The organism is Streptomyces sp. NPDC001970, assembly GCF_053594115.1.
In genome coordinates this window covers 1-57,671 of record NZ_JBSFDW010000005.1, presented here as the reverse complement: position 1 = coordinate 57,671, position 57,671 = coordinate 1, and the positions used below count along the sequence as shown (strand labels likewise).

The 57,671-nt window shown below is 69.4% G+C and carries 41 protein-coding genes and 14 pseudogenes (1 of these 55 running past the window's edge); 29 read left to right on the top strand and 26 right to left on the bottom strand.

Annotated features, from left to right (window positions below):
- On the bottom strand, positions 1-199 hold the 5' end (the start) of the coding sequence (locus ACWCP0_RS08450; RefSeq protein ID WP_451078094.1) for a class I SAM-dependent methyltransferase. It extends 656 nt beyond the left edge of the window; 199 of the gene's 855 nt are visible here — the first part of the coding sequence; it begins with the start codon at positions 197-199; its stop codon lies off the left edge, out of view.
- Between the two features lie 196 nt (positions 200-395).
- On the opposite strand from ACWCP0_RS08450, the gene ACWCP0_RS08445 reads away from it, so the two are divergent.
- The 3 genes from ACWCP0_RS08445 to ACWCP0_RS08435 all read left to right on the top strand — a co-directional run bounded on the left by ACWCP0_RS08445 (position 396) and on the right by ACWCP0_RS08435 (position 2,220).
- Positions 396-704, top strand: coding sequence for a hypothetical protein (locus tag ACWCP0_RS08445; protein WP_451078093.1), 309 nt, complete (start codon positions 396-398; stop codon positions 702-704).
- Positions 705-797: 93 nt separating this feature from the next.
- Entirely contained in the window at positions 798-1,583 is a 786-nt protein-coding gene (locus ACWCP0_RS08440) for an RNA-guided endonuclease InsQ/TnpB family protein (RefSeq protein WP_451078092.1), read from the top strand.
- 502 nt (positions 1,584-2,085) lie between these two features.
- A complete protein-coding gene (locus ACWCP0_RS08435; protein ID WP_451078091.1) occupies positions 2,086-2,220 on the top strand; it encodes a hypothetical protein in 135 nt (44 codons plus the stop codon).
- Between the two features lie 327 nt (positions 2,221-2,547).
- Here the strand turns inward: ACWCP0_RS08435 and ACWCP0_RS08430 are convergent, their stop codons facing one another.
- Entirely contained in the window at positions 2,548-3,387 is an 840-nt protein-coding gene (locus tag ACWCP0_RS08430; protein ID WP_451078090.1) for an enoyl-CoA hydratase/isomerase family protein, read from the bottom strand.
- A gap of 656 nt (positions 3,388-4,043) precedes the next feature.
- A pseudogene (locus ACWCP0_RS08425) lies at positions 4,044-4,339 on the bottom strand (AraC family transcriptional regulator); the annotation flags it as partial.
- On the opposite strand from ACWCP0_RS08425, the gene ACWCP0_RS08420 reads away from it, so the two are divergent.
- A complete protein-coding gene (locus ACWCP0_RS08420; protein ID WP_451078089.1) occupies positions 4,293-5,093 on the top strand; it encodes a transposase family protein in 801 nt (266 codons plus the stop codon). The pseudogene ACWCP0_RS08425 and the gene ACWCP0_RS08420 overlap by 47 nt on opposite strands.
- Here ACWCP0_RS08420 and ACWCP0_RS08415 read toward each other — a convergent pair.
- Positions 5,056-5,385, bottom strand: coding sequence for a hypothetical protein (locus ACWCP0_RS08415; protein WP_451078088.1), 330 nt, complete (start codon positions 5,383-5,385; stop codon positions 5,056-5,058). The two genes, ACWCP0_RS08420 and ACWCP0_RS08415, sit on opposite strands and share 38 nt — an antisense overlap.
- Positions 5,386-5,482: 97 nt before the next feature.
- On the opposite strand from ACWCP0_RS08415, the gene ACWCP0_RS08410 reads away from it, so the two are divergent.
- Positions 5,483-5,629, top strand: coding sequence for a hypothetical protein (locus ACWCP0_RS08410; RefSeq protein WP_451078087.1), 147 nt, complete (start codon positions 5,483-5,485; stop codon positions 5,627-5,629).
- Positions 5,630-5,829: 200 nt separating this feature from the next.
- Here the strand turns inward: ACWCP0_RS08410 and ACWCP0_RS08405 are convergent, their stop codons facing one another.
- The 5 genes and pseudogenes from ACWCP0_RS08405 to ACWCP0_RS08385 all read right to left on the bottom strand — a co-directional run.
- Positions 5,830-6,312, bottom strand: coding sequence for a carboxymuconolactone decarboxylase family protein (locus ACWCP0_RS08405; protein WP_451078086.1), 483 nt, complete (start codon positions 6,310-6,312; stop codon positions 5,830-5,832).
- A gap of 488 nt (positions 6,313-6,800) precedes the next feature.
- Complete coding sequence (locus ACWCP0_RS08400) at positions 6,801-7,046, bottom strand: hypothetical protein (protein WP_451078085.1); 246 nt, start codon at positions 7,044-7,046, stop codon at positions 6,801-6,803.
- Positions 7,043-7,729 (bottom strand): annotated as a pseudogene (locus tag ACWCP0_RS08395) (transposase); the annotation flags it as partial. The gene ACWCP0_RS08400 and the pseudogene ACWCP0_RS08395, both read right to left, overlap by 4 nt.
- Before the next feature lie 3 nt (positions 7,730-7,732).
- Positions 7,733-8,233: pseudogene (locus ACWCP0_RS08390) on the bottom strand (transposase); the annotation flags it as partial.
- Positions 8,234-8,281: 48 nt separating this feature from the next.
- A pseudogene (locus tag ACWCP0_RS08385) lies at positions 8,282-8,657 on the bottom strand (IS1380 family transposase); the annotation flags it as partial.
- Between the two features lie 377 nt (positions 8,658-9,034).
- On the opposite strand from ACWCP0_RS08385, the gene ACWCP0_RS08380 reads away from it, so the two are divergent.
- From ACWCP0_RS08380 to ACWCP0_RS08365, 4 genes are all read left to right on the top strand, one after another.
- Entirely contained in the window at positions 9,035-9,964 is a 930-nt protein-coding gene (locus ACWCP0_RS08380) for a MurR/RpiR family transcriptional regulator (RefSeq protein ID WP_451078084.1), read from the top strand.
- Positions 9,965-10,314: 350 nt separating this feature from the next.
- Positions 10,315-13,221, top strand: a complete 2,907-nt coding sequence (locus ACWCP0_RS08375) for an FAD-binding and (Fe-S)-binding domain-containing protein (protein ID WP_451078083.1) — start codon at positions 10,315-10,317, stop codon at positions 13,219-13,221.
- A 202-nt stretch (positions 13,222-13,423) separates the two neighbouring features.
- Positions 13,424-14,365 carry an N-acetylmuramic acid 6-phosphate etherase gene (gene murQ / locus ACWCP0_RS08370; protein WP_451078082.1) on the top strand — a complete coding sequence of 314 codons (942 nt, stop codon included), beginning with the start codon at positions 13,424-13,426 and terminating at the stop codon, positions 14,363-14,365.
- Positions 14,366-14,399: 34 nt separating this feature from the next.
- A complete protein-coding gene (locus ACWCP0_RS08365; RefSeq protein WP_451078081.1) occupies positions 14,400-15,998 on the top strand; it encodes a PTS transporter subunit EIIC in 1,599 nt (532 codons plus the stop codon).
- A gap of 108 nt (positions 15,999-16,106) precedes the next feature.
- Here the strand turns inward: ACWCP0_RS08365 and ACWCP0_RS08360 are convergent, their stop codons facing one another.
- The 3 genes and pseudogenes from ACWCP0_RS08360 to ACWCP0_RS08350 all read right to left on the bottom strand — a co-directional run bounded on the left by ACWCP0_RS08360 (position 16,107) and on the right by ACWCP0_RS08350 (position 20,606).
- Positions 16,107-16,511 (bottom strand): GNAT family N-acetyltransferase, encoded by a 405-nt coding sequence (locus ACWCP0_RS08360; RefSeq protein WP_451078080.1) that lies wholly within the window; start codon positions 16,509-16,511, stop codon positions 16,107-16,109.
- A gap of 63 nt (positions 16,512-16,574) precedes the next feature.
- Positions 16,575-16,703 (bottom strand): annotated as a pseudogene (locus ACWCP0_RS08355) (iron-siderophore ABC transporter substrate-binding protein); the annotation flags it as partial.
- Between the two features lie 600 nt (positions 16,704-17,303).
- The gene (locus ACWCP0_RS08350; RefSeq protein ID WP_451078079.1) at positions 17,304-20,606 is read right to left on the bottom strand and encodes a S8 family peptidase; all 3,303 of its coding nucleotides are present in this window, start codon (positions 20,604-20,606) and stop codon (positions 17,304-17,306) included.
- A gap of 409 nt (positions 20,607-21,015) precedes the next feature.
- Here ACWCP0_RS08350 and ACWCP0_RS08345 point away from each other — a divergent pair, with 409 nt between their 5' ends.
- A complete protein-coding gene (locus ACWCP0_RS08345) occupies positions 21,016-21,447 on the top strand; it encodes an ATP-dependent DNA ligase (RefSeq protein ID WP_451078078.1) in 432 nt (143 codons plus the stop codon).
- 166 nt (positions 21,448-21,613) lie between these two features.
- On the opposite strand, the gene ACWCP0_RS08340 is transcribed toward ACWCP0_RS08345, so the two are convergent.
- Entirely contained in the window at positions 21,614-22,240 is a 627-nt protein-coding gene (locus ACWCP0_RS08340; RefSeq protein ID WP_451078077.1) for a TetR/AcrR family transcriptional regulator, read from the bottom strand.
- Between the two features lie 108 nt (positions 22,241-22,348).
- Between ACWCP0_RS08340 and ACWCP0_RS08335 the strand changes: the two genes are divergently transcribed.
- Positions 22,349-23,146: an acetoacetate decarboxylase family protein gene (locus ACWCP0_RS08335; RefSeq protein ID WP_451078076.1), complete on the top strand. Its 798-nt coding sequence runs from the start codon at positions 22,349-22,351 to the stop codon at positions 23,144-23,146.
- A 139-nt stretch (positions 23,147-23,285) separates the two neighbouring features.
- A complete protein-coding gene (locus tag ACWCP0_RS08330; RefSeq protein WP_451078075.1) occupies positions 23,286-23,687 on the top strand; it encodes a tautomerase family protein in 402 nt (133 codons plus the stop codon).
- Positions 23,688-23,980: 293 nt separating this feature from the next.
- Here ACWCP0_RS08330 and ACWCP0_RS08325 read toward each other — a convergent pair whose 3' ends face one another.
- The 9 genes from ACWCP0_RS08325 to ACWCP0_RS08285 all read right to left on the bottom strand — a co-directional run bounded on the left by ACWCP0_RS08325 (position 23,981) and on the right by ACWCP0_RS08285 (position 35,508).
- Positions 23,981-24,364 carry a transposase gene (locus ACWCP0_RS08325; protein WP_451078291.1) on the bottom strand — a complete coding sequence of 128 codons (384 nt, stop codon included), beginning with the start codon at positions 24,362-24,364 and terminating at the stop codon, positions 23,981-23,983.
- A gap of 679 nt (positions 24,365-25,043) precedes the next feature.
- Positions 25,044-25,274, bottom strand: a complete 231-nt coding sequence (locus ACWCP0_RS08320) for a Trm112 family protein (protein WP_451078074.1) — start codon at positions 25,272-25,274, stop codon at positions 25,044-25,046.
- Complete coding sequence (locus ACWCP0_RS08315) at positions 25,271-26,236, bottom strand: DMT family transporter (RefSeq protein WP_451078073.1); 966 nt, start codon at positions 26,234-26,236, stop codon at positions 25,271-25,273. Before ACWCP0_RS08315 ends, ACWCP0_RS08320 begins: the two co-directional genes overlap by 4 nt.
- 4 nt (positions 26,237-26,240) lie before the next feature.
- The gene (locus tag ACWCP0_RS08310; RefSeq protein WP_451078072.1) at positions 26,241-26,966 is read right to left on the bottom strand and encodes a class I SAM-dependent methyltransferase; all 726 of its coding nucleotides are present in this window, start codon (positions 26,964-26,966) and stop codon (positions 26,241-26,243) included.
- Positions 26,963-28,354, bottom strand: coding sequence for a condensation protein (locus ACWCP0_RS08305; protein WP_451078071.1), 1,392 nt, complete (start codon positions 28,352-28,354; stop codon positions 26,963-26,965). The genes ACWCP0_RS08310 and ACWCP0_RS08305 overlap by 4 nt, the downstream gene beginning before the upstream one ends.
- Positions 28,351-32,484 (bottom strand): alpha-(1->3)-arabinofuranosyltransferase domain-containing protein, encoded by a 4,134-nt coding sequence (locus tag ACWCP0_RS08300; RefSeq protein ID WP_451078070.1) that lies wholly within the window; start codon positions 32,482-32,484, stop codon positions 28,351-28,353. The genes ACWCP0_RS08305 and ACWCP0_RS08300 overlap by 4 nt, the downstream gene beginning before the upstream one ends.
- Positions 32,481-33,206, bottom strand: a complete 726-nt coding sequence (locus ACWCP0_RS08295; RefSeq protein WP_451078069.1) for a class I SAM-dependent methyltransferase — start codon at positions 33,204-33,206, stop codon at positions 32,481-32,483. The genes ACWCP0_RS08300 and ACWCP0_RS08295 overlap by 4 nt, the downstream gene beginning before the upstream one ends.
- A gap of 7 nt (positions 33,207-33,213) precedes the next feature.
- Positions 33,214-34,365: a glycosyltransferase family 4 protein gene (locus ACWCP0_RS08290; protein WP_451078068.1), complete on the bottom strand. Its 1,152-nt coding sequence runs from the start codon at positions 34,363-34,365 to the stop codon at positions 33,214-33,216.
- A gap of 195 nt (positions 34,366-34,560) precedes the next feature.
- Complete coding sequence (locus ACWCP0_RS08285; RefSeq protein ID WP_451078067.1) at positions 34,561-35,508, bottom strand: DUF3068 domain-containing protein; 948 nt, start codon at positions 35,506-35,508, stop codon at positions 34,561-34,563.
- Between the two features lie 402 nt (positions 35,509-35,910).
- Between ACWCP0_RS08285 and ACWCP0_RS08280 the strand changes: the two genes are divergently transcribed.
- A complete protein-coding gene (locus tag ACWCP0_RS08280; RefSeq protein WP_451078066.1) occupies positions 35,911-37,188 on the top strand; it encodes a PucR family transcriptional regulator in 1,278 nt (425 codons plus the stop codon).
- Positions 37,189-37,212: 24 nt separating this feature from the next.
- Here the strand turns inward: ACWCP0_RS08280 and ACWCP0_RS08275 are convergent.
- A pseudogene (locus ACWCP0_RS08275) lies at positions 37,213-37,308 on the bottom strand (IS5/IS1182 family transposase); the annotation flags it as partial.
- A 250-nt stretch (positions 37,309-37,558) separates the two neighbouring features.
- Between ACWCP0_RS08275 and ACWCP0_RS08270 the strand changes: the two are divergent.
- The 10 genes and pseudogenes from ACWCP0_RS08270 (at position 37,559) to ACWCP0_RS08225 (ending at position 47,246) form a co-directional block, all read left to right on the top strand.
- Complete coding sequence (locus ACWCP0_RS08270) at positions 37,559-38,323, top strand: IS110 family transposase (RefSeq protein WP_451078065.1); 765 nt, start codon at positions 37,559-37,561, stop codon at positions 38,321-38,323.
- A 146-nt stretch (positions 38,324-38,469) separates the two neighbouring features.
- Positions 38,470-38,709, top strand: a pseudogene (locus ACWCP0_RS08265) (transposase); the annotation flags it as partial.
- A 308-nt stretch (positions 38,710-39,017) separates the two neighbouring features.
- A pseudogene (locus tag ACWCP0_RS08260) lies at positions 39,018-39,255 on the top strand (transposase); the annotation flags it as partial.
- A gap of 234 nt (positions 39,256-39,489) precedes the next feature.
- Positions 39,490-40,194 (top strand): hypothetical protein, encoded by a 705-nt coding sequence (locus tag ACWCP0_RS08255; RefSeq protein ID WP_451078064.1) that lies wholly within the window; start codon positions 39,490-39,492, stop codon positions 40,192-40,194.
- Between the two features lie 746 nt (positions 40,195-40,940).
- Positions 40,941-41,674, top strand: a pseudogene (locus tag ACWCP0_RS08250) (MFS transporter); the annotation flags it as partial.
- Between the two features lie 21 nt (positions 41,675-41,695).
- Positions 41,696-42,093, top strand: a pseudogene (locus tag ACWCP0_RS08245) (transposase); the annotation flags it as partial.
- Positions 42,094-42,476: 383 nt separating this feature from the next.
- Positions 42,477-44,081 (top strand): IS4 family transposase, encoded by a 1,605-nt coding sequence (locus ACWCP0_RS08240; RefSeq protein WP_451078290.1) that lies wholly within the window; start codon positions 42,477-42,479, stop codon positions 44,079-44,081.
- 26 nt (positions 44,082-44,107) lie between these two features.
- Positions 44,108-44,200, top strand: a complete 93-nt coding sequence (locus ACWCP0_RS08235) for a hypothetical protein (RefSeq protein ID WP_451078063.1) — start codon at positions 44,108-44,110, stop codon at positions 44,198-44,200.
- 373 nt (positions 44,201-44,573) lie between these two features.
- Complete coding sequence (locus ACWCP0_RS08230; protein ID WP_451078062.1) at positions 44,574-46,400, top strand: reverse transcriptase domain-containing protein; 1,827 nt, start codon at positions 44,574-44,576, stop codon at positions 46,398-46,400.
- Positions 46,401-46,685: 285 nt separating this feature from the next.
- Positions 46,686-47,246, top strand: coding sequence for a dihydrofolate reductase family protein (locus tag ACWCP0_RS08225; RefSeq protein ID WP_351237169.1), 561 nt, complete (start codon positions 46,686-46,688; stop codon positions 47,244-47,246).
- Between the two features lie 46 nt (positions 47,247-47,292).
- Here the strand turns inward: ACWCP0_RS08225 and ACWCP0_RS08220 are convergent, their stop codons facing one another.
- Together ACWCP0_RS08220 and ACWCP0_RS08215 are read right to left on the bottom strand one after the other, a co-directional pair.
- Positions 47,293-48,201 carry a hypothetical protein gene (locus tag ACWCP0_RS08220; protein ID WP_451078061.1) on the bottom strand — a complete coding sequence of 303 codons (909 nt, stop codon included), beginning with the start codon at positions 48,199-48,201 and terminating at the stop codon, positions 47,293-47,295.
- A 64-nt stretch (positions 48,202-48,265) separates the two neighbouring features.
- Complete coding sequence (locus ACWCP0_RS08215) at positions 48,266-48,691, bottom strand: hypothetical protein (protein WP_451078060.1); 426 nt, start codon at positions 48,689-48,691, stop codon at positions 48,266-48,268.
- Positions 48,692-49,271: 580 nt separating this feature from the next.
- Between ACWCP0_RS08215 and ACWCP0_RS08210 the strand changes: the two genes are divergently transcribed.
- The 5 genes and pseudogenes from ACWCP0_RS08210 to ACWCP0_RS08190 all read left to right on the top strand — a co-directional run.
- Entirely contained in the window at positions 49,272-53,360 is a 4,089-nt protein-coding gene (locus ACWCP0_RS08210; RefSeq protein WP_451078059.1) for an nSTAND1 domain-containing NTPase, read from the top strand.
- 538 nt (positions 53,361-53,898) lie between these two features.
- A pseudogene (locus ACWCP0_RS08205) lies at positions 53,899-54,159 on the top strand (M23 family metallopeptidase); the annotation flags it as partial.
- Positions 54,160-54,300: 141 nt separating this feature from the next.
- A pseudogene (locus ACWCP0_RS08200) lies at positions 54,301-54,768 on the top strand (peptidoglycan-binding domain-containing protein); the annotation flags it as partial.
- Positions 54,769-55,030: 262 nt separating this feature from the next.
- A pseudogene (locus tag ACWCP0_RS08195) lies at positions 55,031-55,204 on the top strand (transposase family protein); the annotation flags it as partial.
- Positions 55,205-55,330: 126 nt separating this feature from the next.
- Positions 55,331-56,109, top strand: a pseudogene (locus ACWCP0_RS08190) (transposase); the annotation flags it as partial.
- 10 nt (positions 56,110-56,119) lie between these two features.
- Here the strand turns inward: ACWCP0_RS08190 and ACWCP0_RS08185 are convergent.
- Complete coding sequence (locus tag ACWCP0_RS08185) at positions 56,120-57,217, bottom strand: IS630 family transposase (RefSeq protein WP_451078058.1); 1,098 nt, start codon at positions 57,215-57,217, stop codon at positions 56,120-56,122.
- A 161-nt stretch (positions 57,218-57,378) separates the two neighbouring features.
- On the opposite strand from ACWCP0_RS08185, the gene ACWCP0_RS08180 reads away from it, so the two are divergent.
- On the top strand, positions 57,379-57,671 hold a 293-nt coding region (locus tag ACWCP0_RS08180), incomplete at its 3' end, for a transposase domain-containing protein (protein ID WP_451078289.1).

Sequence of the window (57,671 nt, the reverse complement as noted above, 5' to 3'; positions counted from 1 at the left end):
AGCCGGTGCCGGCACCGACGTCCAGACAGTGCCAGCCCGGGCCGGCGCCCAGTTCCGTGAGCCGCGTCAGGGTCGTGTCGTCGTAGGCCAGTGCGCCGAGGTCGATGCGCTCGTCCTCGCCCGCCTGTTCCGGACGGAAGACGGCTTCACCGTAGCGGCCCTCACGGTCTTCGCCTCCGCTCGCCTCTGTACTCCTCATGACGGGGCGGCGGCAGACATGGTGTCGGTCAGTGGCAAGGCGGCCTCTTCACCTGACTTCTCCCAGGATGCCCCGGCCTTCAGGCCGGGGAGGAATGGGTCCTTGGAGCGGAGCCGCGGAGCGGCGGAGATCTCTGTCGCATTGGTCGTGACCTGTGCTTTCGGCTGTTGTCAGTGGTGGCGGTTAGGTTGAAGGGGTGAAGGTCGTGGTGCAGGTGAAGCTGTTGCCGTCGCCGGAGGTGGCGGCGGCTTTGGCGGCGACCCTGCGCGTGTGCAACCGGGCGGCTGATGCGGTATCGGTGGTCGCGTACGAGACGGGCACCACCTCTCGCAACGAGCTGCAGAAGCTCGTCTACGCCCGCTTGAAGTCGGAGTTCGGGCTCGCTGCCCAGCCGGCCGTGCGGGTGGTGAAGAAGGTCGTGGACGCCTACGCCACGTTGCGGGGGAACATCCGGGCGGGAAACCTCGGCCCGAACGGGTCGAGGCGGCGCAGGCGTGCGGAGTAGAAGCCGGTCGTCTTCCGCCCCGATGCGGCCCAGCCCTACGACGACCGGATCCTGTCGTGGCAGCACGACGCGCGGACCATCAGCATCTGGACCGTGGCCGGGCGGATCAAGAACGTCCGGTACACCGGGCACCCCGGCCAGTTGGCGATGCTCGAGAAATACCGGCGGGGCGAGTCGGATCTCGTGCACCGGGCCGGCATGTGGTTCCTGATCGCCACCTGCGAGATCCCGGAGGCCCCGCTCAACACCCACCCGGCGGACTGGATCGGTGTGGACCGGGGCATCGCCAACCTCGCCACCACGTCCGACGGGGACAACTACCAGGGCCGCCGTCTTGGCCGCTACCGGCGCTGGCACGCCCGCAAGCGGGCCGAGTTGCAGGCGAAGCAGACCCGCTCCGCCACCAGGCGGGCCAAACGCCGGGCGCGCCGCGAGGCCCGGCACGCTACTCATGTCAATCACAGGATCAGTAAGGAGATCGTGGCCGTCGCTGGGGGTGCCTCCCAGGCGAAGCTCTGGGGGAGCACCGGACGCGGCATCGCCCTCGAAGAACTGAGTGGCATCCGTGACCGGGTACGGCCTTCTCGCGACCAGCGGGCCACGCTCTCCTCCTGGCCGTTCCACCAGCTCGAAGAGCACATTCGGTACAAGGCTCGGTGGGCCGGGGTGCCGGTGATCTGGGTGGACGCCCGCTACACCTCGCAGATGTGCCCCAGATGCGGGCACACGGCGAGGCGCAATCGTCCCGTCCGGGACGCCTTCTGCTGTCGTCGGTGCGGGCTCGCTGGCCCCGCCGACCACGTCGCCGGGGTCAACGTGCGCAACCGCGCACGCTCGGCGTGGGTTCTGGTCAACGGACCCGTACCGCAAAGGACCTGAACGCCACCTTTCGCTGGTAGATGCGACCCGTGACCGCCCTGTCGTAGGGGGCAGTCGGGAGCGCGACAAGGCGCAAACGACAGAGCCAACAGGCTGGGTCGTTTGCGGCCGAGAAGTTGACTCGCTCGCGTCGGTGCAGGGGCGCTGCCTTGTACGACACTCTGAACTGCGGGGATGTTGATGCGGGGCGGCTGCGCCGTGCTGCCGCAGCCGCAGCCGCAGCCGCAGCCGCAGGCCGCCGACGGGCGCCTCGTGACCCGTGTTAGTGGCCGACGGGTTGCCGGTTCTGGCTCGGTTTGAAGGCGGCATCGAGCATGGCTTCGATGGCCCAGTGTGTGGGCGGCAGGGTGCTGAGGGCGAGGTCCAGCGACGTTGCGACTTCTTCGTTCTCGAGCGCCTTCGGAAGTGGTTCAGGAGACCGTCGGGTGCGCACGAGGGCGGGGACAGCGGTTCCCGGGGTCCTTCGAGCCGGACCTCGCCACCGCCGTCCGCGGTGACGGACATGATCGACGCGTTCCGCCAGTCACCGCCGCTGTTCAACGTCATGGACACGGGTACGAAGATCGCGATTGCGGTCGTCCTGGCCGTCCTGATCACCGCGGTGATCGGCGTAGGCCGGTGGCTCACCCGCCGCTGAGTCTCCGTCCGTCGGCGGGGCTGCCCGGAGTGATGACCGTGCCGCAGCTTGAGAGGGTGAGTGGCGAACTTGTCAAGTGCGCCTGTGGCGGCTGACATCAACGCCTGACACCACCAGGCCCGGACGGCGGCGGTCAGCGCCGAACCTCAGCGGACGATCAGCCGAGGACCACCGCCGGTTGACCGACGTCGCCGACCCCTCGTGATCGACCTGATAAGGATGGGGCCACAGGTTCAAGCCCTACGGCCGGCCAGGGGCATCAACTTGACGAGGCCCTCTGGCTTGCCTCAGCCATTGAGACTCCACCGACCTCACGGCAGTTCTTCATCAGTCGACGGCCTTCAAGTCGCCCAGGGCGTCTCCGAGGCCGAGTTCGGTGGCACCACGGGTCTGGAAGCCGTGCTTGAACAGCTCAGCCGTGCGCTGCTGTACTCCCTCGCCTCGGACGAGTTGCTGGAACAGTGCGGCGTCTGCGCGTACTTCGGCAGGAGCTGGCAGGCTGATGGCGTTGATTGCCGACTTGGCTGCGATCAGCGCATCGCGGGGGAAGCCGCTCATGCGCGCGGCGATGCCTGCTACGAACTCGTCCAGTTCGGCGTCAGGGACCGCACGATTGACCCATCCATAGCGTTCGGCGAGGTCGGCGTCGAAGTCCGACGACGTCAGCACGGCTTCGAGGGCACGGCCCCGGCCCAGCAGACGGGTGAGGTGCTGGATCGCGCCCGCGCCGGGGGGTGTTCCGATTCCCACTTCGGGCTGGCCCAGGATGGCGTTCTCCCGGGAGGCGAAGCGCATGTCGCAGGCAAGGAGGAACTCACTGCCCGCTCCCCGGGCACGGCCGCGCAGCTTGGCGATGGTGACAGCCGGGAGCTGGCTCAGCTTGCGAAACAGCATTCCCAGGGAGGCATCGCCGGGGCCTCCGGCCTTGGCGGCCTCAGCGGTGTACTCGGGGACTTTCGTCATGTCGACGTGCGGGAAGAAGAAGTCGGCGTCCGCACTGTCGAAGATCACCACGCGTGGGGCGGTCGGGTGTGACAGTTCCTCGAGCAGTGCGACCAGGTCCCGCACGACCTCGGGACCGATGAGGTTCATCGGCGGTGCGTTGAACGTGGCGGACAGGACGTTGCCGTCCAGCCTGGTCTTGATGGTTTCGTACGAGGCGGTCATCTCGGTATTCCTGTCATCGCTCAGCCCCGTCCTTCTCGTGGACGCGGTGCAGGGTGATGTCGCGGGATTCGGCGGCTGCGACGACCTGGAACGGGGATGGTGACCAGGCCGAAGCTGATGGCGCCGCGCCAGATCGCTCGGGGCATGACAGTGACCCTTTCGTCCGGGTCTGCCATGCTATGTCGTCCCCCGCCAGTGGGCTCCCTGAGTGGTCCGGACCTACCTAGAATCGAGCACGTGCCCGACAGGTCGGTAAGGGCTCGCCGTGGCACCGTTGTCACAGGTCAGACCGGAATCCGAGTGAAGAAGCGCAGTGATCCCAAGCTCAGAGCGCGGGTTCGATTCCCGTTACCCGCTCCAAGGACGAAGGCCCAGGCCTGATTCGCGGCCAGCTTACGGGCCCCGATCTCTCGCCCCGTGGCAGCCCAAGCCTCTACGTGCCGACGGCGTGGCAGGGTGGGGTCGAATGGGGCGAGATAGCCAGTAAGAACAAGGCCGGACTCAGTGAGCCATGGGGGCGCACCCTTGTGGCTCTCCTGCGTGACAGTCTTCGCGATCACGGAGACAGACGCGGTCATCCGCGTCCTGATGACCGCAACTTTGCGGTGGTTTGAGTCTTGGACGACGAAGCGGCAACCCAGAGGATTCGCGGGGCGTCAGCACAGTGCAACCTCGCCCGCGTGGACGGCGTGCATGGCGCGCTCGACGGTCTCCTGATTCTCGCCGACCGGAGCTACGTAGCCGATGACGTCCCGCGCGGCGTCCTCCCCGAGCATTCGGGTGATCACCCACGTGGCGAGATACTGTGACGCGAGGCAGCCGCCCGCCGTAGCGATGTTCCCCTCGTCGTGGAACGGGGCGTCGAGCGCGGTGACGTCGCAGTCTTCGACGAGGGCCGGCTCTTCATGTCCGTGCAAGCGGGCATGCCATCCAGCAACCCGAGCCGGGCGAGCCCGCGTTCATCGGTAATCAGAGGGCCCAGCACCATGTCCCGCACCGCCTGGCCTGCCGGGTTCTTGGGGTATCGGAAAAGGGGCCGCCCCGGCCCAGGCCGGACAGCCCCACAACAAGATTTTCAGCAGGTCCGCCGACCGCGGGCCCACCGGCCCGGACGCCGCGCGTTCGTCTCCGGCAAGAAGAAACAGAACACCATCATCAGCGACCACCAGGGCCGCACCCTGTGGAACGGCGCTGACCGGCCGGGGCGCATGCACGACCAGACTGCCGTGGGCACCGAGGGCATCGCCGAGCAACTGCGCCTCCACCTGAAGGTGAAAGCCGAGGTCGACGAGGGTTACCGAGGCCTGGCCAACGAGTTCCCCGGCCAGGTCACCGCCCCGCCGAAGAAGCCCAAGGACGACGCGCCGGAAGGCGACAAGCGGGCCTGGCGCGAGATGCGCCGCCGCCAGTCCTCCCGCCGCATCGTCGTCGAGCACGCCAACGCCGAAATGCGACAGTGGCGGCCACTGCAGCGCTACACGGGCGCCGCGAAGATTGCGCCGAGACATACAGCGCCATCGCGGGAGTGGTCTCCGACCGCGCCGCCCAGCGGGCCACCCAGCCCTCCCACAGCACCGAACTGGTGCTCGCCCGACAGAGCACCTGCTGATCAACCACCAGCCGAACCGCCAGGAGAGCAGGTCCCGGCTTCAATCGCCGACCCAGTCGTTACTGGTAGCGGCCGTCGAAGCGGGCTCCGCTGTTGAGGTCCGTGAACCGGAGGCCGACGACCTGGCCCTGCTCCACTACCCATCGGAGATCGTAGGAGGCCCGGTAGGAGGGCGGCCAGAAGGAGCTGAAGTGGCCGCTCTCGTCTACGGTCCACGTCCCCTCCGTCCGGCGCCCGGCCTCGAGGTAGCGGGTGGCTCCGTCGGGGTCGAAGGTCTGCGTCGCGCCGTCGCTGTAGAGGAGGGTTCCTGCGGTGACGGCGGTTGGGATGTGCTCAGGCGGCACACGTGCGCCGTCCTGGGCGGCCATGCCGTCGAGGTTCTTGGTCACTGTGTGATCCTCCTGTCGGGCCCAGCGGGCTTCCGTGGGCGAGGCTTGCTGGGAACGCGCGGCCTCACATGGGCAGGATGCCCTGGCCCGGGCTGCCGTGCAGCCCGGGCCAGGGGCGCCCCGCGGCCTCGGAGCCGGCGACCTGAACGACAAGCTGAGCAAGGCCTACTCCGCGGTCGGACACCTTGCGCACAACGACGCGCCCGACCAGGAGAGGGAGCAGGAGGCGGAAGCGCAGGACTGAGTAGGTGCTTTTCAACCTCAAGCCGCAGGTCAGGTCGGCTGTGTTGCTCAGTCGTTCTGTACCTCCTGTTCAAGCGACGGAATTGGATCTGACGGCGCGGGGTACCGCGGGACCTTGTCAACCGAGCGCCACGCCAGGGCGTCGGCCGGGACAGCGGGCAGGGCGTCGCCTCCCCCGATGAAGGGAGCTACGGGAGCCGCTCAGTCCGCCGGGCCCGGCATCGCGCCCTCGGCAAGCTTGATGCGGGTCCAGACGTTCATGTTGACGACGACGGCGACGATCTCGAGCATCTCCTCCGGGCTGAAGTGCGCAGCGAGCGCGTCGTGGAAGCGCTGGAAGGCCGCGTCGCGGTCGGTGTCGGAGGCGCGGGTGAGCGCCTCGGCGTAGCGGAGTGCCGCCTGGTCGGCCTCGGAGTGAAGCTCGGTCTCCCACCACGCGGTCAGCGTGTCGATCTTGGCTCGGGGGATGCCCGCTTCGCGCGCCGCTTTGTAGTGCAGGTTGAGGCAGTAGGTGCAGTTGTTGAGCTGCGAGACCCGCAGGCGCAGGAGCTGGGCGAGGCCGCGGTCGATCCGCAGCTCCGCTGTGTATCCGAACGCATCCGCGCCCATCCGAGCCATGCCGATCAGCGCCTCGTTCCCGCTCGCGTCGAGCCGGCGGTTCGCGATCTGGACATCGTCAGTCATCTCGGTCCTTTCTGTGCTCGTCGTTCCCCTGCCCGCGCTTCCGGGCCCCGCTCCGAGCCGCTCGGTCATCTATGACGAACCTCTTGTTCCGGCCGGTCGAGGGGACGCGATCGCGGCGTCGGGCGGCTCGGCGAACGCGATCAGGGGTCTCTGTGAACGGATTGTCGCTCCAGTGCCGTCTCGATATGTCGTTTTCGACACGCGAAACTGAAACGGCGGCTTCTGCCTCGTGAGCCACACAGCCCGCCCTGACCTGCGGCTTCGAGGTCGAAAAGCACCTACTGAGTCAGACGGTCTACTACGTGGTGGGTTTGAGGAGGCCCGAGACGGCGACCCGTCCTCGCGTGGAGTCCGTCCGTCAACGAGCGCGGGTGATCGGTCGGGGCAGCAGGTTGTGCAGCAGTTCGGCGGTCTCGGCTTCCATGTCGACGCCGCCGAGCAGCTGCTCGTTGCTGCGGGCGAGACGGGCGGCAGCCTCGCGCAGGGCGTCAATGTCTCCGGCAGCGTGGTGCGCAAGGAAGGATTGGGCGGTGCAGCATCTCGCTCTCCTCGGCAGCGAGCAGGCCGCGGTGAGCGGCCCACAGGGCGCCGGGGATGTCGTCTGCTTCCCTGCGGCGGGTGGACAGCTCGTACGCGACGTCCACGACCGCGGAGACCATCTCCTGGTTGACCGGCTCGGCCCGGCGTAGCGCGGGGGGTGCCTCTATGTCCTTCGTCAAGCTCAAGCTGGTCATGCGTGGGCAGTTTCGGGGCCGCGTGCCTCGTAGAAGGTTCCGTCGCGGAGCATGGCGAACAGGACGCTGATGCGGTGCCGGGCCAAGCGGAGAAGGGCCTGTGTGTGGGTCTTGCCACGGGCCCGGCACCGGTCGTAGTAGCCGCGGGAGGTGGGGTCGTGCAGGGCGGCGAACGCGGACAGGAACATCGCGCGTTTGAGCTGCCGGTTCCCGCCGCGGGGTGCGTGTTCGCCGTGGATCGAGGTGCCCGACTGCTTCGTGGCCGGAGCGAGGTCGGCGTAGGAGGCGAGGTGAGCGGCAGTGGGGAAGCTGGTGCCGTTGCCGACGGTGACCAGCAGGACGGCGGCGGTCCTGACGCCGACGCCGGGCAGCGACGTCAGGACCTGGGAAAGAGGGTGGGCTTCCAGCAGTTCGCTGATCTGGGCTTCCAGGGCCCGGCGTTGTTCGTGGACGGCCGCGAGCGAGCGCGCCAGGGACGGGATGACCACGTCGAGGGTGCCGGTGCCCGGAACGACGACAGTCTGTTCGTCGAGCGCGTCGAAGACGTCGTCGATGAGCCGGGCGGCCATGCGCGGGGCCTTGGGGCGGATCAGCTCGACGAGTCTGCGGCGGCCGGCTTTCCGCAGGGCAGCCGGGGATCCATAGCGTTCCAGCAGCCAGGTGACAGCCTGGTGGTCGAGGCGCGCGGCGACTTTGACCAGGTCTTTCAGTCGGGAGGCGGCTGGCCCGTAGCAGACGTAGTAGGCGATCTCGGTGGGGTCGGCCACGCTGCGGCGGGCCAGCACCCAGTGGCCGAAGCCGTTCTCCCAGCAGGGGCGGATCGCCACGCGCGCCCAGTCGTGGATCCGTTCGCCGTGCGCGCCCTGCCCGCCCGACAGACGCTTCCAGCGTTGCCGGGGCAGCGCGGCGATAAGCTTGTCGACCCGGGACTCGGCCCAGCCGGTCGTGACCACGGTGTCGTTGACCTTGGTCGCCAGGACATACGCCACCCGGCGTTCCTCCAGCCAGGACCGTGTGTGCTTGACCTGTCCGTATGCCTCGTCCGCGGTCACCCACGCGAACGGCACCGCGGCGTCGATGGCGCGCTGCAGCATTCGCCGGAAGTGCTCGTTCTTGGTCGCGAAGCAGATCTTGCTTGACCTTGGAATCGATGTCCACGAACAGCACCTCTTCCTGCCGGGGAACCAGACCGGTGTGCGCGGCCAGCGTGCAGGTGAACGCCCGTATGGCAGACTTGAGTTGGCCCACATGCCCCCAGGTGAAGGCGCGCAGGAACGTGCCCAGCGTGGACGGCGCGCGCACGCCGCCGAACAAGCGCGGCAGCCCGCCGTGGCGCAGTACGTCCAGGTCATCGATGCTGTCCGCGCCGGCCACCGTCCCGCCCACGACCGGCAAGGCTTTCGTGTCGGCTGCTGTACCGGCACCGTTCCTCGCGCCGGTCAGGTTTACCTTCTCGGCCGCCAGGGCGGGCAGACCGCACCGCGCGGCCAGGCGAATCGTCGGCACGAGCCCGGCATGCGCGATCAGGTCCGGGTCGTCGAACGCGGCGAACAGCGTCGCCGGGGTGTGGGTGACTCTGACTTCAGAGGTGCCTTGCTTTGTGGGACTGATGAGGGGTAGGAACTCTCATCATCCCAGGTCAGCGGGCACCTCTTCTTACTTCGACGTCCGCAGACCGACTATCGCACGGTGGATCCAGGTTGATAGTCAAGCTGTCAGCCGTTGCGCTCTGTGGGCGTAGGGCGGTGTCATCGGATTGAGGCGGCCTGGGCGGCCGGGGCCGAGGGCGGCGGAGGTCCTTTGCCCACGCCCCGCCTCCCGTTCCGCCGCCCGTCGTCGCCCCGGGACCATCGCCCCCGCCCCCGTGTGCGCGGGCACGAGCAGGCCCACTCAGGTACCGCCCGCCGCGTCACCGACGTGACCCGGTCTTGTGATTAACTGCCTGTCAAGGTGCGTACACCCCCGTCGCCCGGTGCAGGAGGAAGCCGATGAGCCGCCGGGACGAGCCCCCCACGCCGGAGCCGGAGCGCGGCCCCGCTGGCGGGAATGGAGCAGACGCCCTCACCCGTATCCGCGCCGGCCGGCCCACGCTGCCGCCCTCGGAGCGGCGGGTGGCCGACGCCGTGATCTCGGACCCGGCCGGAAGCTCGGAACTCTCCATCGGCGTGCTCGCCCAACGAGCCGCCACGTCACCCGCCACCGTTCTGCGCTTCTGCCGGACGCTCGGCTTCGGCAGTTACCCCCAGCTGCGGCTCGCCCTGGCCGCCGCGGTCGCGCACGAGCGGGCGGTCGGCGGGGAGCAGTCGGCGCTGGGGACCGACATCGATCCGTCCGACACCCTGGAACAGATCGTCAAGAAGATCATCTACAACGAGGTCCGCGCGCTCGACGAGACCGCCCGCAGCGTCGACCCCGAGGTCCTCGGCCGGGCCGTCGACGCCATCACCGCGGCCCGGCGCATCGACATCTTCGGCGTCGGCGCCAGCGCCTTCGTCGGCCAGGACCTGCACCAGAAGTTGCACCGCGTCGGCCATATCGCGTTCGTGTGGACGGACGTCCACGCCGCCCTGACGGCGACCGCGCTGCTGGGGCCCGGCGACGTGGCGATCGGCATCTCCCACTCAGGGGAGACGGAGGACACTGTCGAGCCGCTGGCTGCGGCCGCCGCTCGGGGAGCCACCACCGTCGCGCTCACGAACTTCCCCCAGTCCGCCCTGGCGGAGGCGGCCGACCTCGTCCTCACCACCTCCGCCCGCGAGACACCGTTCCGTTCGGGGGCCACGGTCAGCCGGATCGCCCAGCTGGCCCTGATCGACTGCCTGTTCGTCGCCGTGGCGCAACGCTCCTACGAAGCCGCCGCGGCGGCCCTCCAGGAGACCTACACCGCCGTGCAGCGGCGCCGGCGGCGTCGCCCGTAGCACCTCCGACGGCACGCGAGCCGTTCGCGAGTCCCCCACCTGTGGGAGCTCCGGATCCCCTCCCTGCAGAGGCCCCAGATCCCCTCCCTGCCGGAGCCCCGGAGTTCCGGTCCGCCATGCGCCCCGGCCTGCCCACCCCCCGCATGTAATTAAATTTCATGTCACACAATCCAGACGTAAGTTATTGACATGCCGCGATGTTGATCCCGATACTCCCTTGAGCCGCGGCCCGGCCGGACCGCGCGCCGACAGGCCCCGGCCCACCGAGTGGGCCGCGCCGCCGCGCACCCGGTCGCCGCGCACAGACCCACCGTCGTCCCGCGCCGAACCGGCGGCGCCGCCGAGGAGCCATGAGCCACCCCACCGTCTCCGCCACGCCCGCCCCCGCTACGCCCGCCTCCGTCACACCCCCCTCCGACCAGCGCCTGGCCGAACTCCTCGCCTCGTGCGTCGGCGACCCGGCCCGGGTGACGACCGCGCTGCCCCGCAGGATTGCTGCGGCCCACGACGCCTCCCCGTACCTGTTCACCCCTCGCGCGGTGGTCCGCGCGGCGTCGGCCGGCGAGGTCGGCGCGCTGATGGCCGGGGCCCGCGCGGCCGGCGTCTCGATGACCCTGCGCTCGGGCGGCACCAGCCTCGCCGGTCAGGCCGGCGGCGACGGCATCCAGATCGACGTACGCACGCACTGGCGCAACGCGGAGATCCTCGACGACGGGCACCGGGTCCGTCTCCAGCCCGGACTGACCGTCCGCCAGGCCAACGCCCGGCTCGCCCGGTACGGCCGCCGACTCGGCCCGGACCCGGCGAGTGAGAGCGCCTGCACCATCGGCGGCCTGGTGGCCAACAACTCCAGCGGCATGAACTGCGGCACCCGGGACAACGCCTACCGCACCATCGAGTCCCTGCGGTTCGTGCTGCCCTCCGGCACCGTCGTCGACACCGCGGACGCCGACGCCGACGAGGCGTTGCGGGCGCGCGAGCCCGAACTGCACGCGGGGCTGCTGCGACTGCGGGAACGGGTCCGCGGATCGGCCGCGTCGCGGGCCACGGTGGAGCGGCTCTTCGCCATGAAGAACACCATGGGGTACGGACTGAACTCGTTCCTCGACCACTCCACCCCGGCCGACATCCTCGCCCGGCTCATGATCGGCAGTGAGGGCACTCTCGGGTTCGTCGCGGAGGCCGTCTTCCGCACGGTCCCGCTCCTGCCGCACACCGCCACCGGACTGCTCGTACTCCCGGGGTTCGCCGAGGCGACCGACTGCCTGCCCGCGCTGCTCGCCGCCGGGGCCCGCACCGTGGAACTCCTTGACGCCGCCTCCCTGCGGGTGGCGCAACGGTCCGCCGACCCGGTGGAGGCCCTGCGCGGCCTCACCGTCACCGGCCACGCGGCCTTGCTCGTCGAGTTCGCGGAGGACGACGCCGAGGCGCTGGAACACGCCGTCGCCGCCGCCCACCCCGCGCTGCGGCTGCTGCCCACGGTCGCCCCGGCCGTGCTGACCCGTGACGCGGGGGAGCGGAACCGGCTGTGGCGGCTGCGCAAGGGGCTGTACACCGCGGTCGCCGGCGCGCGCCGCCCCGGCACGACGGCCCTGCTGGAGGACGTGGCGGTGCCGATGGAGCGGCTCACCGCCACCGGCGAGGGCCTGATCGACCTGTTCGCCCGGCACGGCTACGACGACGCGGTGATCTTCGGGCACGCGCGGGACGGCAACCTGCACTTCATGCTGACCCAGGACTTCGACTCCGGCGGAGAACTGGACCGCTACGCCCGCTTCACCGACGACATGGTCGACCTAGTCCTCGGAGCCGGTGGCACGCTCAAGGCCGAGCACGGCACCGGGCGTGCCATGGCCCCGTTCGTCCGACGCCAGTACGGCGACGAACTCTACGAGGTGATGCGGGAGCTCAAGCGGTTGTGCGACCCGCACCAGTTGCTGAGCCCCGGCGTCCTGCTCGATGACGACCCCCAAGCGCACCTCGGTCACCTGAAGAGCGTTCCGGAGGTCGACCCGGCCGTGGACGCCTGCGTCGAGTGCGGCTACTGCGAACCCGTCTGCCCCACGGCCGACGCCACTACGACCCCGCGTCAGCGCATCGCCCTGCTGCGCGAGATCGCCCTCGCCGAAGCCGCGGGCGACGACGACAGGCGCCGCGCCCTGGAGGACGACTACGGCTACGCGGCGGTCGGCAGCTGCGCGGTCGACAGCCTGTGCGTCACCGCCTGCCCCGTCCACATCGACACGGGCGAGGTCATGAAACGGCTGCGCGCGGACCGGCACGGCAAGGCGGCCCAAGGTGTCGCCGACCGGGTGGCGCGGCACTGGGAAGGCACGGTCACGGGCGTCCGTACGGCGCTCAAGGCCGCCCATGCCGTCCCGCTGCCCGTCACCCGGGCGGCAGCCCGGGCGGTGCGCGGACTGGGCGCCAGGGAACTGGTGCCCGTATGGACCCGCGACATGCCGCGCAGCGGGCCGGACCGCCCCGCTCCACGGCATCCCGCCGAGGCGGAGGCCGTGTTCTTCGCCGCGTGCATCGGCAGCCTCTTCGCCCCCGAGGAGGGCGCCGACCGGACTGTGGGATCGGCGAACGCGTTCCTGCGCCTGTGTGAACGGGCGGGGGTCCCGGTCGCCGTACCGGACGGACTGGGCGGCCTGTGCTGCGGCACGCCCTGGCAGTCCAAGGGGTACACGCAGGGCCACCGCACCATGGCGGTCCGCACGCTGGACGCCATGTGGACGGCCACCGACCACGGCAGGCTGCCCGTCGTCTGCGACGCCTCCTCCTGTACGCACGGTCTGGAACGGCTGGCCGACTCGCTGCCCGAGGAGGACCGTGCCCGTTATGCGGCCCTGCGGTTCGTGGACAGCGTGGCCTTCACCGCCGAGCGGCTGCTGCCCGCCTTGCCCGCTGTACGGCCCCTGGGGTCCATGGCCCTGCACCCCACCTGTTCGACCACCCACCTGGGCGCCGACGACGCCCTGCGGACCGTAGCCGCCGCCTTGAGTCCGGACGTGACCGTGCCCGACTCGTGGGGTTGCTGCGCCTTCGCAGGTGACCGGGGACTGCTGCACCCCGAGGTCACCGCGGTGGCCACGGCACGTCAGGCCGCCGAGATCAACACCCGGACGTACGACGCCTACGCCTCCTGCAACCGGACCTGCGAGATCGGGATGACCCGCGCCACCGGGCGGCCCTACCGGCACATCCTCGAACTCCTCGACGAGGCCACCGCCCCGGCCGTGGCCGGGATGTGACCCACTGATCGCCTGTGGAGTCTTGACGCGACTCTGAGCTGAAAATATGTTTCATGTGGTCGGAGCGAAGTGAAAGAAAATTTCATCGCTGTCTCTCGTGTCACACGGACCAGCCGACCCCGCTCTCCGTCGCGTATGACTGAAACGCGCCAGAGACACCGAAGCCACCAGAATGTCCGAACCACAGGAGCTGTGAACGTTCATGTCTACCCAGGACGCCGTGGGGAACGGCCTACTGCGTGACCAGCTGGCCACCATGGCCACGGAGGCGTACCGCCCCGAACTGGCGGACATCGACCGCCTGTCCACGCTGGACATCGCCCGCCACATGAACGCCGAGGACGCGACCGTCAGCGCGGCGGTCGAGGACCGGCTCCCCGAGATCGCCGCCGCGATCGACGGCATGGCCGAGCGGATGGCCCGGGGCGGACGGCTCGTCTACGCCGGGGCGGGCACCGCCGGACGGCTCGGCGTGCTGGACGCCTCCGAGTGCCCGCCCACCTTCAACACCGACCCCTCGCAGGTCGTGGGCCTCATCGCCGGCGGGCCCGCCGCCATGGTCACCGCCGTCGAGGGTGCCGAGGACTCCGAGGAGGAGGCCCGGCAGGACCTGGACGGGCTGAAGCTGTCCGCCGACGACGTGGTGGTCGGCATCTCCGCCTCGGGCCGTACCCCGTACGCCGTCGAGGCCGTCCGCCACGCGCGGTCCCTCGGCGCGCTCACGGTGGGACTGTCCTGCAACGCCGGCAGCGCGCTGGCGGCGGCCGCGGATCACGGCATCGAGGTCGTGGTCGGCCCGGAGACCGTGACGGGCTCGACCCGGCTCAAGGCGGGCACCGCGCAGAAGCTGGTGCTCAACATGTTCTCCACCATCACCATGATCAGACTCGGCAAGACCTACGGGAACCTGATGGTCGACGTCCGCGCCTCCAACGAGAAGCTGCGGGCGCGCGCCCACCGGATCGTGGGCCTCGCGACCGACGCCTCCGACGAGGCCATCGCCGCGGCGCTCGCCGCCACCGGCGGCGAGGTCAAGAACGCCATTCTCACCCTGCTCGGATCCGTCGACGCACGGACGGCCGAGCGCCTTCTCCAGGACGCGCACGGGCACCTGCGCAGGGCCCTCGAAACCGCAGCCGCCTGACGTACCAGCCGATACTCACAGCAAGGCCGATCTCTTGGCGAACGAGAACAAGTACCGCGACACCGCGGCCGCCATCCTGCCCCTCGTCGGAGGAGCGCGGAACGTGGCGTCGGTGGCCCACTGCATGACCCGGCTCCGGCTGGGCCTGCACGACCGGACCCTGGTGCAGGAGGAACAGCTCAAGGCACTGCCCGCGGTGATGGGCGTCGTCGACGACGACACCTACCAGATCGTGCTCGGACCGGGCACCGTCGCCCGCGTCACCCCGGAATTCGAGACCCTGGTCGAGAACGAGCGCGCCGGGGCTCCCGCGGCCGCCCCCGCGGCAGGCGGCGTCCCGGGCGGCGAGCCCGTGACCGCCGAGGACCTCGCCGCGCAGGGCGCGGCGCTGCGCGCGGAGCGCAAGGCGCAGAACGCCACCCCCTTCAAGCTCCTGCTGCGCCGCATCGCGAACATCTTCGTACCGCTGATCCCGGCCCTCATCGGTTGCGGCATCATCGCGGGCCTGAACGGCCTGCTCGTCAACCTGGGCTGGCTGCCCGGCATAACCCCCGCGCTCGCCGCGATGGCCTCCGGGTTCATGGCGCTCATCGCCGTGTTCGTCGGCTACAACACGGCGCAGGAGTTCGGTGGCACACCGATCCTCGGCGGCGCCGTCGCCGCCATCATCGTCTACGCCGGCGTGGCCAACGTGGAGGCGTTCGGCCAGGAGCTCTCCCCAGGTCAGGGCGGTGTCCTCGGTGCCCTGGGCGCTGCGTGGCTCGCCGTGCAGATCGAGAAGTGGTGCCGTCGCTGGGTCCCCGTGTCCATCGACGTCCTGGTCACCCCGACCATCACCGTGCTGGTGGCCGGTCTGGCCACCCTCTTCGGGCTGATGTTCCTCGCCGGTGAGGTCTCCACCAAGATCGGTGAGGGCGCCAACTGGCTGCTCTCCAACGGCGGCGCGGGTGCCGGACTGATCCTCGGCGGCCTGTTCCTGCCGCTGGTCATGCTGGGCTTGCACCAGGCGCTGATCCCGATCCACACGACCCTCATCGAGCAGCAGGGCTACACCGTGCTGCTGCCGATCCTCGCGATGGCCGGCGCGGGCCAGGTCGGCGCGGCGATCGCCGTCTACTTCCGGCTGCACCGCAACACCTCGATCCGTACGACCATCAAGTCGGCGCTGTGGCCGGGCTTCCTCGGTGTGGGCGAGCCGCTGATCTACGGTGTGTCCCTGCCGCTGGGCCGCCCGTTCATCACGGCCTGCACCGGCGGCGCCCTCGGTGGCGCGTTCGTCGGGCTCTTCAACCAGCTGGGCACCGATGTCGGCTCCACCGCGATCGGCCCGTCGGGCTGGGCGCTCTTCCCGCTGCTCGACGGCGATCACGGACTCGGCCAGACGGTGGCCGTCTACGCCGCCGGCCTGGCCGTCGGCTACCTGGGCGGCTTCCTCGCCACGTACTACTTCGGCTTCACCAAGACGATGCTCGCCGAACTCAACGTGGCGCCTGCGCAGCCTGCACCGGACACCGTCGCCGCCCCGGCGGACACCGTTGCCGCCCCGGCGGGCGCCGGAGCGAACCCGTCGGCGACCGCCGGCACGGACCCGTCGGCGGCGCCGACCGCGCCGACCGGCGTCCCGGTCCGCTGACGGCCGACCGCCGGAGAATCGACCGCGGGGCGGTCACCGTTCTCCTGAACGGTGACCGCCCCGGGTGTTCCGTGGACGGCGGCGTGAGCGGCGCGCCGGTCACGCCAGTCACTTGAACAGATGGACGTCCTCGGCGCCGCCCGGGATCCCCAAGGTCCGGCCGGTCTCGACGCAACCGTGGCGCCGGTAGAACTCCGGGGCCTGGAAGGTGAACGAGGAGACGCAGGCGCGATCGCAGCCGCGGCGGAGTGCCTCCTGCTCCGCGGCCTCAAGGATCGAGGCTCCCAACCCGTCGCCCCGGCTCCGCTCACGGATCCAGAGCATCTCGATGCCGAGCAGTCCGCCCCAGGTCCAGGCGGCCAGACCGCCGATCAGCTCGCCCGCGTCGTCAAGGACCTTCACCGAGAGGGAACTCTGATCGGCCGCCGTGGTACCGGTGGCCGGGAAGTTGATCTCGTCCAGCCCGCGGGAGAGGCGCTCGCTGAGCTCCGTGTCACGCTCACCGACGCTCAACGTCCTAGCGGTGTGATCATCTGTCGTGCCGCAGAGTGTGGCACACGCCTCGGGACCGGCCCGTCACTTCAGGGCGTCAGTGAACAGGGGGACGACCTGGTCGAGCGCGTAGCCCACCGACAGCACGGAGTTGGTGGCGAACGCCTGGCTGATGTTCTTGTCGTCGAAGACGACGGAGTGGCCATGCTTCAGACGCCATCCGCTTTTCGAACGTGATCGCTTGGTTCGTGCTGGGTGGGCATGGACTTCGGCTGGCGGCGGGAGGGATGAGGGCGGTTCGTTCGCTCGCGTCGCTCGTCGAGGTGGCTGGTGCCGTCGGTGCTCGGTCTCGAGCGATGGCCACTCGGCGGCCGCTTGTGAGACACCGCAGGTCAGCGGATCGTCTTCCGCGACGGCCTGATGATTTGGACACGGCCGTGAGACTGGATGGTTGGCCACGGCCTGAGACACCGCAAGAAGCCCGAGGTCACAGCCCCGCCATAGGACTCGAGCGGCGAGACCTTACACGAGCGAGCGCGCGGGGGCATGACCGGCCCGGCGGCGGGCGGCATTCCCGTGACCGCCTCGCGGCGCGCTGGCTGCTCTTTGGACATCGGCGTGCGCTCCAGGCAACTGTTCGACGGCGCGTTCGGACAGCGTTGACGGAGTCAGTGCAGGAGCGATGACGGAGGGTGGAGGACGTCCGGTCTCGTCCTGGTCGCGGCCCGGTCTCGTCGCGAACAGCCTCTGATGCGGGAACAGCAGTGAGGGCCCGCCGGACGGGTTCCGGCGGGCCCTCACTGCTGGTGGTGCCTACTTGAGGAGGTAGGCCTTGATCACGGTCTGCTTGAAGGAGTTGCCCGCGGCGTCCTTCACGTACGTGCGCAGCGAGACCGAGCCGCCCGAGGTGCGGTGCGGGTGGTCCACGGTCACGGTCCGCTTCATACCGGAGCCCTTGACCTTGGCCGTCCGCCAGGTCTTGCCCTCGTCGTAGGAGACCTCGGTGGTGAAGGTACCGATCGACGACTCGGTGGCGCCGAGCGCTCGCTGGATCAGGACCGGAATGTCGAACTTGCGTCCGTCATCGGCTCGGTTCCACTCGTCCAGCTCCGGAGCCATGCGCACCGCGTACAGCGGCAGCGCCTTGCGTTCCGACGTGGTCTGCGACCGGAACCGCCATTCCGCCCGCAGGTCCGTGGAGACGGAGCTGACGGGAGAGAGGTCGCGCTTCTGCTGGAACGTCAGGCGGTAGTCGGCCGGGGTGGCGTCGGTCGGTACTGCCGCATAGCCCCAGTGGTACGGGACCAATTCGCCGTTGCGTCGCAGCTCGTACTCGGGCTTGCTACCGGTCGACGTTCCCGCCACCAGGTCGAGGTTGCCGTTGGCGGCGTCCTGGATGGCGAACCACATGTCGTCGCCCTCACGGTAGGTGTCCATGCCCTCGGGCGAGAAGCCCATGGCCTGCACGCCCTGGTTCCAGCGCTCCTCGACCTTGGCGCCGGCCTTGTAGCCGTGCAGGGTGCCGAGGTAGCTCTGTCCGCGGGGGCTGTCCGGGTCGAAGATGTTCCACTGGTCGAAGGCGGTCTGCCAGCGCAGGCCGTCGGCCGCCGAGAAGTAGTCGACCCGCCGGTTCGGAACCGGAAGCCCGTCCATTCTGTGTGAGGTGAAACGAACGTTGTCGACGTGCATGTAGATGAAGCGGTATGCGGTGGTTCCCGGTGCGGTGGCGGCGAACGTGGTGGTCACCTTGGCCAGCTCCGACGTGCGGGGCTGGTAGGACGGGTCCGCCGGGATGCCGCCGTGTACCGGCCGGGTGAGGTAGTAGACCGAGGACGGGTTCGCGCCGTCGGCGGCGGGCTCAGCCCAGATGCTGCTGACCAGGTAGGTGAACTTCGAGTTCTTGACCTTCGCGGTCGGCGCCGCGTACAGGCCCTCGATGCGGTCGCCGCCGATCGCGCCGGGCATGTTGACGGAGAACAGGTGGTCGGACAGCCCGATGGTGCCGAACTCGTTGGAAAGCATCCGGGCCGAGCGGCTCGGGGCCGAGATCGTGACGGGCTTGGCCTTCCGGGCGTCGATGGCGGCGTCCCGGTCGGTGGTCAACGCGACCTCCGGCACACCGACCACGGTGCCCTCGGTGTACGCCTCGTCGAAGAGGAAGCCGCCGACGGAGTAGGTCTTGCCCTTGGGCAGCCTCAGCACGGTGCTGCTCTTGCCGTGCAGCTCCACCTCGTAGGACTGGTAGTCGTTCGAGTTGACGATCAGGTAGGCGTGGTCGGGGGCTTCACCCGAGCGGTCCTTCACGCTGAGGCGAAGGTCGTAGGCCGGCTGTTCGACGTCCATGCCGAGGGGGGTGCGCACCGAGACCGTCTTGTCCGCGGTGGAGGCGGTGACCACACCGCTGTACGCCGCGTAGATCGTGGCGATCTCCGGGGTGGCGGTGAGGGTGACGTCCGCGGTTCCGTGCGCGGGCACGGTGACCTTGTCGGTGCTGAGGCGGAACAGACCCTCCGGCGCGGGCTTCTTCGCGTGATAGGTCGCGTTGAGCGCGAGGTCGAGGGTGACCGGCTCACTGCCCGGGTTGCGGTACGTGAGCGTCTTGTCCACCGGCGGCCGCCCGCCGTCGGTCCAGCGGATCTGGCCGAAGGACAGTGCGGTGGTCTCGGCGGTGACCTGCTGGCCGACCGCCCGGGCGATGTCGACGCGTCCGGCGCCCTGGTAGTAGGCGCCGTGTTCGAAGCCGCCGGTCGTGGTCTGCATCAGCTGCCGCTTGACCTGCTCCGGGGTCCAGTCGGGGTGCTGCTGGAACAGGATGGCGGCGGCACCGGCGACGTGCGGCGTGGCCATCGAGGTTCCGGACATGCCGATGTAGCCGTCGTCGGCGGTGGTACCGCCCGCCTTGGCGGCGACGACGCCGACGCCGGGGGCGACGAGGTCGGGCTTGAGGCCGGAGTCGCCCACCCGGGGACCGAGCGCGGTGAAGAAGGCGAGCTCGTCGTTGATCTGGGTGGCGCCGACGGCCAGCGCGCGGTCGGCGGAGGCGGGAGAGTTGACCTTGCCGGGACCGTTGTTGCCGGCCGCGGCCACGACCAGGACACCGTGCTCACGGGTGACGGTCTCGACCATGGCCTCGATGACGTCGGTGTCCGGGGTGTCGGTGTCGCCCAGGCTGAGGCTGATCACCTTGGCGCCCTGCTCGGCCGCCCAGGCCATGGCCTCGACGATGTCGGAGTTGTCGCACCAGCCGTCCGAGGTGCAGACCTTGCCCGACAGGATCTTCGCACCGGGCGCCACGCCCTTGTACGTGCCGCCGGAGGCCGCGCCGGAACCCGCGACGGTCGAGGTCACATGGGTGCCGTGGCCGTTGGAGTCATCGGTGTTCGGCTCGGTGGTGAAGTTGGCCGCTTCGACGACGAGGCCCTTGAGGTCAGGGTGGTTCGGGTCGTAACCGGTGTCGAGGACCGCCACCTTGACCCCGTCGCCCTTGTAGCCCTTCTCCCAGGCCTGCGGTGCTCCGATGTGCGCCACCGTCCGGTCGAGCTGGACCTTGGCACGACCGTCGAGCCACACCCGCTGGATACCCGCCCCGAACGCCTTGGCGCCGGCCTTGGCGGGGGCGATGCTCTTCCAGAACTCCGCGGCGTCGTCGCGGTGTTCGCTCAGGGTCGCGAAGGGGGTCCCGGAGATGGTGCGGACCTTCTCGGCACCGGCCGTGGTCAGCCGGCGTTCGACGGAGGCCGCCGCACCCGCGTACTCGACGATCAGCGGCAGGCTCGCCCGGTCCGCGTACTTCTCCTCGACCAGGGCCGAGACGTTGAACAGGGCCTTGTCGAGGCGGTCCGCCGTCAGCAGCGGAAGCGCGTCGACGGGAATGACCGTCCACTCGCCACGGTCCTGACGCTTCAAGAACTTGATGTGCTCGCGGCCCTCGGCAGGTTCCACCGAGACGCTCTCGCGGCCAGTCGGGTCCTTCTCCACAGTGACGCGGTCACCCGTGATCAGAGTGACGTGCTGCCGAGCGAATCGGGACTTCTCGGCAACCTTGCCCTGAGTCGTCGAATCGGTCTGATCGACGGTCCGGTCGGCGTCGTGGGCCATACCGGGAGTGGCGGTCACACCTGCCAACAGCGCTGCGAGAGCAGCCGCCGCCACATACTGCGGCCGGGATCTGTGGACCCTCTGCCGCCACCTGTCGTTCACATGTCTCATGGGGGGACAGCGTGGCGTCATCGAGGGTCCAGGTCAGCACCTTCCGCGTGTCCAGCAAGCGACAAGTCACCTCTCCGCCAGGGGCGATAGGTGGACGAACATCTCCGAAGAGTGACGAACCTGACGGTGGGCCCGTAGGGTAGCAGCCCGCCGGATGGATTCCGGCGGGCCGAGCACTGCTCCTGACGCCTACTTGATGACGCAAGCCTTCATCACGGTCTGCTCGAAGGAGTTACCGCGGCGTCCTTGGCCGCCTGGCACTCGAGCACGCTGCCCGTATCCAGCGCGCCATCATCGCCTCACCCGAGAACACCGAGTGCCTTTGGCCATCGGCTGGAGCGTCGGCGAGTCCCGCTACGCCGGCGGCGTGCTTCTCGAGGGTGAGCTCGTCGTCCGGCGCAACGGACGGCTCCCTCTCGAGGCAGTGCAGCACCGCGCCTTCGCCGGCGGGCGGACCGTCGAGCAGCGCGCGACCACGCTCCCCGCTCACTTCATCGACTTCGACGTCCTGCAGACCGCCGGACAGGAAGTGATCACTGAGCCTTACGACCACCGCGGCGCCGTCCTCGAGGACCTGTTCACCGAGCAGGAGCCGACACCGCCGGGGACGTTCTGCCCCATGACGACCGACATCGCCGTCGCCCAGGAGTGGCCGGAGACCTGGACCGACGTCCAGGGCGGAGGGGATCTTGTGGACAGAATTCGGGGCTGCCCGCTGTCTGCCGTCCGGGAAATGAAGGGCTTTTGAGGTCTTGCGTGAGCGCGCCTTTCCTCGTGTCCGGCCGGACCACGGTGCGTGACTGGGCAATTGGCGGGCCGATTGTCGGCTGGACGGCGTCATGTGGAACAGCACAACCACCAGATCGGCGCACCCGCCACGCGCTCGCTGATCGCCCGACCACACGCAGCCCGTTTCACGGGGCCGTAACTGGACGCGCCGCCGCTTCTGGGGGAGGGAGCAGCGGGGGACTGTTGGTGGCGAGTTGGACAAGGTGTTCGGCGAGGTCGGTGTCGAGGGGGGAGCCGGTCATGAGTCGTCGGTAGAGGATGGTGCCGGCCCAGATGTCCTGGACGAGGTCGGTGTCGAGGCCGTCCGGCAGGTCGCCGCGTTGGATTCCGCGGTGCAGCGCGGCGGCGATGTTCTCGCGCTTGCGGTGCAAAAAGGCCTCCCGGAATCGAGCCATGAGTTCGGGGTGGGGGAGGAGGCCGGCGGCGAGTGCGGGCAGCGAGGTGGCCATGTCCTCGTTGGCGTAGTTGTCGATGGTCATGTCGACGGCGTGGCGCAGTTCGGCGTGTGTGTCGCCCAGATCGGGGATCTCCTCGGCGCGGAAGATCTCGGCGAGCGCGTCGGCGACGAGCGCCTCCTTGCTGGGCCACCAGCGGTAGATGGTCGATTTGCCGACGCCCGCGGCCGTCGCGACGGCTTCGATGGTCAGCGCCGTGTATCCCTGTCCCGACAGGACATCCCGTGCCGCGTCAAGGATTTTTGAAGCAGAACGCGGCCCACCGGCCACCGAACCTGAGGAGAAGACGAGTGCCATGAATAGAACGATACGAATCGTTTCGTTCATAGGTCAAGGCGTGCTACTGTCGCCCCGATGAAACGCTACGTTTCGTTTCACTCTGGGTCTCTTCCCGAAGGATGTGTCATGAAGGGTTACACCGTCCCTCTGTCTCCCCGTGGTATCGCGAACCTGGCGCCCGCTCCGCCGTGGCACTACGCCGGCACCGTGGTGGGTGTGGAGTTCTTCACCGACCCGGCTGCCGCCGCGGCGACGTTGCCCGAGGGCCTGACGCCCGACACGGACTCAGCCGGCCGCGGCGTCGCGATGTTCATCGACTGGCAGTACTCCTCCACCGGTCTGGAGTACCTGGACCCCGCACGCTCGCAGTACCGGGAGTTCTTGATCACCCTGGACGCCCACTACAGCGGCACCCCGGTGGCCTGGTGCCCCTACATCTACGTCGACAACGACTCCGCCATGGCTCGTGGCTGGGTCCAGGGCTTCCCCAAGAAGCTCGGCGCCGTCCACCAGACCCGCGCCTACTCCGTCGGCGGCCCCGGCACCCCGGTCCTCGGCGAGGGCGGACAGTTCGCCGCCACCGCCTCCGCCGCCGGACAGCGCATCGCCGAAGCCAAGATCACCCTGGAACAGCCGGTTCCTGACCCCACCACGCTGATGAACCGACCCGTGGTCAACCTCCGCCACTTCCCCCGCCTGGCCGCCGGACAACACGACAAGCCCGCCGTCCACGAACTGGTCATGTCCGTCCTGGACAACACCGCCGTCAGCGACGCCTGGGTCGGTACCGCCGACCTCGCCTTCCTCCCCGCCCGTGGCGAAGAACTCGCCGACCTGCCCATCCAGCGCACCGGCAAGGGATTCCACTTCGACCTCGCCTACACCGTCACCGACCTCAAGACCCTCACCGACCACAGCAACTAACCACCCCACATGCCACGACGGCCCCGTCATCAGCCCTCACCCCGCGGGGTCCCTCCTCCACCACGAACCATCCCCGACGCACCGTGCCCCCGACGCCTTGGGGGGGCACGCCCACAGCTCTCACATCTCAGGAGTCGACGTGCCCATCTACACCTGCACCACCGCCCAGGGAACGCTGGGGGCCGGCGCCAAGGGTGACCTGGCCGCCGAGATCACCCGGATCCACGCGGAGATCAATCACGTTCCGCCCGCCTACGTCAACGTGGTCTTCTCCGAACTGCCCCAGGACAGCGTGTACGTCGGTGGAGAACCCGGGGCGCCGCTCCTGATCAGCGGCTGGGCACGCCGCGGCCACCCGCAGGAGGAGACGACCCACTTGGCACTCGAGCTGTCGGCGGCTGCTTCCCGCATCGCCGGGATACCCGAGCACCGCATCCTGGTGGTGATCCAGGACAGTCCCGCGCGTTCCGCTGTCGAAGCCGGCCAGGTCCTGCCCGACCCGGGTCAGGAGAAGGAATGGCTGAGGCAGCACGAGGCGTAAAGCGCTGCTGATTGCCGGCGACGGCATGGGCGGCGGCCTCTTCACCGACCTGCGCAAGCCCGGAGAGCACCACGACGCAGGCGACCACCCTGTTCGACCAGCTGGAGGCCTGGTCGATGCCATGAAGACGCTGCGCAGCTGAAGCCGGCCCATGGGGTTTCCGGCGAAGGCTTGGCCTCGGTCAAGGACGGCCTTGGTCAACTGTCTTGGGTGGGGCATTGGGGTCAACCGCCCACCAAGCGGGGGCGCATGCCACTGTGGCGTCGACCAGGTTGTCTTTGGTGATGGACGGATCACTGAGCCATGCCTTGATCGCTCCGGCGAAGCCGTGGGCGAGGAACTGGGCGGTCGTACGAGTCCCCGACCGACCCCATGGACGCCTCAATGCCCGCCCGCATCAGGCGGGTTGTGAGCTTGATAGACGTGTACTGACAGCCGTGGTCGGCATAATGGATCAGCCGTCCGGGTTCGACTCCGCGGGATGCGAGGGCGTACTCCAGCGTGGTGAGGACCAGGTCGGCGTCCGCGCGGGCGGACGTCTCCCAGGCCACCACCCGGCGGGAGAACGCGTCGCGGATCGCCGAGAGCCACAAGGGGCCCTCGCCAGTAGGGATCATGGTGAGGTCGGTGACCCACAGCCGATTCGGTGCGGGCGCGGTGAAGTCGCGCTGGACCAGGTCCGGGGCGAGTGTGGCCTTCGGGTCGCGGCGGGTGAAGCCCGTGCGGCGTGGACTGACGCCACCGGACTCGCACTGCCCCCGCAGAAGACCGTCGAGCAGGGCGCAGCGACCTCGGTGCTGCTGGCCGCCTCACCGACAGTGGACGGCGTCACCGGCCGCTACTTCGAGGACTGCGCGCAAGCCGCACCGGTCACGAACGAGCCGGTGCCATCGCGGGGTGTGGCGCCCTACGCCCTGGACCGGGAGAACGCTGCCCGGCTGTGGGCCGTGTCCAAGTCTCTCGTCCGCCAGGACATGCTTGGGCAGCCATGCGACCGCCTCGTGCCCAGGGCGTTGTTGTGGCACGCGGCGGGGGCAACCCGATGCATGCCGAGTGGGAAACGACCGAGGTCGTCGCCCTTGTCCGCGCCCTCCGGCACCGGGCTATCCAGCCGGGCCAGCTCGCGCAGCTGCTCCTTGGCCGTGCTCACGCTGTTGAACTTGGTGGCGGGTCTCGTCGGCACCGCTGTAGGAGCCGTGCAGCACGCTGGAGGTGCCGCTTCAGCACCACCCCATTGCGACATGACGGTGCGATGGGCCGGCTTCCGCCGGCGTGGAGTCGCCGTAGGAGCGGTCGCTTCCGGCCCCGCCGTCTCGGCGAGGCGTCGGCCGATGGCACCCCACCTAACGGGCGCCGTCACCGGGGACGGGCTCCCCCTACCTCGTCTATGCGGAGCAGCAGCTCCTCGTGTTCCGCGTCAGTGACCTGCTCGCCGGAGGACGGAAGGAGCTGGGGGATGCCGTCGACGATGGGATAGCAACGGCGCAGACGGGGGTTGTAGAGCAGCCCGTCGGGGACGGCGAGGGCCAGCGGCCCCTTGTCGAGCGGGCAGGCAAGGATCTTCAGCAGCGGATCGTTGGGTTTCATGGGCGGCTCCTTCGTTGGCGTGGACGTGGGCCACGGGGGTGCGTGCGTGGGTGTTCCCCCTTGTCAGGGGGCTCGACGGGTGGCGTGTCATGGCGGGGCAGGGCGAGCAGCACGGACACGGCCACGGCCGTGCCGCCCAGCCGCAGGGCGAGCTGCACCGGGTCGGACGGCAGCGGCTCACTGAATGCGACTGTTCCGCAGGCGATGGTGAAGACGCAGGTGACGGTTGTGCAGACGGGGACGATCAGGGAGGCCCGGCAGCGTTGCAGGGCGGTCTGCGACAGGATCAGTCCTGTGGTTCCGGTGAACAGCAGGAGGTAGGGGTAGGGGGAGGCGAGCAGCCTGAGGGTGGCCTGCGCGAGATCCTCGGTCGTGAGCAGCCCGGACACTCCTTTGATGGCGAGCGAGCTGACGCCGTACAGCAGGCCGACGGCGACTCCGTAGGGCAGGCCCGACGTGGGCATGCGATGGCGGCGCCTGGCGCGCCGCTCGGCCGCTCCGTACAGCCACAGCCCGGCCGCGACGGAGGGCAGCGCGATGGCCAGGAGCGTTCCGGCCGGTGCGGTGCGGGCGATCGTCTCCGCGCTGCTGTCGCGCAGTGAGGCGACGACCATCAGCAGGGCGAGAAGGATCGCGAGGATCCCCTGCCGTTCGCTTCCGGTCATGCGCTCGCCGAGGACGGTGGAGGACAACAGAAGTAGGAGGACCAGACCGGAGACGAAGATGCCCTGGGCGGCGACGAGCGGCAGGGTGCGGTAGACGGCGAGCTGGCAGGCGAAACCGGCGGCCAGGGCCAGTGCGCCACCGATCCAGAGCGGACTGCTGAGCAGATGGCGAACCACCCGGCCGGGCTGACGGGTGTGGAGGGCCGGCAGCCCGCCCAGCGCCCGCTTCTCCAGGACGAAGCCGACGCTGTACAGGACGTTGGCGAGCAGCGCGGAGGCCACACCCCACCACGTCATCGGCCTACTCCCTGTCGGCCCGGGCGTGGACCAGCAGGATGGACGCAGCCGAGGGAACGGAGCAGGCGGCTCGGTCGAGGGGGCGTAGCGGGCGCGGCACGTCGTGGTAGGGCGCCCCTGCCAGTCGTACGACGTGGAATCCCGAGGCGGTGAGCAGGCCGCGCAGGGCGCGTGCGGTGTAGAGCCGCAGATGGCCGACGACCTGGGTGCCCGGCCGCCCGTGGATGCCTCGCATGCTCACTTCGGAGAAGACGGGCTGAACCCCTGCGAGGAGGAGCAGACGGTTGTACCAGGCGGCCAGATTGGGGGTGGACAGCATCAGATGGCCGCCCGGGCGCAGCACGCGGCGCAGCTCGTCCAGTGCGGCGTCGGGGTCGACGAGGTGCTCGATGACCTCGCTGAACAGGACGGCGTCGGCGGAGCCAGTCGCGAACGGCAGGCCGGTGCCGCCGAGTTCACCGCGAACGGTGTGCGTCAGGCGCGTCGCCGCGCGGCGCAGGGCGTCCTGGGACCAGTCGACGCCGACGATCGTGTGACCGGCGAGGGCGGTGGCCGCGGTGGCCGCGGCCGTACCGTCGCCGCAGCCGATGTCCAGGATGGTGGCGCCGGTCGTGCCGCGGATCGCCCGGGCGAGCATCAGCGCCTGGCGGCGGCTGCGGGTGTCGCCGGAGGCGACCGGGACTGCGGGGTTCTCGTAGAAGTCGCGGAGTTGAGTCGGGCTCTGGCTCATCGGACGCCCCCTGGTCCGCCGGGTGACCAGCAGGTGGCGGCGAGCGACTGCTCGAAGAGTCGGCCGAGGCGGGTGCCTGCGTCGTCGTCGAGCAGCGCACGGGACCACCGCAGGGCGAGCTGGATCCGGCCGCCCACGGAGACGGTGGTGACGGTCACCCCTCGGGGCATGCGCGCCGGGGCGGAGAACCAGACGGCGGTCGGGCGGCCGGCGTCCCCGAAGTCGAGGGGGTAGGGGATGCGGCCGATGTTGGACACCAGCGTGGTGGAGGTCCAGGGGGCGGCGGCGGTGCGTAATCCGCGGGTGAGGACGGCACGGAGCCCGACCGGCAGCACTGGAGTCGTCAACACCGCAGCTGCAAGGCCGAGTTGGCGCCTGTTGGTCGCCTTCAGGGCACGGGTCCGGACGGCCGTGCGGTGCAGCAGACGAGCGACGGCCGCGGGGGCGGGGGGATCGGTGGTGAGCAGCGCCGCATCCGTGTGTTCCTCCGGGCCGAATCCTACGGAGACCAGCCGGGTGCCGTTGCCCAGGGGCATGTCGGCGCCGCGCGTGCGGTCGTCGATGGGCATGGTGACGACGATCGGTGCGGTGGGGCGGTCGTGGAGGTGGTTCCAGCGGGCCACGGTCAGGCACGTGGCGACGAGGAGTTGGTCGTTGACGGTGTACGGCGCTGGACGCGGCGGGCGCTGTGGGACGGGCAGCTCGGTGATCAGCATGCCGTTGCCGGTTGTTCCGGCCCCGCCGCTGACGGTGGTGTCGGCGGCGATCCTCGCCGGCCGGGCGGGAATGTGGTTGGTGGGCCGGCTGCTGCCGTTGTGTGGGCGGTCCGTGCGCGGGCCCACGCTCCCTACGGGCGCTGCGGTCGGGGAGTTGTCGACCCCGCCGTACAGTTCGGCGACGGTGGCCAGGACGCGTATACAGGACGGTCCGTCGAGGGCCGTGTGGTTGAGCGTGAGGACGAGAACGCTGCCTTCGCCCTGGTCGACCGCCTCCATCCGTAGGGGTGGTGAGGTGCTCAGAGGAGGACAGTGGGTGAGGGCGCGCTGCCTGGCCCGCGCCAGGGCGTCGGGTTCGGACCCCGGGAAGGAGACCGGGTCCACGTCCGGAACACCGGTGAGCTGCCATTCGTAGCGGCGCCGCCACCAGCGGTCCGGGGCCTGGCGCATCAGGACGCGAGGGTGGCGTTGGAGCGCTGCCGCGAAGGCCGCCCGCAGCCGCTCGTGCTCGATGCGCCGTGGCAGGTGAACCTCGATGTGGACGGTGTCGGGCTCCTCGTCCTGGAGGCAGTGCCGGGCGATCTCGTCGACCACCGGGAACGGGACGCGACAGGCGAGGGGAACCGGCGGCGGGCTCGAGGGCCCCTGTCGCGCCGGATGCAGTGCGGTCATCTGGTGGTCTCCTCCCGTTCGTGCGGCACGGTCGTCACTGCGGCGGCCAGGGCCAGCAGCGCCAGTGCTTGTGCCACCGCGCCGAACGCCCCTCGGCCCGCGGTGATCGGTTCGCCGGCTCCTAGCGCCCCTATGACGCCCGCCCCGGCCATTGACAGCAGCGCCAGCGGTGCGAGGAGTCCGCGGCGGAAGCGGGCCAGGAGCGCCAGACCGGGGACGACCAGGGCGTACGCTCCGGCGACGAGGGCGAGCACCGCGGTGAGCACGAGGGTGCCCAGGATCCAAGAGGGGCCGGGCGGTGGCGACTGCGGGGCACGGGGCACGCGGCGGGGGACCAGGGCGGAGAGCAGGAGCAGCACGATCCCCGCCGCGCCACCGATCAGGCCCCATCCGTAGATGCGGGCCGGCTCGTAGGAGAGCGTGACGGTGCCGCTCTCGCCCGCCGGGAGCAGGAAGCCCTGCTGCCAGCCGTCGAGGCGGAGCGGGACGAGTTCGCGGCCGTTGAGGGTGGCGCGCCAGCCGTCATTGGCGTTCTCGTACATCTGCAGGTAGGCGGCCTCGCCCGGGCCGACCCGGACGGTGCGTCGGTCGCCTGTCCCTCCCTGAGCGGTGACCTCGCGCCCGTCGCCCGACGGTGCGGGGGCCTCGCCCCGCGTGAGCGTGATGTCGGTGAGCGCCAGTGGCCCCTGGTCGCCCGCCTCCACGCGGTGGCGTCGCGCGGGGAGCGCCACCTTCCCGTCGGCCTCCTCGCCCGCACACAACTCCACCGCGACGGGGCGGCGTTCAACGAGATCGCGGACAAGCCCGGAAGCCTTGGTTGCGTGCAGCGTACCGTCGACGGCGAGCATCGGGCCCTGACCGCATGGGACGGAGAAGCGGACGCCCGGGTCGGGCGGGGGCGTGCGCAGCTTGGCCAGCGCCGGGATGTGGACCTCGCTCAACCCCACCGGCAGCTGGAGACGCTGATCGGCCATGGGGTTGTGCACGGTCAGGGGGCTGACCTTGCTGATGGTGATGTCCAGGCGGTCGGTGGTAATGGCGTCGAAACGTGCCCGACCGTTCTCGTCCACGGCCGCGGTCGCCGCGCCGTACGGCGAGTTGATCAGTATCTGCTCGGGGCGGGTGGACACGCCGCCGGCGGCCGGCAGCACGATCTCGTCGATCGCCGTCCTGCCGGGCCAGAGCAGATGGAGTACGGGCTTGTCACCGGCGATCCAGGCGGTGGTGAGATCGCCGTCGACGAGGTTGCGTGCGCTGATGGAGGGGCCGAGTCCGAAGCTGGTGGAGTCGGCGGTGGCGGTGATGCGCTTCACCTGCTCCGGGGCGATGCGGTCCAGCAGCCGGTCGAGTTCGTCGCCCGGTACGGCCAGCGCCCGGCCCGAGAACGCGTACCGGGCGTCGGCCGTGGTGCTGAACTGGCGATGCAGCCCCGTCTCGGCGGAGACCGGGGAGAGACCGCCCGGATCGCTGCCGCGGTGCAGCGAGTAGCGCTCGGCGGGGGCGCGGGTCTGCAGCGCGTCCGGCGGCAGTTGCAGCAGTCGGGTGACCTGGACGCCTGGGACGGACACCTCGGAGAACCCCGCGCCGGAGAGTCCGGCCCGCGGAGCCTGTGACCCTGTGATGGTGATCTTCAGCCACGATGCGCTTCCCGCCGGGGCGCTGACCTGCTGCTTGGTGCCGTGAGGCTGGAGCGGACTGTCGGTGCTTCCGCGGTCGGTCTGTACGCGGACGGAGGTCGGGGCAGGGCGCTGGCCGTCACCGGGGAGCGGAGTGAGCCAGATCGACGCGGGAACGGCGGTCGGCCGGGTGAAGTCGATGCGTAGCCACTGGCCGACCGGGTCGCCGGCGCCGCCCTCCGCCCAGGCGGTGCCGGGGTTGCCGTCGAAGGCGTTGACCGGGTCGTACTGCGGCAGGTGGAAGAGCCAGTTCCCGCTGGTAGAGGCGGTGACGGAGCGTGCCCCGCGCAGGACGGCGGTCGTCTGGTGGTCGATGCCGCGGGTGGGCAGGATCTGCCGCGGAGGACGTCCGGGGTCCTGAAGGCTGCCCGGATGGTTCCGCTCCTGCGCCGTATAGGTGTAGGAGGTGTTGGTGTTGACCAGGCCGAACCGTGTGTCGGCGCGGCGCAGACCGTCCGCGGTGAGCTGAAGCGCCGGGGTGTCGACACCGGGGTGGTCGTCCCCGGTGAGGACCGTGGGCCGGTCACGCAATTCGGGATCGGCCGACAACTGCAGCAGTGCCTCGGGCCCACCGCTGACCACCGCGGTGTCGGCAACCGGCCGGGCGGTGACGGGGCCGGGGCGCCGGGTGCCGGACGGCTCATAGATCTCGACCGCCCGCTGCCGAGGGAACAGCCCCTGGACCTGCACCGGGGTGCCGGCCGCGATCCGGCCGGCGGTCGTCAGCGGCCCGAAGCCCGCGACCCTGCGGTAACCGGATGCTTCGAGCGTGCGCTTGACGGTCTGGGGAGGCACGTAGCCGATCTGGTCCGGGTCGAGGTCATTGCGTACGACGACGTTGTGGATCCCGGAGCGTGCCAGGAAGTCGCGCAGGCCGGGAACCTCCGCCCCGGACAGCAACGCCTGCTCGACGGCGTCCATGGCGCGACGCTCGCCGGGGGTGCCGAAGGGCACGAAATCGCGCTGGGCCCAGCGGGATTCGGCGAGGACGTGCAAAGGCTGGTCGATGGGCGAGCCCCAGGTGTAGATGCCGTGGGCGGTGGCGGGGACGACTAGGGCCCGGCTGTCGGGGGTGCTGTCCTCCAGCCAGTCGGCCGTCTCCTTCCAGTGGACGGGGAGTCCGGTGAAGGCACCGGGCTGGAGGACGTTGCCGTTCAGATAGGGCAGGGCGAGGGCGGGCAGGACGAGCAGCGCGGTGACCAGGGGGATCCGCCGGCGGCCACTGTCCGGGCGCGTACCCCGGACCTCGGCGGCGAGGAGATGCGCCAGGCCGTACGCCAGCGCCAGGGCCAGCCCCGGCTGGAACTTGTAGATGTTGCGGAACGGCTGCAGCGGGCCGTCCAGCCACTGCCGCCAGGTGTCGTGGAAGGGCGCGCCCAGCGCCCCGCCGTAGCCGGCGAGCGTGATCGCGGCGACGACCACGACGGTCAGCAGGAGCCAGCGGCGCTCCGGCAGGTCACGTCGGGCCAACCCGGCCAGCCCGACGGCGGCGGCCAGCGCCGATCCGAGCACCGCGAACCATCCGGCGGCCATCGTCCAACCTGCTGGCAGCCAGGCTTCGCCGAAGTGGAGGTATGCCACCCAGTTGCCAGCGCCGCGCAGCAGTTCCGTGGCGGACATAGGGCCGGTGGTGGCGTCCGCCTGCTCGACGTACGGCATGAAGTTCTCGCCGTGGACGCCGAGCAGGAGCAGCGGCACGACCCACCATGCGGTGGCGAGGATGACGCCCGGTACCCACCACGCCAGCAGCGCCCGGCGTCTGGGACCTGTGCGGGACAACAGGTACAGGCCCACGGGGAGCAGGGAGGCGAGGGTCGACGCCGCGTTGACGCCAGCCATGAAGGGAATCAGCAGCGCGGAGCGTGTGGCGGCGGTACGGGCCGTGACACGGTGGTTGGTGAGCGGGAGCAGCACCCAGGGCAGCAGCGCCCCGGGAAGCGCCGCCGCGGAGGTGGAGCCGATGACGATGGTGAAGGTCGGCCACAGCGCATAGGCCGCCGCGGCCAGGAGACGGGTCGACGGGGACCCGATGCGCAGCCGCTCGGCGAGCCGCAGCGCTCCCCAGAAGGCGATGGTGACCACGAGGGAAAGCCACAGCCGCTCGGCGAACCAGACGGGGATCCGGGCCAGATCGGCAAGCGCGTAGTACGGCAGGATCGGGAAGGAGTAGCCGATGTACTGATCCGCGATGCCGCCGAAACCCGCTCGGTCGTGCCAGAGCTCGCCGAGGTCGCGGATGAACTTCCACGGGTCGGCGGCCACCCCGAGCTTGGTCTCGAAGGTCATTTTCCCCGCGGACGGCGTGAGGAAGCCGACGAGCACCACGGCCCAGAAGGCCAGCAGCCAGCGTCTGCCGCAGGGCTGCGCGGGCGCCGGGGCGGTGGGGCTTGGGTCGGGCGTGCCTCCGGATCCGGGGAAACCTGGTGAGCGCGTCGTCTCGAGTGTCTCGGTCATGGCAGCCGCCGGAGGATGAGCAGGAGGTTCCAGGTGGCGAACTCCCGGATGCCGGGCAGCCGTGGGATGGCCTCGGCGAGGAACGGCGCGTAGCGGGAGCGCGCCGAGACGACCTTGACGTCGTCGCGGGCCCGCATGTGCCGCAGGGTCGGACCGATGTGGAGGGCGAAGAGGTTCTCGCCCAGGGTGTGTTTGGCACTGCGGCCGGTGCGTCTGCGGTAGCGCTCTCGGGCGCGCTCGGCACCCAGGTAGTGCCAGGGCGCGGTCTCGTGCCCGCCCCAGGGGGAGAGCCAGTTGGTGAAGGATACGTAGAGCAACCCGCCGGGCCGGGTCACCCGCGCCATCTCGCTGACGAAGGTCTGCGGGTCCGCGACGTGTTCCAGGACGTTGGAGGAGAAGGACACGTCGGCGGCCCCGTCCGCGAGTGGCAGCAGGTACCCGTCGGCGACGACCGCCCCGTCGGGGGTGCGTCCGCGCGCGGAAAGCTCGCGCGGATCGGGTTCGAAGAGGTAGCTGTGGGCGCCGCGGCGGCGGAACTCCTCGGTGAAGTACCCGCTGGCGCCGCCGATGTCGGCCACCACGGCCCCTCGGAGCGGCACGTATCGCTCGATTTGGGCGGCGGCGTCGCGTGCAAGCAGTGTGTAGCACAGCTCGGGATCGCTCTGTTCACGCATGAAGGCGCGGAAGAGGGAGAGGGACCTGCGCAGCGAGGGGTCTCGCACTGTCGCCTCACTTCTCCGGCGAGGTGGTGAGGGACGCCTCCGCGGCGACGGCCCGGAAGCTGCGGACCGTGGCGCTCCACCGGAATCGTTCGGCGCGACGTCCGGCCGCGGTGCCCAGCGCCCGGCGTCGCCGCTCGCTGAGCGCCAGGGTGCACCAGTGCGCGGCGAAAGAGCTCTCGCCGCGCGCCAGCAGGCCCGTCACACCGTCGTGGACGGAGTCGCGCAGTCCTGGGATGTCGAAGCCGATCGCCGGGGTGTGGCGGGCGGCTGCCTCCGTGACCACAAGGCCCCAGCCCTCCACTGCCGAGGGATGGAGCAATACCCATGCCTGGCAGAGGAGTTCGTGCTTGCGCTGTTCGGAGATGTGTCCGGTGAAGTGGACACCGGGGCCGGCCATCGCCTCCAGGCTCTCGCGCTCCGGCCCGTCGCCCACGATGACCAGTCGGCCGCCGGTCACCGGTCGGACCCGTTCCCACAGCCGCAACAGCAGATCGATGCGCTTGTACTCGACCAGTCGTCCCACGGCCAGGAAGAGCGGCTCGGGCGACTCGGGCAGCAGTTCCCCGGGGTCCTCGACGCCGTTGTGGACCAGCCTGATGCGGCCGGGCTCCACCCCGAGGCTCTTTAGAGCGTCGGCGGTGGACCGGGACACGGCGACGATGAGGTTGCCCCGGTGGGCGCCGGCGAGCGCCCAGTGCTCCAGACGTCTGCCCATGCGTGCGGCCGGCGCCGGGTAGCGCATGCCCCACAGATCCGTGTGCACATGGTTGACCAGGCACAGGGTCGGTCCTCGGTGCCACAGCGGAGCCAGATAGGGCATGCCGTTGCACACCTCGACCAGCAGGTCGCATGCACCGACGTCGCGGGCGAGCCGGCGGCGGGCGCGCAGGAAGTGACCGGCGTCGCCGCCCGCCGAGATCACCCGGTAGGGGCGGTGTTCGGCGGCGGGCCCCCCGCACACCAGGGTGACCTCATGACCGTGGGCGGTGAGCCCTTCGGCGATGCGGTCCACCAGCAACTCGGATCCGCCGGCGGCGGGGTTGCCGAGATCACGGCGGGCGAGAAAGACGATCCGATGGGGGAGCGGCGGGGCGCCCACAGGGGCTGCGGGTTCCTGGGGCGTCGCCGTCTGCGTCGACTGCCATACGTGCGGAGGCATGGATGCTCCAACTCGTCTCAGGGGGCGGTACCTGGGTGGGGGTGTACTGCAGCTGAGTCGTGCAGATGGCCGACCGGGCAGTGCGGCTGATGGTGCTGGAGCGACAGTTTTCGGCAGTGCGTGCGACGCGGGCTACTCACCCAGGTGACAATGTCGGGGCCGCGTCCGGTCAAATGTCGTTCGTTTCGGGCAGGTTTAGCGAGTCCGCCTTCCTCCCCGCATCACCAGACCCAGCCCGGCGACCCCCAGCACTCCACCCGCCGCACCTGCGCCGACCGGCAGCTTCTCGCCGAGCAGCCGGAGCCTCGCGCTGTCGGCGGCGGCGAGATCCACCTGTTGCCGCTGCGTCTGTGCAGTGAACCGGAGGTTTTGGCCGTGCAGCAGAACGAGCGCGTCACGCCGGGAACCAGGTGCGCGCAACGTCTTGCGGGGTGAGATCGAGGCATCGATGATCCGCCCCGTGCGCTGGTCGACCACGAGCGCGATACCGGAGTTGGCGTACCACTCCTCTGCCTGGATCTGCCCCTGCCCCGGCCTGCCCACCAGCCGCCCTGGCACCTGGCGGTTGCCGGTCCGGGTGGGGGCGACGGACCCGGTGAACCGGTACCCCTCGTGCCCCCGTATCCGCTCCGTGCCGGCGAAGCGGAGCGAGACAGTCGCCCCCAGAGTGCCGTCCCACCAGCGGTAGGTCTTCTTCTGCACATCGAAGGGGAACTTGAGGTAGGCATCGCCCTCGAATCGGGTGGGCGCCTCGTCGCAGCAGTGCACAGGTGCGTTGGTCCGCCGGTCGGTGACCCAGCGTTCGACCGTCCACTGCAGCGACCTGCGCGGGTCCCTCAGTGACAGGGACTCGGGGGTGTCGATGGTCGTCGACACGTCCCAGACGGCCCGACCGCTTTCCGCGCCGGCGGCCACGTCCCCGAGCACGTGTCGGGTGATGGTGATCATTCGGTCGTCCTCGGTGGACAGGCTGCCGGTGTCGAAGTAGCTGCCGGTGCCGGTGAAGACCGTGGTGGTGTCAGGGCCCAGTGGGGTGCGCTTGACTCTCGGTTCGACGTACCAGGTCAACAGTGTTGCCAGGACCAGCAGAAAGACGCCGATCCCCAGCACGATCAGCGACAGGGCGGAAGCAGATCTACGCATACGAGCACTCCTGGAAGCGGTGGGAGGGGGGTAGTGCACATGCGAATGACAGAGCGTCATGGGCCCGAAACCGTAGGGGAGCGCTTGACAGGGCGTCAACGCCCCTCCAAAATTGGCAGTCACGCGATCGCCGTGCGATCGTTGTGTTCGCCGGACCGGGCCGGTGCGCTGCGCCAACCTCGACGATGCATTTCGACGAAGGGGTCGCCCGCGTCATGCGCAGACTGCTTCCCGCCCTCTTGACCTCCCTGGTCGCCACAGCCCTTGCCTTCGGGACTGCCCTCGGCATGGTCGCCGTGCTCAACGCCCCGCCTGTGCAGCCGAACGTGCCGCTGGTCACTTTTGAACAGACCGGGGGTCCCCCCACGTCAGAAGGTGTAGGGGGAGAATAGGAGGCTCCGGGTGCCTGATTCAGCACATCGCTCGACCTGGCAGGACGTCCCCCGGGCTCAGGTGCGGCAGTTCGCCGCCCTCGCACGGGACGAAGTGTCAGTCCTGGCTCAGGAGATCTTCAGCGAGGTCCGCCGCGAGTTTCCCCAATTGCCCCTCATCCTCGATGAGTTCGGTGAACCGCGGGCCCTGGTGGGCATCAGGCTCTCGCTGGAATACTTCGTCGACCATATGACGACAGGACCCGACGAACCGCACCCCCACCAGGAAGTCTTCCAGGACTTCGGCCGGGGAGAAGGCGTCCAAGGGCGCAGCCTCGACGTCCTCCAGGCGATCTACCGGCTGGGTATGCGCATGGCATGGCGGCGGTTCGCTGAAATCGGCCAGCGAGTCGGTATCCCCGCCCCCGCCATCTTCGAACTGGGCGAGGCCGGCTTCGAGTACTTGGACGGGCTTATCGCTGAGTCCGTACGCGGCTACGCCGAAGCTGCAGCGCGACAGGCCGGTGAGCGAATGCGCCTCCAACGCCAGCTGATGGATGAGCTGTTGGGAGGCAACGTCACCGTGCCTGCATACCGCAACGGCGCCGGCGGTCGCCGGGGGCGCAGACCTGGCAACGAACCTGCGCACGCGCTCGCCGAGCTTGCCGCCCGCATCGGCTGGGCGCTGCCCGAACGCGTCGCGGTGGCCGTGTTGGTGCGGCCCGCACCGGAGGCCGTCGCACCGGCCGTCCCTTCAGACGTACTCCTGGATATGGAGTGCGATCAGCCGCGCATGGTGGTGCCCGATCCCGACGCCCGAGGGCGGCTCGAGCTGCTCCTGCGGGCGACGGCGGGATGGTCGGGCGCCCTCGGGCCACCCGTGCCGCTCGCCGACGCCGCCAAGTCGCTGCGCTGGGCCGGGGCCGCGATCGATCTCATCGAACAGGGGAGGCTGCCCTCGGGCAGGGTGCTCGACTGCACCGAGCACATCGAGGCCCTCGTCCTGCTTCCGCCCGAGGAGCTCATCGACGACCTCACCCGGCGCAGACTCGCGCCGCTGACGCAGTGCGCCCCTACTCAGGGGCGCCGCCTTGCCGAGACGCTGCTCGCCTGGCTGGAGAGCCGGGGCGGCGCCCCGGAAATCGCCGAGCGGCTCGGCGTCCACCCGCAGACCATTCGCCTCCGGCTCCGGCAGATACGGGAGTTGTGGGGCGACGATGTCGACGACCCAGACCGCCGATTCGAACTGGAACTGGTGTTACGGGCCCGCCGACTGCGCGGTGAGCTGGGCGGCTCCAACACCGGGTGAAGGCCGCCTCCGGGAGCGGGGTGAAGCGGACCACTGCTTCAAGCGGTTGATGCACCGCTCGACGGTGTTGCGCTGCTTGTAGGCCTCGCGGTCGAAGGCTGGCGGCCTGCCGCCCCGCCGTGAACCGCCGACTTGTATGGGGGTAGCGGGACGCGGTCGGGTTGGCCGCTCGTAGCGTGCCGTAGGACGCCGGGCCGGGTGACTCGTGAACCGTCTGCCGCTCTTCGGGGCTGGCTCTCCCGGGGTATGTCGCCGGTCCAGTGTCCGTCCGCGGTCTGACTCAACAGAGGCGTGTCCCGGCTGGTTGGTTCCGGAAGTCGGCGTGTCGGCCGTGGATGCCCTGTCGTCCGACCGTGAGGAATGCTGTCCCGTGATACTGCTCGGTGTCGACCCCCACAAGTCCACCCACACCGCCACCGCCGTCGAGCCGGAATCAAACCAGCAGATCGGGACGATACGGATCGAGGCGAGCCTGACGGACTACCGGCGGCTGCCGGCCTGGGCCAAGCGTTGGCCACAGCGGAAGTGGGCGGTGGAGAACGCCAATGGATTGGGCCGGCATCTCGCTCAGTGGCTCATCACACGCGGTGAGAGCGTCGTCGACGTGCCTGCCGCGGCAACCAGTCGGGTGCGCGAACTCTCCCGCGGTGGACGGCGCAAGAACGACCAGATCGACGCCGCGGCCGCGGCCTCCGTCGCCTATCTGCAGGGAGACGGACGGGATGTCGAGCCCGAGGACCACACTACGGCGCTGGCTCTCCTGGACGAACGGCGTGTGAATCTGGCCCAGGCCCGGGTCCGCACGGTCAACCAGCTCCACGCGTTGCTGCGTGATCTGCTGCCCGGCGGTGCCCCGACCCAACTGTCCGCGGACCTGGCCGCCAAACTGCTGCGGTCCGTCCGTCCCACTGGCGACGTCGAGACCGTCCGCAAGGACATCGCCTGGGATCTGGTCGCCGAGATCCGGAAACTGGACAAGCAGCACACGGACAATGCTGCCCGGATGCGGAGCCGCTGTGCGCAGTCCGAGCCGGTTGTGCGGATCACCTCTCGCCACTGCCTGAGTTTCAGCTCTGAAGCAGACCGAGGACCGCACGACTCGCGTCGCTGGGGTTGCGAACGGCTGGTGGGATGACGTGCCTTGAGCACCTCCATTAGGGAGCACGCGCACCCTGCACAGGCTCTGAACTGGGAAGAGAGTCACGACAGAGGAGGGCTCCATGGAAATCACCGGCTTACCGACCCGACCGCGTCCCGCTACCCCCATACAAGTCGGCGGTTCAGACATCCGCTCTGCTCCGGCAGCTGAACACCGCCTGCCTCAACGCTGACCAGCTCGAAGAAGCAACCGTCCAGGCCTTCAACGAGCACCCGGACGCCCCGGTCATCCGCAGCTTTCCCGGCCTCGGATCCTTAACCGGAGCGCGAGTCCTCGCGGAGGTCGGCGACGACCCCACCCGGTTCGCGAACGCCGGCTCACTCAAGGCCTACGCCGGAAGCGCCCCGGCGTGTGGACGATCACGTTATTCGGCTCTGTCGCAGATCTTGTGACGTTTGTCCGGAGGTGAGGTCAGTCGGTCAATTCCGCACCCGGTCTGTTGGCGTCGCTGGCTCAATCTCACAACCACAGAGGCAGCGTGGTTGCGGAACCGTACTGCTGCCTCTGCCGGTCCCTGAAACCGACGCGGACACGGGCAGTGGACGAGACGCCGTGTCCGGCGCTGACGCAGCCTCCGTGCCACTGTCGTGCCAGATCGAGCGGGGAACCCCGGGGAAGAGCGGCAGTCAGAGGCAAGTCGAAGCGACTACCCGCGGCCGGGCAACCGCAGGCTGATGGAGTTCTGTGCGGCGACGGGCCGGTCAGGTCGCAGGCCGAGTTGTTGCTGGTGGGCGAACACCGCCGCGGCCATGGCGGGCTCTACGCGGCTGTGGCCCGCGGGCGGGTCGATATCGGTCGGCTGCGGCGGGCCCTGGCCGCGGTGCCACTGCCGCGTGCTGCCGACGGCCGGCTTGTCCTGGCCGTCGACGTCACACTGCTGGCTGCGGCCCGACGTCCACACCTCGCCGATGCCCGTCGGCGCGTCGGAGGGTGGCGCGTGAAATCCGGCCTTGTCGCTGCAAAAATATGAGCATATGCTCCTAAGCGCAAGGCGCCTCCTACTTCCTGGGAGGGTTTCATGCTCCATGCCCATCCCGATCAGGCGGACCGCCTGTTGCTTCCGGGAGTGATGTGTCGGCTTGAGCCCTATCCACCAGAGCAGTGCGCAGGGCACGACTGTGATCCAAGCGAAGGAATTTTCTATGTTTATTAAGAACAAGGTGCTCGCTGTGGCGGCGATGGTGACCATGGTTGGTGGCCTCGGTGCGGCGGGAACAATCTCCGCAAACGCGGCCACCCCGGAATGTGGCGACAGCTGCATCCAGATCTACAGCGCCAAGTTCGGCACGTCCGAGCAGCCCAACCTGGTCGAGACCGTGTATCGGGGGGTGGCGAGGGTCGGCCAGCCCACCGCGATGTACCCCGTCAGCAAGTCCAACCCGGCCGGAGACATCGTCGGCCACCGCGCGGGCCTGGTGTCCGACTTCTACAAGGACGGCCTCGTGTCCCCCGAGGTGAACAAGCACTACGGCAACCTGCGCGCAGTGGAGGTCGAGTACGCGCCGCACGGCAAGCGCACTGGCCTGTGCGTGGGCCTGGCCCACACCGCGTACCAGAACGAGGGCCTCACCCTGCAGAAGTGTGACACGTCCGGCAAGACCGTCTGGATCATCGACACCACGGACTCGCCCTCGACCGCATCCCAGGGGCACTTCCCGCTGGTCAACGGCTCGACCACGAACTTCGCCCACCCCTATGCGATGACCATCACGCCCGGCGCCGACAAGTGCGACGGCTTCACCTATGGCGGTCAGCGGACCGCGGTGCCCATGCAGATCCGGGTCGCCAGGCTGATGGGCAACCCGTCCCACGTGCCCGCCAGCCAGCTCTGGGGTACGACGAAGTAGGAAGCCCTTCCTGCAGCCCTGAGCGGCTCTGCTGTGGCGCCGCCCCGACGGGGCGGGGCCACAGTCGTATCCGACATCCGATTTCGCGAGTCGACTGACGGACCTGCCCATGCCAGGGAAGCCGGCCGCCGGCGCGGCACGGGCATCGTCACGGCTCAGGCATCCGGGATCGGCCCGTCCAGCGATACGGTCTTGCCCTGGCCGTTCGGGGAGCTGTTCCACGGCCCGGCCAGCGCCTCCGCGATGAGGAGGCCGCGGCCGTGCGCAACCGGTCGGCCACAACGCTGCGTGCCGCCTTGACCCCGTGCAGGCCAGGACGCTGGATCTGCAGGTTTCCTGTCCGGGGCGAATCCTGGCCGCGGAGCCGTCAAGGCGGGCCAGGAGCAGCACCGCGTCGTCGCGGCGCTGCTGGAGGCTTGAAACCTCGGCGATGATGCGGTCGCTCAGCCGCTCGAGATCCGAGCCGGCCTCGCGGCGGCCGGAGTTGAGCAGGGCGGAGCCAGGCTCAAGAGTGTGTTCACGGCCTGGGGCTCGTCTTGCAATCCCGCCATATAGGAGCATATGCTCCTATATGGCTTGCCTATCTCTTCTGCTATCTGGGGGAGTCCGTACCCGATAGTCACTTCCCGGCGTGGCGGTTCTCGGAGCAGAGGAAAACGCCCTCCGGTAGACCGAACCCCCTTACATGCTTCACTTCGAAACAATTTGCAACAGATCCTGTTGCACCCACTGGAGGTTCCTCCGACGTGTACCGATCGCTGCTCGTACTGACCGCTGCACTGTTCGCCATCGGCACCGACAGCTTTGTCATCGCCGGCATCCTGCCGGACGCGGCACACTCCCTCAGCGTCGACGTCGGCGCCGCGGGATGGCTGATCACCGCCTACGCCTTCGCCTACGCCGTCCTCGGCCCTGTCATGGCAGCGCTCACCACACGCTGGCCGCGCCGCACGCTGTTCCTGGGCTCGGCATCTTCGTTGTGGGCAACCTCCTGACGGCCCTCGTCCCCGTCTTCGGTGTGGCCCTGGCCGCGCGGGCGGTCGCCGGGCTCGGCGGCGCCATGGTCAGTCCCGCCGCCGTCGCCGCGGCCGCCGCACTCGCACCGCCGGAACGCCGGGGACGCGCCATCTCCACCGTCATGGCCGGCCTCAGCGCGGCGACCGCGCTCGGCGCTCCCATCGGCACGGCGATCGGCAGCGTCACCGGCAACTGGCGTGCCACCATGCTGTTCGTCTCCGCCCTCGGCGTGCTCGCCGCCGCGGGAATCGCCTTGCTGCTGCCCAAGATCCCCAACCCCCCGCTGGTCCCGCTGCGCGCCCGCCTCGCCCCGCTCGGCGATCGCCGCATCGGCATGACCCTGCTGACGACCCTCCTCGTCTTCACTGGCCTGTACACCGTCTACGCCTTCATTGCGGAGAGCCTGGACCGCGCCACCGGCGGCAGCGGCACCACCCTTGCGGCCCTGCTGTTCGTATGGGGCGTGGCGTCCACCATCGGAACGCTCAGCTCGGGCGCTCTGGTCGACCGGCTCGGCGCCCGACTCCTCGCCGAAATCGGGGACGACCCCACCCGCTTCGCCGGCCCGCGGCCTCAAGGCACATGCGGGCTCCTCGCCCATCACCCGGGCCTCCGGCAAGAAGTCGAGCATCACCCGCCGGTGGGTGAAGAACGACCGGCTCAACCACGTCGGCTACCTCTGGGCGCTCTCCGCCATCACCGCCTCACCCCGGTGCCAAAGCGCACTACCGGCGACGGCGCGACGAACACGGGGACTGGCACGCATCTGCCCAGCGCAACCTCTTCAACCGCATGATCGGCCAGCTCTACCACTGCCTTCAGAGACACGAACTGTTCGACGAACAGACCGCGTTCCCGCCCCAACTTGTCGCCGCAGCTTGACACTTAGCCGCGTGAGGTGTCTGGTGTCGTTGTTGTACGCGTCCGAGCCCGTTCAGTTCAACTCGGCTGCCCCATCGTGTGATTCCCTCGCGCATGGGTACGGCAATGCTGCCGATCATCCCGACCGGGAACGCCAGTATCCGTCGGACATGACGGACGCGGAATGGGCGGCCATCCGGCCGTTGCTGCCCACGCCGTCCTGGCTGGAGGGCCGGGGCGGGCAGCCCGAGGGCTACTGCCACCGCCAGATGCTGGATCAATGCCACGAAGTTAAGGCCCTGTTGGCGGTGTCAAGCGTGGCGGGAGACGGAAGGGGCCTCTGCTATCCAGGGGATCGACCAAGATCTTCCTGAGAGAGTAGAGGCCCAGTGGCCAAGTCTGTCATGGGCGGAACCGATGACGTGTTCGCGCCCGGTCATATCGGTGAGTTAACGCAGGTCATCCCGCCCGAATTGGTCGATGCGGTACTGGACGAGAGCGGGGCTCGCGAGCGACGACTTCGGAGCCTTCCCTCTCGCGTCGGGGTGTACTTCGTGCTCGCGCTCGGGCTGTTCGAGTATCTGGGCACCGGACTGGTGTGGGGCAAACTCGGGGCCGGACTGGGCGCCCGGGTGCCGCAGCCCTCGGAGAAGGCACTTCGCGATCTGCGTCGGCGGGTCGGGGTGGCCCCGCTCAAGCGGCTGTTCGACGTGCTGGCCGGCCCGCTGGCCCAGCCGTCCACGCCCGGAGTGCGTTACCGCCGCTGGCGCACGGTCGCCTTCGACGGTTGCGGGAGCCTGTCCGTCCCCGACCACGAGCGCAACCGGTCCTGGCTCGGCCGCACCGAACGCCGCTACGGCCCGACCGGCCACCCCCGGCTGATGCTCATGACCCTGTGCGAAACAGGCACCCGCGGCCTGATCGCAGCGGTCTTCGGTCCTGCCTCCAAGGGCGAGACCGACTACGCCCACGACCTGGTCAGCCACCTGACTCCGGACATGCTCCTTCTGGCGGACCGCGCCTTCGACAGCAACAGACTGCTCGCAGATATCGCAGCTCAGGGGGCGCAGTTCTTGATTCGCGCCACCAGCACCCGACGACCGCCGGTGCTGGCGCTGCTGCCCGACGGCTCCTACCTGACCCGGATCGGGGACCTCCCGTTGCGGGTGATCGAGGCCGAGATCCACTCCCACACCGCTGACGGCGGCGACTTCGGCGGGACCTACCGCCTGCTGACCACGCTCAACGATCACCGCACCGATCCGGCCGATCACCTGGTGCGTCTTTACCACGAGCGCTGGGAGATCGAGATCACCTACCTGGCGCTCCGTCACACCCTGCTCAAAGGCCGAGTCCTACGTTCGAAGGACCCGGTGGGCCTCAACCAGGAGATGTGGGGACTGCTCACCCTCTACCAGGCCCTGCGCTCGGTCATGGTGACCGCGGTGGAGACCCTGCCCGGCTGCGATCCCGACCGGGCCGGTTTCACCGTCGCTCTGGAAGCCGCCCGCGACACGGTGGTCAGCCTGGCCGGAACGACCGCGGCCTCAGGGCCGATCAGCCGTTCCGACCTGGTGGGACACATCGGCGCCCGCGTTCTACACGCGCTGCTGCCGGGGCGCCGGATGCGACTGTCCGCCCGCATCGTCAAGTGCGGAACCTCCCGCTACAACATCTGGAACCGCGACGGCCGTCCACGCGCCAGCACCCCGATCACCGCCATCGAGATCACCGTGCACCCTCCAGCCCTGCCCAGCACGCAGGACCCGAGCCGGGCCCTCTCCGGCCGTTGGGGCCAGGTCTGCCAGCTCTTGGCCGCGAACTCCAACCAGGCCATGCACACTCGGGACATTGCACAACATCTCGGGCTCCCCACCTCGGGGCGCGCCCTCAGTAGCCTCACCGCGCAACTCTGCTACTGGGCCCGCAACGGCCGTCTCATCCGCACCGCGCCGAGCACCTACAAGATCACTCTCCCTGATGCCTTGACACCGCCAACAGGGCCTTAACTTCGTGGCATTGGATGCTGGATGCGGTGTTCTATCTGGTCGACAACGGCATCAAGTGGCGGGCGATGCCCGCAGATTTCCCGGCGTGGGACCAGGTGTATGCCTTCTGTGCGCCGTGAGGCGCTTCGTTGTATCCCCGACTCACTCGGGAGGAACTTGGAGGAATGTTTCTGGGTCGCCTGACTTACCTGGAGGCGAAAGCCGAAGGGGACAACAGCATGTCAGGAAAGCGGTGGCCGCCTGGAGGTATCCAGGGCGGAGAGCCGCAAGACCCGCGCGATATGGCCAAGGCTGGATTGCTTGAAGCCCAATCTCCAGCGGCAAAAATAGAAACTCACCGGAACGATACCTGAAACCGGTGCCCTTTCCTTGCCGGGCTCTGAAGAACGGGTTCGGACGGCAACCTCCAAGGAGAGGGGCGTCGCCCAGTGAGGGCGGTCAAGGAGATGAGTGGGCGGCCTACGTCGTGCTCGATAAGGGGAGGTATGCGCAATGCAGAGCGCCGAAACGGTGCTGGACGTCATCCGGGAACGCGGCAGGCGAAGCCTGCCGTTGGAAAGAATCTACCGGCAGCTGTTCAATCCGCAGCTCTTTCTGATGGCCTACGGGCGCATCTACCGGAATTCCGGTGCGATGACGCCCGGGGTCACCGGTGAGACCGTGGACGGCATGTCACGGGCGAAGATTAATACGATCATCGGCACGCTGCGGTCGGAGTCTTATCGATGGACGCCCGTCAAGCGGGTCTACATTGACAAGAAAGGCGGTGCGAAGAAGAAGCGCCCGCTTGGCCTGCCGACGTGGTCGGACAAACTGGTCGCCGAGGTCGTACGTCTGTTATTGGAGGCGTACTACGACGTCCAATTCTCCGATCGCTCTCACGGGTTCCGCCCCAAGAGGGGCTGTCACACCGCGTTGCAGGACGTGGTGAAGTACTGGACCGGAACGCGCTGGTTCATCGAGGGAGACATCTCCGACTGCTTCGGCAGCCTGGACCACGAGGTCATGCTCACGATCCTCGGGGAGAAGATCCACGATGGCCGGTTCCTGCGGCTGATCCGGGCCATGCTCAGGGCCGGATACCTGGAAGACTGGCGGTGGAACGCCACACTGAGTGGGGCTCCCCAAGGCGGTGTGGCATCGCCCGTCCTCTCCAACATCTATCTTGACAGGCTCGATCAGTTCATTGAGCAGAAGCTGCTGCCGGAATACAACCGCGGCAGAAAACGACGGCATCATCCCGAGTACCATCGGCTCGACAGCCGGATGTACTGGGCGAAGCGGCGCGGAGATCGCGCCGCAGTACGGCAACTCCGGCTCCAAATGCGGAGCCTGCCGAGCAAAGACCCCTACGATCCAGGCTTTCGGCGCCTACGGTATGTCAGGTATGCCGACGACTGGCTGCTCGGTTTCGCTGGGCCCAAGCACGAAGCCGAGGAGATCAAGGCGCGGATCACAGCATTCCTTCTGGATGAACTCCGGCTGGAACTCTCCGAATCCAAGACCCTGGTCACGCACGCCACCAGCCAGGCGGCGCGCTTCCTCGGCTACGAGGTGAAGGCCCAGCGATGCGACACGAAGCTCACGGGACCACGACGCTCCGTCAACGGTGCCATCGGGCTTTTCGTGCCACGCGAGGTGATCCGGCAGCGTTGTGCCTCCTACATGGGTGGCGGGAAACCGAAACTCCGTGGTGTGCTTCTCCACGACAGCGATTTTTCAATCGTGGCGACATACCAAGCCGAGTACCGGGGACTCGTGCAGTACTACCTTCTCGCCCAGGACGTCGCCCGCCTGAACCGCCTGCAATGGGTGATGGAGACGTCCATGCTCAAGACACTGGCGTCGAAGCACAGATCGACCGTCACGAAGATGGCCCGCAAGTACAAGGCGACCATCGACACCCCGGACGGCCCTCGAAAATGCTTTGAAGTCATCGTCGAGCGCGGAGATGAGAAGAAGGCGCTGGTTGCCCGCTTCGGCGGCATCCCGCTCAAACGGCAGCGCACAGCGGTAATGGCCGACCGAGAGCCGTTGAAACCCAACCACATCAGCACCACCGAGTTGGTGAAGCGGCTCCTCGCGGACTGCTGCGAGATATGCGGATCAACGAACCGGATTGAGGTCCATCACATCCGGAAACTCGCCGATCTCAAGCAACAGGGCCGAGCCGAGCGCCCCGTGTGGGTGATGTTGATGGCAATGAGACGACGTAAGACCCTGGTCGTCTGCCGGCCTTGCCACGAGGACATCCACGCGGGACGAGCGACCTCATCCACCCGGAAAAGATCACTGGAGAGCGGTGTGCTGGGAAACTAGCCCGCACCGTTCGGGAAGGGGCCGTCGGAAAAGGACCCGGGCCACGGGCACCTCGTCGGCGGCCTACTTCACTCCGCCGTTGGCGCGACGGCGCGTTGGTCACCGAGCTGCACCACCGGCTGCGCGGCCGGGTCCGCGAACGGGCCGGGCGGAACCGCCGGAGCCGCGGCAGTCCCAGACGCAGCCCTTCGCAGCGATGACCGTGCCGTTCGCCGGGCATTGTCACAGGCGCGGGCTAGTGTGCTGCGGGACACACACGTAGCCCCGACCTGGGAGAAGGCTCGCATGGCCAAGTTGATCTACATGTTCAATGTGTCCCTGGACGGCTACATCGCCGACGCGGACGGCAATTTCGACTGGGCGGTACCGGACGAGGAGTACTACTCCTTCATCAACGACGTGCTGCGGCCGGTCGGGACCTACCTGTACGGGCGCCGGCTGTACGACATGATGGCTGTCTGGGAGACCGACCCGTCCATCGCGGGCCAGTCGCCCGGGGCGCGGGAGTTCGCGGAGATCTGGCAGGCGGCCGACAAGGTCGTGTACTCCAGGACGCTGGAGTCGGCCTCCACCACCCGGACCCGGATCGAACGGGACTTCGACCCCGAGGCGGTTCGGCGGCTGAAGGCATCTTCCGAACGTGACCTCACCGTCGGCGGGGCCGCCCTCGCCGCCCACGCGATCGCCGCAGGGCTGGTGGACGAGTACCACCTGTTCGTCGGCCCCGCCGTGCTGGGCGGCGGCAAGCCCTTCCTCCCCGACGGGGCCCGGCTCCGCTTCGAGCTCCTGGACGAACGCCGGCTTACCAGCGGCGTGGTCTACCTCCGCTACCACACCCAGCCGTGAGCACCCGGTGCCGCCGGGCCGGGGCAGATCGGGTGCGCCGGGGTGCTCAGCCGGTCTGCCCCTGGAGGACCTGGCGGGCGATTCTCAGCTGCCTGTCCCGCAGCGCGGTGCGGTCCTTGAGCACGTCGGGGTGATCGTCGAGCCAGCGCTGCTGCATCACGGCGAGTCTGGCGTAGGCGGTGCGCAGGTATCCGGTGTCCTGCTTGCAGTGGACGTCCGCCTTGGTTGCGGGGTGGGTGCGGATGTCCGCGTCGGGCGGCAAGGCTCTGATCAGGTCGAGGGGGTCTTTGGCCTGGACGCGGTTGGTGAGCATGCACTGCCGCCAGCTCTCGTTCGCCTTGCGGAAGAGGGAGTCGTGCTTGAGCCACTTGAACGCTGTCTGCTCCCCTTCGTTGAGCTGCATCCGCAGTTCCGTCCACCGCACCCGGCCGTCGCCCAGCATGTGCTTCTCCGCCTCGGCCTGGCAGCCGCTCGCCGGCATGGTCACCTTGAGCAGCTTGCCCTTGACGGAGATCTCGTTTCCGGGTTTGCCGTAGAGGGCGCGGTTGAAGGCCTCTCCTTGCGGCTGCTCCGGTGGCGCCTGCGTCTGGCTGTCCGCCCCGATTTCTTCGAGGGTCTCGAGACCGAACGGAGTCGGGCGGGACACCGCCGCGTCACCCGCCTTCGCCACGGGAGCGGGCTTGAGGGTGAATCCGCGCTCGGCCATGCAGGCGACGAGGACCTGTTGCTGGGCGGTCGCGATCTGTTCGCCGCTCTGGGTCCAGGCGTAGAGCCGGGTGTAGATCGGCGGACGCAAGCCTTGTTCGGCCAGTGCGGCCGGGGACAGCGGACGATGGGGCCGGGGTTCGGGGTTTTGGGCCCTCGCGTCGGCGAGCGCCCAGATCGTTGCGCCCACCGTGGCGGTCAGGACGCAGGCGGCGATGTGCCGGCGAGTGCCGTGGAAGCTCAGTGCCATGTGAATCCTGTCGAGGTCCGGAACGTGCGGGCCCGGTTTGCGCCGGGCCCGCCGTTCACCGAGGTCAGAAGCAGTCGGTCGACGTCCGGCCCGGGAGCGTCAGCCGGCTGGCCCGGTCCCGGAGGCCGGAGGGCAGCGGATCGCCGCTCTGCGTGCCCGGCTGGTCGACGGTGGAGGCGGAGTTGACGTAGTGACCGGGGTTCAGGCAGAACAGGAAGCCCGTTCCGTTGGTGTTGTCCCAGTAGTGGCTCTCGTAGTTCCCGGTGCTTGAATTGCTGGCCGAGTAGACGTTGTTGTTGACCGGGTGGTTGAGACCGTTCCCGCTCACGTTGTATTCGTCGAAGGTGTCGTTGGAGAAGTCCGGATCGGAGTTGAAGAAGGACTGCCGTGCGGAGTTGATGTCGGTGTAGAAGACGCAGTGGTTGCCGAGGGCGCAGTTGGGGCCGGCGGCCGAGGGGGACGCGCCGACCAGTCCGAGCGTGGCGGTCATGGCGGCCACTCCTGCGACTGCCGCGAGCCTTGTACGCATGTGCTGTCCTGCCTTCCCAGTGGTCCGCTGATGGGTGTTCTGATCGCTTCCCGAGCTGAACCCGAGCTTCACGCTGTGTCCTTTCGCGTTCTCTACGACTCCGACGTCATCTCCACGGCGGGGGGTGCCTGTTGGACTGGTCGGCGTCGTTCTGGATGGGCGCACCCGTTCCTTCCTTGATCGGAGGGGCCCAGGAGCCGGTGGGCCCGGTACGGGAAGCGATCGTTGTGAGACGCGGTATAGGACCCGTATAAGTCCTGATGGGGATGCGTGCGGCAGGTGATCGGGCGTGGCTTCGGCCGGCGGCGCATCGCGGATCTTTGGGGCATGCGGCCAGGGGGTGCCGGCCCGGGAGGCCGCACCAGGCGGCAGTCCGCTGATCCACGTCAGTGGGGCGTCATGCGTGGGTTGGGCGGGCCGGCGCGGGTCTGCGTCGGAGGGCTGGTGTACCTTCGGGCCGCCAGCGTTGATCCGTGCAGCCTTGGGGGGCGGCCGAGTGGAGTTGGGGATTCTGGGGGATCTGGCGGTCCGTCGCGGGGGCTTGCCGATCGACATCGGATCGCCCAAGGTGCGTCTGCTGCTCGCGGTCCTGCTGAGCAGGCCCGACCGGCCCGTGCCTTCGGAGCTCCTGATGACCGCACTGTGGGGCGAGCGACCGCCGCGCTCGGCGCGTAAGAACCTGCAGCTGTACGTCCATCTACTGCGCAAGGCCCTGGGCCCGGAGCGCATCGAACGGCAGGGCGACGGCTATCGCGTGGTGGCGGGTGATGCGCTGGACGCCACGCGGTTCGAACGGCTGGCCCTCCAGGCGGAGGAGGCCCTGCGACAGGGTGAGACAGCGGGCGCGCAGGAGTTGCACGGTGAGGCGCTGCGGTGCTGGAACGGGCCTGCGTTCGCGGAGTTCCTGGATACCGAAGCCGTCGCGACCCGGGCGGCCCGGCTGGAGGAGCTGCGTCTTGCCGTGCATGAGCGGTGGGCCGATTGCGGTCTGGCCCTCGGCAGGCATGCCGAGGTGGTCGTGGAGCTGACGGAGCTGCTGCCCCGGCATCCCTTTCGGGAGTCGCTCCGCGGCCAGCTCATGACGGCCCTGTATCGCTCGGGCAGACAGGCCGAGGCGTTCGAGCTCTACCGGCGGACCCATACGCTGTACGGGACCGAACTGGGCGTCGAGCCCGGCCCGGGTCTGCAGCGCCTGCACCAGTCGATGCTCCGCGGCGATGAGGGCCTCATGCCCTCTCCGGTCCCCGTCGCGGCACTGGTGCCGGTCGGGGCCAACCCCTACCGGGGCCTGCCGGCGTTCACCTCCTCGGATCACGACCGGTTCTTCGGCCGCGACCGGCTGTGCGGGCTGCTGTGGGAGCGCGTGGAACGCTTCCCCGTGGTCGTCGTGTTCGGCGCGTCGGGATCGGGGAAGACCTCGCTGCTGGCGGCGGGCCTACTGGGCCGGATCCGGCGGGATACGACCGCTCGGTGGCAGCCCGTCATGATGACGCCGACCGACCAGCCGGTGAAACAGCTGGCGGCCGCGCTCGCCGAGCACGACCGGCCCGCCGGTCAGGTGCTGCTGGTGGTCGATCAGTTCGAGGAATTGTTCACCGTGTGCTCCGATCCCACGGTACGGGAGGAATTCGTCGCCGGGCTGTTAGCGGCGTCCCATGCCGGAACGAAGGTCGTGCTCAGTGTCCGTGCGGACTTCTTCGTCCAGATGACCGGGCTGAGCGAGCTGGCGCCGGCGCTGATGAGCGAGGCGCAGCTGCTGGTCGGTCCGCCGTCGGCCGCGGAACTGCGAGAGCTGATCGTCCGGCCGGCGGATCTTGAGGGCTGCTCGGTCGACGCCGATCTGCTGGCCACCGTGGTGGCGGAGGCCTCCGGCGCTGCCGCCGCACTCCCGTTGGTGTCCCACGCGCTGCGGGAGGCCTGGCGCAACCGGGCCGGCCGCACCCTGACCCTCGCGGCGTACCAGGCAGGGGGCGGGATGCACGGTGCGATCGCCCAGACCGCCGAGCACGTCTACGCCGAGCTCGAACCCGCCGAGCAGGACCTGGTGCGCCGGCTCATGCAGCGGTTGATCAGCCTGGACGAGGACGGGGTGCGGGACAGTCGGCGGCGGGTCCCGCAAACCGAACTCGACGGGATGGGCCCGGCCGCGGCGGTCGCGGATGTGGTCGACGAGCTGGTGGCGGCGCGCCTGGTGGTCGTGGACGAGGATCGGGTGGAGATCGCCCATGAGGCGCTCATCGTGGCGTGGCCCAGGCTGCGGGCCTGGCTGAGCGAGGACCGCCGGCGCCTGGTCGTACGGCAGCGGCTCACCGCCGCGGCCCGAGTCTGGCAGCAGTCGGGGCGGGACGCCGGAGGGCTCTATCGGGGCTCCGGGCTGGCCGAGGCGCGCCCGCACCGCTCGGAGCTGAACCTTCTGGAGCGTGAGTTCCTCGACGCCAGCGAGGAGCTGGCCGAGTCCGAACTCGCTGCGGCGCGGCGCCGGGTCCGCCGGCTGAGGGTCCTGGCGATGGTGCTGGCGGTGCTGCTGGCGGCGACCGTGACCGGGGGCGGTGCCGCCTGGCAGCAGCGGCAGGTGGCACAGCGCGAGCACCTGACCGTCCTGGCCCATCAGGCCGCGCTCACGTCGCGCTCGCTGGTCGCCACCGACCCGGACGTCGCCCGGTCCCTCGCCCTGGCCGCCTATCGGCTGCATCCCGACGCCGACACCCTGGGCGCGGTGATCAGTACGTCGGCGTCCGCGCAGCCCAGCGTCGTACTCAACACGAACGGGCCCGCGTCGTTCGGCCTGGCCCTGTCCCCTCACGGCTCGTTGGTGGCCGCGGCCACCAGCGACGGCACCGTGGAGCTGTGGGATCCGAAACGACGCAGGAGGCTGGCCTCCTTCACCGAGCATGTCGTCAAGCCGCTCCCCCAGGGGTTCTTCGCGCTGAGGGCGGCCTTCAACGCCGACGGTACCCGGCTGGCGTCCCTGGCCCGGTTGAACAATCCGAAGCAGCCGACCGGAGGCTCGGTCGTCGTGCGGGAGGTCCGGTCGAGGAAGGTGCTGTTCAAGCAGGTCGTGTCCGGCGACCTCAGCAACGGTCTGGCCTTCAGCGCCGACGGCACGGTCGTGGCCTACGGCACGGGCGAGGGCACACGGGTAGCCACGCTGGGCGGTGGCAAGGCCGTGTTCCTGCCCACCGGTATGCCCGCGGCACTCAGCCTGGCCGGCGATCAGCGCTCGCTCGCCGTCACCCGTACCGATGGGACGGTGGCCGTCTGGGACATCGAAACCGGTCGCCGTCGCTTCGAGCTGAACACCGAAGGCGCCCAGGTGGCCCGGTTCGGCTCCACATCCGATGTCCTGGCCACGGCCTCCGAAGAACACGGCATCAGGTTCTGGCGGCTGACCGGCCGCTCGGCCCGCCAGTTCGCCGACCTCCCGGTGCAGACGGCCTTCCCCTGGATGATCTCCGCGCCGGTCGGTGATCGGATCGCGATCGCCGACGAAGAGGGCATGATCTCGATCTGGGACTACCAGCGCCGCGAGCAGATCGCCCGCCACGCCGACCGCTACCGCTCGGAGACCATGGCTCTGGACCTGGCACCGGACGCGAGCACGGTGGTCTCGGGCGGCCTGGGACGCACCATCGTGGTGCGCCGGACGGCCCTTCCCTTCAGCGGTCACGGCGGCGCCGTGAACGACGTGGACGTCAGCCCCGACGGCCGGCTCGTCGCCTCCGCCGGCGACGACAGGTCCGTACGGATCTGGAATGCCTCCGGTGCTGCCGAACGGCTGCTGGGCGGACACTCCGACCATGTCAAGGCAGTCGCGTTCAACCCGGACGCCACGGTGCTGGCGGCCGTGACGCGCGACCACACCCTGACTCTGTGGAACCCGTCGACCGGGCGGCGCTACACCACCATCGCCTTCACCGGTATAGGCACCGGCACGGACGTCGCCTTCAGCCCGGACGGCAGCACGGTCACCGTGATGTCCCTGGGAGGAACGTTCCGCTGGAGGGTCAGCGACCCGGCACACCCCCGTCCACTGCCGGCGCCGGCCGGCCCGCGCACCTCGACCGCCATGGCCTACCCCGCTCGGGGCGGCCTCCTCGTCGCGAGCACACCGGCCGGCGGCATCGCCGTGTGGAGCACCGCCGACGACCGGCTGGTGAAGGCCTTCCCGGCCACGCAGGGGTCCACGCAGGACATCGCGGCCACTCCGGCGGGCGATCTGATCGCCACCGCCGGCTCGGACCACACGGTGCGCCTGTGGTCGACCCGGACATGGAAAAGCCGGGGCACACTGACCGGCCACACCGCAGCGGTCGGCACGCTCGCCTTCAGCAGGGACGGACGCCTCCTCGCCTCGGCAGGTGAGGATCACACCATCGTCGTCTGGGATGTACGAACCCACCGGCGCATCGCCACCCTCACCGGCCACTCGGCAGACGTGCAGGGCTTGGCGTTCACCCCGGACGGAACCCTGCTGTCCGCGGGAGCCGACCAGCGCATCATCCACTGGCCGCTGACCGCGACCGAAGCCATCCGGCGCATCTGCCGAGCCACCGCCCCACCGCCCACCGCGGCGCAACTCGACCGCCACCTCCCCGGCCAGGACACCGGCGCGCTCTGCCCGCAGCCCTGACCCGGGCACGCCGCCGGCGCGGCGTGCTCCCCCCCCTGTAAGCGGTCCGTGCCTGGCACCACCGCCCAGGGCGGCCGGGTGACCTTCGGAAATACCCGGGCTATACCGACGCAGGGCACGCTCAGCGCACCGGTCGCTCCCCCGCCGGCGAGCTCACGACGAGGGCCGTAGATGGCTGCCCCCACCTCGGCCCTCATCGTGACCGCCGTGCGGGGGACACACCGCGACCGAACGCGGCCGTCCCGCAGCGCCCAGCCACAGCGGAAGGGCACCTGCCGTCCCATCGCCGCCCGCACACCCCGCCCCAGACACGCATGAACTCGGCACCAAAGAAGGAGACACGTTGATATCCCTCATCCGCACGCTCAGCCCAGGGCTGCTCGGCAGACTGCTCGTGGCTGTTGCCGCCCTCGTCGTCCTGCCCTGGCAGGCCGCGGCGCCGGCCGCCGCGGCGGCCCCGCCCATCGCCTTCCAACTGCCCTTCACCTGCGGCCAGCAGTGGCGACTCGACACCTGGGCACACGCACCCGCGCTCGACATGGTCCGCGAGCCCAACCAGGTCGGCACCGAAGGAGCACCGGTGCTGGCTCCGGCCTCCGGCACGGTCCGGCAGTCCTTCTACCACTCCAACGCCGGCAACGTGATCCAGATCAACCACGGGCAGCGCTACTTCACCACATACCTGCACCTGCAGAGCCGCGATGTCAGCGTCGGCCAGACGGTGCAGCGCGGCCAGCTGATCGGCCGGGTCGGCAGGACGGGGCCTACCTCGAACAACCACCCGCACCTGCACTTCGAGCTCGCCTACGACGCCGACAACAACGGATCCGCCACCTGGGGCAACTCCACCTCCGAACGGATCCGCCCCTGGTTCAACGGCGTCGAGTACGGCCAGGCCAACGGCCAGACCTGGCGGAACGTCACCAGCAACAACTGCGGCGGCACACCAGCGCCCACCTGCAGCGGCGTCAACCTCGACTTCACTGCGTACCCCCTCATCCAGCAGGGATCCACCGGCAGTCTGGTCAAGGCGGCGCAATGCCGGCTGATCGCCGCCGGACACAATCCGGGAGAACCGGACGGCGACTTCGGGCCCAACACCGAAACGGCGACGAAGGCCTTCCAGTCCGCCCGGGGCCTCACGGCCGACGGTGACATCGGCCCCAGGACCTGGACGGCCCTGCTGTCGTACGGCTCGACACCGGCGCTGCAGAACGGGTCGACCGGCGCGGACGTCAGCCGACTGCAGCGAGCACTGACCGCGGCACTCGGCCGCACCGTGGGCATCGACGGCGACTTCGGCCCCAACACCGAACAAGCCGTGCGCGACTACCAGACCACCCGCAGCCTCGGCGTCGACGGCGACGTCGGCCCGCAGACCTGGGCAGCCTTGCAGGCCGGACGATAACCACCCTCGTGGGCGGGGAAGCACGGCAACTCCGCCCACGACCGGCGTCGGATCGGCCGCGAGGACATCCGGTGCTTCAGAGAATCGCGGCCGGCGTCGCGGTGGTCCTGGAGGGGATCTTGCACGAGGCCATGCCGCAGAACCGAAGCCGAGGCGATCGTGCGGGCGCCGCGTCGCGCGGGGGACGGTGGTCGGGACCTGCCGCATATCGGAGTGCGGTGGCAGTACCGGGCGTATCTCGCATGCCGTCATTCCATTCGGTGTCTCCGGCATGAAGAAGAGAACAACGATGAAGGCCACCGTCGTCGCCGACGGGCAACGCCGCACGTTATGGACCGATGCCCTGTGGCCCGGACAGATGCACGACACCACGGCCGCCCGCGACGAAGGCATCGCCATCTGCTTCCAGCACTTCCTCGACGTCGAGGTACTCGTAGCTTGACGTTTAACGTCGCAGGTCACTCGACCTGCTGATCTGCGGTTCTTCCCGGGACAGCGGAGACGGCCGTTCTCCACGCTTCGAGATGTTGAGTCACGAAGTACAAGAGAACGGCCGCTGCGTATGAGTCTGTCTGTCGATTCGCCCGCAGGCGAGGCGTTGGACGTGTTGTCCCGCTTTCGGGTTGAGTTCTATGAATGCCTCTACGCTCGCCAGGACGCGCTCTTCGAACTCACGGACGCGGTGTTGTGCGCGGACGGGCCGGTGAAGACCCTGGTCGAGCTGTCGCTGGCGGTCGAGCACCGGCGCGGGCACGGCGCGCTGTACGCGGCTTTGGACCGCGGCTGGCTGGAACCGACGCGGTTGCGCCGCACGCTGCCGGCCTGCCGCTGCCAAAGGCCGGTGACGGGCGGATCGTGCTGGCCGTGGACGTGAGCAACTGGCTCCGCCCCGATGCCCCGACCAGCGACGACCGGCTGTTCTGCCACGTCTATGGACGTGGCGACCGCAAGACGGACCAGTTCGTGCCGGGCTGGCCGTACTCCTTCGTCGCCGCCCTGGAATCCGGCCGCACCTCCTGGGTCGCGCTGCTGGACGCCGTGCGCCTGGGACCCGCCGACGACGCAACGCTCGTCACCGCCACCCAACTGCGCGACGTCATCGAGCGGTTGAAGCAAGCCGGGCACTGGCGGCAGGGCGACCCGGAGATCCTCATCGTGATGGACGCCGGCTACGACGTCACCTACCTCTCCCACGCCCTGGCCGACCTGCCGGTCGTGCTGATCGGGCGCCTGCGCTCGGACCGGGTCATGCTCCGCGACCCGGGCCCGACCCGCTCCGGCCCGAAGGGCGGGCGGCCCCGCCGGCACGGCGGCGTCCTCACCTTCGCCAAGCCCGACAGCTAGTGGCTCGTCACGCAGCCTTGGCCGGGTATTGGGTCCACTGGCGGATCGGTGAGTCAGGGGCGAAGTTGGTCTTCGGTTCCGTGTGAGAGTTGCGCCAGCGCACATAGGCGGCGATGGCGGCGTTCTGCTCGTCGTGGCTGCGATGGTCGGTGCCGTTGAGTGCGAAGTAGCGCAGGGCTGCGAACTCGGCCTCGATCCAGTTCAGCCAGGATCCGTAGGTCGGCAGGAAGACCAGCTCGACCTGGTGGTCGGCCGTCCAGGCGCGGACCTTGACGTGCTTGTGCGGGGAGAAGTTGTCCAGCACCACATACAGCTTCTCCCCGGGCCAGCGGGCGCGCAGGGCCTTGAGGAGGCTGAGGAACTCCCGCCAGCGCTTGCGCGGACGGATGCGGTAGTACAGCTTGCCGGTGGCCAGATCGAGGGCGGCGAGCATGTGCCTGACACCGTGGTGACGGTTGTAGGTGGCCCGCAGCCTGCGCGGACGCCGCACCGGACCCCACGCCTTGCCCTTGCGCGGCATCAGGTTCAGCGGCCCGAACTCGTCGACGCATATCACCCGCCCGTCCGCCGGCGGGGTGTCGTAGAGCGCCAGGACCCGGTGCATCTTGGCGATGAACTCCGGGTCGGTGGACGCCTTCCAGGTGGTGGTGGTCTTCCAGGAGACCTTGCCGGCGTGCAGGATCCGGCGCAGGGTCTCCCGGCTGATGGCCGCGGTCACCTTCTGCAGGATCAGGTGCTCGGCGAGCTTGCTCAGGCTCCAGGTGGAGAACGCGGTGATCTTCCAATCAACGGGGGACGTCCGTGCGATCAGGCAGATGTGCTCGCGCACCTCTTTATTGATCGTCTTGGGGCGTCCCCTGCTCCATTTTGGGTCCAGCGCGTCGAACCCCCGCTCGTTGAAGGCGTGGATGACCTCACGGACGTAGTCCTCACCAACCTGCATCAGCGTGGTGATGTCCTTGACCGTCCGGCCCTGGGCGGACATCAGCACCACAATCGCCCGGCGGAGCCTGACCGGCTCCTTCGCGGTGCGGCTGATCCGCTGCAGCCTCCGGCCCTCGTCCATCGTGACCGGCCGGACGAACACACTCGGTCGACGTCCCACCACCACCTCCAAGATCCAAGGCCGGGTAGTTAACGGATTTGCGCTGGTGGCAAGGGGTTTCGGCTTCGAGCGCAACGTGGGCAACGGGATCGACGTTGATCGGATAGTCCGCCAAGACTGCTGATCGCCGAGGAGTCCCGTTGCCCGCATGTCATTGTGCCCTGTCGCCCGGTCTGACGACGTTCTCTCGAGAACTCACGGTGGCTGCAGGCCGGTTCGGGCCTGGCCATCTGGGCGAGTTGACCCAGGTCGTGCCGTTCGACCTCGTCGATGCCGTCCTGGATGAGACCCGGTGCGTGCAGCGCCGGTTACGGGACCTGCCCACGCGGGTCGGGGTCTACTTCCTGCTCGCGATGTGCCTGTTTCCGGAGGTTGGGTACCGGCTGGTGTGGCAGAAGCTGACCGCGGCACTGGCGGGCGCCGGGCTGGAGACTGCGTGGCCGTCCGCGAAGGC

Bases quoted from the DNA above. Each gene is read 5' to 3' on its own strand.
- ACWCP0_RS08220 (WP_451078061.1), bottom strand. From the start codon at position 48,201: ATGGCACTGAGCTTCCACGGCACTCGCCGGCACATCGCCGCCTGCGTC.
- ACWCP0_RS08430 (WP_451078090.1), bottom strand. From the start codon at position 3,387: ATGACCGCCTCGTACGAAACCATCAAGACCAGGCTGGACGGCAACGTC.
- ACWCP0_RS08315 (WP_451078073.1), bottom strand. From the start codon at position 26,236: ATGACGTGGTGGGGTGTGGCCTCCGCGCTGCTCGCCAACGTCCTGTAC.
- ACWCP0_RS08215 (WP_451078060.1), bottom strand. From the start codon at position 48,691: ATGACCGCCACGCTCGGACTGGTCGGCGCGTCCCCCTCGGCCGCCGGC.
- ACWCP0_RS08240 (WP_451078290.1), top strand. From the start codon at position 42,477: ATGGGCGGAACCGATGACGTGTTCGCGCCCGGTCATATCGGTGAGTTA.
- ACWCP0_RS08305 (WP_451078071.1), bottom strand. From the start codon at position 28,354: ATGACCGCACTGCATCCGGCGCGACAGGGGCCCTCGAGCCCGCCGCCG.
- ACWCP0_RS08225 (WP_351237169.1), top strand. From the start codon at position 46,686: ATGGCCAAGTTGATCTACATGTTCAATGTGTCCCTGGACGGCTACATC.
- murQ (WP_451078082.1), top strand. From the start codon at position 13,424: ATGTCTACCCAGGACGCCGTGGGGAACGGCCTACTGCGTGACCAGCTG.
- ACWCP0_RS08320 (WP_451078074.1), bottom strand. From the start codon at position 25,274: ATGAAACCCAACGATCCGCTGCTGAAGATCCTTGCCTGCCCGCTCGAC.
- ACWCP0_RS08375 (WP_451078083.1), top strand. From the start codon at position 10,315: ATGAGCCACCCCACCGTCTCCGCCACGCCCGCCCCCGCTACGCCCGCC.
- ACWCP0_RS08310 (WP_451078072.1), bottom strand. From the start codon at position 26,966: ATGAGCCAGAGCCCGACTCAACTCCGCGACTTCTACGAGAACCCCGCA.
- ACWCP0_RS08285 (WP_451078067.1), bottom strand. From the start codon at position 35,508: ATGCGTAGATCTGCTTCCGCCCTGTCGCTGATCGTGCTGGGGATCGGC.
- ACWCP0_RS08435 (WP_451078091.1), top strand. From the start codon at position 2,086: ATGATCGACGCGTTCCGCCAGTCACCGCCGCTGTTCAACGTCATGGAC.
- ACWCP0_RS08230 (WP_451078062.1), top strand. From the start codon at position 44,574: ATGCAGAGCGCCGAAACGGTGCTGGACGTCATCCGGGAACGCGGCAGG.
- ACWCP0_RS08290 (WP_451078068.1), bottom strand. From the start codon at position 34,365: ATGCCTCCGCACGTATGGCAGTCGACGCAGACGGCGACGCCCCAGGAA.
- ACWCP0_RS08335 (WP_451078076.1), top strand. From the start codon at position 22,349: ATGAAGGGTTACACCGTCCCTCTGTCTCCCCGTGGTATCGCGAACCTG.
- ACWCP0_RS08340 (WP_451078077.1), bottom strand. From the start codon at position 22,240: ATGGCACTCGTCTTCTCCTCAGGTTCGGTGGCCGGTGGGCCGCGTTCT.
- ACWCP0_RS08255 (WP_451078064.1), top strand. From the start codon at position 39,490: ATGTTTATTAAGAACAAGGTGCTCGCTGTGGCGGCGATGGTGACCATG.
- ACWCP0_RS08420 (WP_451078089.1), top strand. From the start codon at position 4,293: ATGTCCGTGCAAGCGGGCATGCCATCCAGCAACCCGAGCCGGGCGAGC.
- ACWCP0_RS08380 (WP_451078084.1), top strand. From the start codon at position 9,035: ATGAGCCGCCGGGACGAGCCCCCCACGCCGGAGCCGGAGCGCGGCCCC.
- ACWCP0_RS08405 (WP_451078086.1), bottom strand. From the start codon at position 6,312: ATGACTGACGATGTCCAGATCGCGAACCGCCGGCTCGACGCGAGCGGG.
- ACWCP0_RS08400 (WP_451078085.1), bottom strand. From the start codon at position 7,046: ATGACCAGCTTGAGCTTGACGAAGGACATAGAGGCACCCCCCGCGCTA.
- ACWCP0_RS08300 (WP_451078070.1), bottom strand. From the start codon at position 32,484: ATGACCGAGACACTCGAGACGACGCGCTCACCAGGTTTCCCCGGATCC.